At 73.1% G+C, this 56388-nt stretch carries 50 protein-coding genes (1 of these 50 only partly in view); 19 read left to right on the top strand and 31 right to left on the bottom strand.

All coding sequences use genetic code 11. The annotated features are described in order from the left end of the window. A protein-coding gene (locus ACWFR1_RS29675; RefSeq protein WP_453556578.1) for a D-alanyl-D-alanine carboxypeptidase family protein crosses the window boundary here: on the top strand, positions 1-375 show its 3' end. It extends 942 nt beyond the left edge of the window; only the last 375 of its 1317 coding nucleotides appear in the window; the start codon falls outside the window, past its left edge; it ends in the stop codon at positions 373-375. Here ACWFR1_RS29675 and ACWFR1_RS29670 read toward each other — a convergent pair. After that, positions 290-1210 (bottom strand): YihY/virulence factor BrkB family protein, encoded by a 921-nt coding sequence (locus ACWFR1_RS29670; protein WP_453556576.1) that lies wholly within the window; start codon positions 1208-1210, stop codon positions 290-292. The two genes, ACWFR1_RS29675 and ACWFR1_RS29670, sit on opposite strands and share 86 nt — an antisense overlap. A gap of 190 nt (positions 1211-1400) precedes the next feature. On the opposite strand from ACWFR1_RS29670, the gene ACWFR1_RS29665 reads away from it, so the two are divergent. After that, a complete protein-coding gene (locus ACWFR1_RS29665; RefSeq protein WP_453556574.1) occupies positions 1401-2156 on the top strand; it encodes a decaprenylphospho-beta-D-erythro-pentofuranosid-2-ulose 2-reductase in 756 nt (251 codons plus the stop codon). A 31-nt stretch (positions 2157-2187) separates the two neighbouring features. Here the strand turns inward: ACWFR1_RS29665 and ACWFR1_RS29660 are convergent, their stop codons facing one another. Then, positions 2188-2784 carry a 2'-5' RNA ligase family protein gene (locus ACWFR1_RS29660; RefSeq protein ID WP_453556572.1) on the bottom strand — a complete coding sequence of 199 codons (597 nt, stop codon included), beginning with the start codon at positions 2782-2784 and terminating at the stop codon, positions 2188-2190. Positions 2785-2891: 107 nt separating this feature from the next. Next, positions 2892-3905 carry a tryptophan--tRNA ligase gene (gene trpS / locus ACWFR1_RS29655; protein WP_453556570.1) on the bottom strand — a complete coding sequence of 338 codons (1014 nt, stop codon included), beginning with the start codon at positions 3903-3905 and terminating at the stop codon, positions 2892-2894. Between the two features lie 56 nt (positions 3906-3961). Between trpS and ACWFR1_RS29650 the strand changes: the two genes are divergently transcribed. From ACWFR1_RS29650 to ACWFR1_RS29635, 4 genes are all read left to right on the top strand, one after another. Further along, a complete protein-coding gene (locus tag ACWFR1_RS29650; RefSeq protein WP_453556567.1) occupies positions 3962-4573 on the top strand; it encodes an RNA polymerase sigma factor in 612 nt (203 codons plus the stop codon). Further along, positions 4566-5378, top strand: coding sequence for a hypothetical protein (locus tag ACWFR1_RS29645; protein WP_453556564.1), 813 nt, complete (start codon positions 4566-4568; stop codon positions 5376-5378). The genes ACWFR1_RS29650 and ACWFR1_RS29645 overlap by 8 nt, the downstream gene beginning before the upstream one ends. 137 nt (positions 5379-5515) lie before the next feature. Next, the gene (rocD, locus tag ACWFR1_RS29640; RefSeq protein ID WP_453556561.1) at positions 5516-6721 is read left to right on the top strand and encodes an ornithine--oxo-acid transaminase; all 1206 of its coding nucleotides are present in this window, start codon (positions 5516-5518) and stop codon (positions 6719-6721) included. A gap of 101 nt (positions 6722-6822) precedes the next feature. Then, complete coding sequence (locus ACWFR1_RS29635) at positions 6823-7518, top strand: polysaccharide deacetylase family protein (RefSeq protein ID WP_453556558.1); 696 nt, start codon at positions 6823-6825, stop codon at positions 7516-7518. Positions 7519-7525: 7 nt separating this feature from the next. Here the strand turns inward: ACWFR1_RS29635 and ACWFR1_RS29630 are convergent, their stop codons facing one another. Together ACWFR1_RS29630 and ACWFR1_RS29625 are read right to left on the bottom strand one after the other, a co-directional pair. Then, entirely contained in the window at positions 7526-8710 is a 1185-nt protein-coding gene (locus ACWFR1_RS29630; protein ID WP_453556555.1) for a glutathionylspermidine synthase family protein, read from the bottom strand. A 14-nt stretch (positions 8711-8724) separates the two neighbouring features. Next, a complete protein-coding gene (locus tag ACWFR1_RS29625; protein ID WP_453556552.1) occupies positions 8725-9021 on the bottom strand; it encodes a hypothetical protein in 297 nt (98 codons plus the stop codon). A gap of 125 nt (positions 9022-9146) precedes the next feature. On the opposite strand from ACWFR1_RS29625, the gene ACWFR1_RS29620 reads away from it, so the two are divergent. Together ACWFR1_RS29620 and ACWFR1_RS29615 are read left to right on the top strand one after the other, a co-directional pair. Then, complete coding sequence (locus tag ACWFR1_RS29620) at positions 9147-10031, top strand: hypothetical protein (RefSeq protein ID WP_453556582.1); 885 nt, start codon at positions 9147-9149, stop codon at positions 10029-10031. 175 nt (positions 10032-10206) lie between these two features. Then, positions 10207-11160: a terpene synthase family protein gene (locus ACWFR1_RS29615; protein ID WP_453556549.1), complete on the top strand. Its 954-nt coding sequence runs from the start codon at positions 10207-10209 to the stop codon at positions 11158-11160. A gap of 50 nt (positions 11161-11210) precedes the next feature. On the opposite strand, the gene pdxR is transcribed toward ACWFR1_RS29615, so the two are convergent. Then, complete coding sequence (gene pdxR, locus ACWFR1_RS29610) at positions 11211-12677, bottom strand: MocR-like pyridoxine biosynthesis transcription factor PdxR (RefSeq protein ID WP_453556546.1); 1467 nt, start codon at positions 12675-12677, stop codon at positions 11211-11213. A 46-nt stretch (positions 12678-12723) separates the two neighbouring features. Between pdxR and ACWFR1_RS29605 the strand changes: the two genes are divergently transcribed. Both ACWFR1_RS29605 and ACWFR1_RS29600 read left to right on the top strand, forming a co-directional pair. Then, entirely contained in the window at positions 12724-13230 is a 507-nt protein-coding gene (locus tag ACWFR1_RS29605; protein WP_453556543.1) for a carboxymuconolactone decarboxylase family protein, read from the top strand. Between the two features lie 17 nt (positions 13231-13247). Continuing rightward, entirely contained in the window at positions 13248-13994 is a 747-nt protein-coding gene (locus ACWFR1_RS29600; protein ID WP_453556540.1) for an isocitrate lyase/PEP mutase family protein, read from the top strand. Between the two features lie 20 nt (positions 13995-14014). Here ACWFR1_RS29600 and ACWFR1_RS29595 read toward each other — a convergent pair whose 3' ends face one another. From ACWFR1_RS29595 to ACWFR1_RS29565, 7 genes are all read right to left on the bottom strand, one after another. Beyond that, a complete protein-coding gene (locus ACWFR1_RS29595; protein WP_453556537.1) occupies positions 14015-14722 on the bottom strand; it encodes a hypothetical protein in 708 nt (235 codons plus the stop codon). Between the two features lie 322 nt (positions 14723-15044). Beyond that, positions 15045-15422, bottom strand: coding sequence for a hypothetical protein (locus ACWFR1_RS29590; protein WP_453556534.1), 378 nt, complete (start codon positions 15420-15422; stop codon positions 15045-15047). Continuing rightward, a complete protein-coding gene (locus ACWFR1_RS29585) occupies positions 15415-17145 on the bottom strand; it encodes a hypothetical protein (RefSeq protein WP_453556531.1) in 1731 nt (576 codons plus the stop codon). Before ACWFR1_RS29585 ends, ACWFR1_RS29590 begins: the two co-directional genes overlap by 8 nt. A gap of 197 nt (positions 17146-17342) precedes the next feature. Next, positions 17343-18332, bottom strand: a complete 990-nt coding sequence (locus ACWFR1_RS29580) for a malate dehydrogenase (protein ID WP_453556528.1) — start codon at positions 18330-18332, stop codon at positions 17343-17345. 215 nt (positions 18333-18547) lie between these two features. Further along, a complete protein-coding gene (locus tag ACWFR1_RS29575) occupies positions 18548-19501 on the bottom strand; it encodes a DUF2690 domain-containing protein (RefSeq protein WP_453556526.1) in 954 nt (317 codons plus the stop codon). A gap of 256 nt (positions 19502-19757) precedes the next feature. Beyond that, entirely contained in the window at positions 19758-20339 is a 582-nt protein-coding gene (locus tag ACWFR1_RS29570; protein ID WP_453556523.1) for a DUF3017 domain-containing protein, read from the bottom strand. Between the two features lies 1 nt (position 20340). Next, entirely contained in the window at positions 20341-21201 is an 861-nt protein-coding gene (locus tag ACWFR1_RS29565; protein ID WP_453556520.1) for a bifunctional methylenetetrahydrofolate dehydrogenase/methenyltetrahydrofolate cyclohydrolase, read from the bottom strand. A gap of 248 nt (positions 21202-21449) precedes the next feature. On the opposite strand from ACWFR1_RS29565, the gene ACWFR1_RS29560 reads away from it, so the two are divergent. Next, positions 21450-22049 (top strand): hypothetical protein, encoded by a 600-nt coding sequence (locus tag ACWFR1_RS29560; RefSeq protein ID WP_453556517.1) that lies wholly within the window; start codon positions 21450-21452, stop codon positions 22047-22049. A 72-nt stretch (positions 22050-22121) separates the two neighbouring features. Here ACWFR1_RS29560 and ACWFR1_RS29555 read toward each other — a convergent pair whose 3' ends face one another. The 3 genes from ACWFR1_RS29555 to purN form a co-directional block, all read right to left on the bottom strand. Continuing rightward, a complete protein-coding gene (locus ACWFR1_RS29555; RefSeq protein ID WP_453556514.1) occupies positions 22122-23567 on the bottom strand; it encodes a DUF2079 domain-containing protein in 1446 nt (481 codons plus the stop codon). Positions 23568-23738: 171 nt separating this feature from the next. Then, the gene (purH, locus tag ACWFR1_RS29550; RefSeq protein ID WP_453556511.1) at positions 23739-25304 is read right to left on the bottom strand and encodes a bifunctional phosphoribosylaminoimidazolecarboxamide formyltransferase/IMP cyclohydrolase; all 1566 of its coding nucleotides are present in this window, start codon (positions 25302-25304) and stop codon (positions 23739-23741) included. After that, on the bottom strand, positions 25301-25915 hold the full coding sequence (gene purN / locus ACWFR1_RS29545; RefSeq protein ID WP_453556508.1) for a phosphoribosylglycinamide formyltransferase: 615 nt from the start codon (positions 25913-25915) through the stop codon (positions 25301-25303). Before purN ends, purH begins: the two co-directional genes overlap by 4 nt. A 254-nt stretch (positions 25916-26169) precedes the next feature. Here purN and ACWFR1_RS29540 point away from each other — a divergent pair, with 254 nt between their 5' ends. Then, complete coding sequence (locus tag ACWFR1_RS29540) at positions 26170-26946, top strand: hypothetical protein (protein ID WP_453556505.1); 777 nt, start codon at positions 26170-26172, stop codon at positions 26944-26946. Between the two features lie 7 nt (positions 26947-26953). Here the strand turns inward: ACWFR1_RS29540 and ACWFR1_RS29535 are convergent, their stop codons facing one another. Continuing rightward, positions 26954-28486 carry a cell division protein PerM gene (locus tag ACWFR1_RS29535; RefSeq protein WP_453556502.1) on the bottom strand — a complete coding sequence of 511 codons (1533 nt, stop codon included), beginning with the start codon at positions 28484-28486 and terminating at the stop codon, positions 26954-26956. Positions 28487-28671: 185 nt separating this feature from the next. On the opposite strand from ACWFR1_RS29535, the gene ACWFR1_RS29530 reads away from it, so the two are divergent. Further along, a complete protein-coding gene (locus ACWFR1_RS29530) occupies positions 28672-30018 on the top strand; it encodes a sigma factor-like helix-turn-helix DNA-binding protein (RefSeq protein ID WP_453556500.1) in 1347 nt (448 codons plus the stop codon). 143 nt (positions 30019-30161) lie between these two features. Here the strand turns inward: ACWFR1_RS29530 and sucD are convergent, their stop codons facing one another. From sucD to ACWFR1_RS29500, 6 genes are all read right to left on the bottom strand, one after another. Beyond that, on the bottom strand, positions 30162-31046 hold the full coding sequence (gene sucD / locus ACWFR1_RS29525) for a succinate--CoA ligase subunit alpha (protein WP_453556497.1): 885 nt from the start codon (positions 31044-31046) through the stop codon (positions 30162-30164). Between the two features lie 19 nt (positions 31047-31065). After that, positions 31066-32244: an ADP-forming succinate--CoA ligase subunit beta gene (gene sucC, locus ACWFR1_RS29520; protein WP_453556494.1), complete on the bottom strand. Its 1179-nt coding sequence runs from the start codon at positions 32242-32244 to the stop codon at positions 31066-31068. A 497-nt stretch (positions 32245-32741) separates the two neighbouring features. Beyond that, positions 32742-33962 (bottom strand): VWA domain-containing protein, encoded by a 1221-nt coding sequence (locus ACWFR1_RS29515; protein WP_453556491.1) that lies wholly within the window; start codon positions 33960-33962, stop codon positions 32742-32744. Beyond that, entirely contained in the window at positions 33959-36571 is a 2613-nt protein-coding gene (locus ACWFR1_RS29510; RefSeq protein ID WP_453556488.1) for a DUF5682 family protein, read from the bottom strand. Before ACWFR1_RS29510 ends, ACWFR1_RS29515 begins: the two co-directional genes overlap by 4 nt. Further along, positions 36568-37725 (bottom strand): ATP-binding protein, encoded by a 1158-nt coding sequence (locus ACWFR1_RS29505; protein ID WP_453556485.1) that lies wholly within the window; start codon positions 37723-37725, stop codon positions 36568-36570. Before ACWFR1_RS29505 ends, ACWFR1_RS29510 begins: the two co-directional genes overlap by 4 nt. Before the next feature lie 114 nt (positions 37726-37839). Continuing rightward, a complete protein-coding gene (locus tag ACWFR1_RS29500) occupies positions 37840-38253 on the bottom strand; it encodes a hypothetical protein (RefSeq protein WP_453556482.1) in 414 nt (137 codons plus the stop codon). Between the two features lie 128 nt (positions 38254-38381). Between ACWFR1_RS29500 and ACWFR1_RS29495 the strand changes: the two genes are divergently transcribed. Both ACWFR1_RS29495 and ACWFR1_RS29490 read left to right on the top strand, forming a co-directional pair. Next, a complete protein-coding gene (locus ACWFR1_RS29495; RefSeq protein ID WP_453556479.1) occupies positions 38382-39800 on the top strand; it encodes an SWIM zinc finger family protein in 1419 nt (472 codons plus the stop codon). Between the two features lie 37 nt (positions 39801-39837). Further along, positions 39838-41583, top strand: coding sequence for a DUF5691 domain-containing protein (locus ACWFR1_RS29490; RefSeq protein WP_453556476.1), 1746 nt, complete (start codon positions 39838-39840; stop codon positions 41581-41583). Between the two features lie 81 nt (positions 41584-41664). Here ACWFR1_RS29490 and ACWFR1_RS29485 read toward each other — a convergent pair whose 3' ends face one another. Continuing rightward, a complete protein-coding gene (locus ACWFR1_RS29485; RefSeq protein WP_399224094.1) occupies positions 41665-42072 on the bottom strand; it encodes a cobalamin B12-binding domain-containing protein in 408 nt (135 codons plus the stop codon). A 302-nt stretch (positions 42073-42374) separates the two neighbouring features. Here ACWFR1_RS29485 and ACWFR1_RS29480 point away from each other — a divergent pair, with 302 nt between their 5' ends. Both ACWFR1_RS29480 and ACWFR1_RS29475 read left to right on the top strand, forming a co-directional pair. Then, positions 42375-43274: an esterase/lipase family protein gene (locus ACWFR1_RS29480; RefSeq protein ID WP_453556473.1), complete on the top strand. Its 900-nt coding sequence runs from the start codon at positions 42375-42377 to the stop codon at positions 43272-43274. Positions 43275-43503: 229 nt separating this feature from the next. After that, the gene (locus tag ACWFR1_RS29475) at positions 43504-45147 is read left to right on the top strand and encodes a M23 family metallopeptidase (RefSeq protein WP_453556470.1); all 1644 of its coding nucleotides are present in this window, start codon (positions 43504-43506) and stop codon (positions 45145-45147) included. Between the two features lie 71 nt (positions 45148-45218). Here ACWFR1_RS29475 and pcrA read toward each other — a convergent pair whose 3' ends face one another. Next, positions 45219-47663 carry a DNA helicase PcrA gene (gene pcrA, locus ACWFR1_RS29470; RefSeq protein ID WP_453556468.1) on the bottom strand — a complete coding sequence of 815 codons (2445 nt, stop codon included), beginning with the start codon at positions 47661-47663 and terminating at the stop codon, positions 45219-45221. Positions 47664-47763: 100 nt separating this feature from the next. Beyond that, positions 47764-48117 carry a hypothetical protein gene (locus ACWFR1_RS29465; protein WP_453556465.1) on the bottom strand — a complete coding sequence of 118 codons (354 nt, stop codon included), beginning with the start codon at positions 48115-48117 and terminating at the stop codon, positions 47764-47766. 345 nt (positions 48118-48462) lie between these two features. Here ACWFR1_RS29465 and ACWFR1_RS29460 point away from each other — a divergent pair, with 345 nt between their 5' ends. After that, the gene (locus ACWFR1_RS29460) at positions 48463-49632 is read left to right on the top strand and encodes an NlpC/P60 family protein (RefSeq protein ID WP_453556463.1); all 1170 of its coding nucleotides are present in this window, start codon (positions 48463-48465) and stop codon (positions 49630-49632) included. Between the two features lie 85 nt (positions 49633-49717). Here ACWFR1_RS29460 and ACWFR1_RS29455 read toward each other — a convergent pair whose 3' ends face one another. Together ACWFR1_RS29455 and ACWFR1_RS29450 are read right to left on the bottom strand one after the other, a co-directional pair. Then, positions 49718-50440, bottom strand: coding sequence for a LuxR C-terminal-related transcriptional regulator (locus tag ACWFR1_RS29455; protein ID WP_453556460.1), 723 nt, complete (start codon positions 50438-50440; stop codon positions 49718-49720). Continuing rightward, complete coding sequence (locus ACWFR1_RS29450) at positions 50437-51702, bottom strand: PspC domain-containing protein (protein ID WP_453556458.1); 1266 nt, start codon at positions 51700-51702, stop codon at positions 50437-50439. The genes ACWFR1_RS29455 and ACWFR1_RS29450 overlap by 4 nt, the downstream gene beginning before the upstream one ends. Positions 51703-51858: 156 nt before the next feature. Between ACWFR1_RS29450 and ACWFR1_RS29445 the strand changes: the two genes are divergently transcribed. Beyond that, the gene (locus ACWFR1_RS29445; protein WP_453556455.1) at positions 51859-53199 is read left to right on the top strand and encodes a PspC domain-containing protein; all 1341 of its coding nucleotides are present in this window, start codon (positions 51859-51861) and stop codon (positions 53197-53199) included. A gap of 156 nt (positions 53200-53355) precedes the next feature. On the opposite strand, the gene ACWFR1_RS29440 is transcribed toward ACWFR1_RS29445, so the two are convergent. From ACWFR1_RS29440 to ACWFR1_RS29430, 3 genes are all read right to left on the bottom strand, one after another. After that, entirely contained in the window at positions 53356-53988 is a 633-nt protein-coding gene (locus tag ACWFR1_RS29440) for a DoxX family protein (protein WP_453556452.1), read from the bottom strand. A gap of 90 nt (positions 53989-54078) precedes the next feature. Then, positions 54079-55311 (bottom strand): hypothetical protein, encoded by a 1233-nt coding sequence (locus ACWFR1_RS29435; RefSeq protein WP_453556449.1) that lies wholly within the window; start codon positions 55309-55311, stop codon positions 54079-54081. A 205-nt stretch (positions 55312-55516) separates the two neighbouring features. Further along, positions 55517-56305: a class II aldolase/adducin family protein gene (locus tag ACWFR1_RS29430; RefSeq protein WP_453556446.1), complete on the bottom strand. Its 789-nt coding sequence runs from the start codon at positions 56303-56305 to the stop codon at positions 55517-55519. Positions 56306-56388: the final 83 nt, after the last annotated feature.

Here is a 56388-nt window from a genome sequence, read left to right as displayed (position 1 = left end):
AAGGAGACCGCCCGGCTGCTCGACTGGGGCTTCGCCGCGGCCGGGAAGGTGACGCCGGTGGGCGAGCTCGTGCCGCCCACGTCGGCCCGTACGGGGACGGGGACGGGCGCGGGAACGGACGCGGGGACGGGGACGGGGGGCTCGGACGGTTCCGCGCCCGCGCCCGGGAAGAACGCTCCGGACCCGTCGGCGGCCTCCGCCGCCCCGGAGGAGAAGTCCGGCGGGGTCGGGATCGCGCTGAGCGTGGCGGGCGGGGCGCTCGTCCTGCTCGCGGGCGCCGTCTTCCTCGTCAACCGCCGCTGGCCGCTGTCCGGTTCGGGGGGTCGGCGTCGCCGGTCGTCGCAGGCTCCGCTGGATCCCGACGTGAACCCGTAGCCGTCCATGCCGCGCAGAACAGCAGCAGTTTCGCGGTGAAGTTGATCCACAGCATCAGGGCGATCGGGGTGCCGAACGCCCCGTACATCGACTTCCCCGCGACGTCCCTCATATAGCCGCCGAGCAGCAGTTTCAGCAGCTCGAAGCCGACCGCGCCGATGATTGCCGCCACCACGAGCCGGCGGCGGGGCGGGTGGACGCCGGGCAGCAGCGTCAGGATGTACAGCAGGATGAGGAAGTCGGCGACGGCGGCGACGAGGACGGCGGCCGCCTGGAGCAGGTAGCCGCCCGCGCCGTCGCCGGAGATGCCGACCTGGTCGGCGCTCCAGCCGACGGCGGTCGAGCCGAGCCAGGACGCGGCGAGCGAGGCGACAGCGACTCCGCCGAGCCCGAGGAGTACGAGCGCATCCTTGCCCTTGCGTACGACCGGGTTGCCCTCCTCGATGTCGTCGAGCCCCCATACGGCGCGCAGACAGTCCCGCATCGAGCCGATCCAGCCGATGCCGGTGACGAGCAGGAGGGCGCCGGCGATGAGTCCGACGGTGCCGGCGTTGGCGACGAGCCCGTCGATGTCGAGCTGGTCGGAGATGCCGGGAACCTGGTCGGCGATCTTCTTCTCGATCTTGTCGAGCTGCTCCTGGGAGAGGAGCGCGGCGCCGATCGCGGCGGCGACGGTGATCAGCGGGAAGAGGGCGAGGAAGGAGAGGAAGGTGATCGCGGCGGCGAGCCGGCTCCAGTGGACCTCGTCGAGGGTCTCGTACGAGCGCCAGGCGTGGGTCCGCATGAGGCGGGTGACCACGGGGCCGATGACGGGGAGCTTGGTCAGCCAGTCCATGTCGTACGCGTACCCCTTGATCCGTTGGTCCCGAAGATGGCCGGAGTACGAGAATCCCCCGACGGAGCGCGTGGGCCGGTGACCGACATCCCGGAGACCACACGGCGGCAATAGCGGCATAAGCCGCAGACACGGCTATACGGTCACCCTGATGGCTGTCGAGACCCCCGCCCTCTGAGGAGTACCCACCATGAAGGACGCCTTCGGCACCCCCCAGTCCCTGCTCGTCCTCGGCGGCACCTCCGCGATCGGCCTCGCCACCGCGCGCCGCATGATCGCCCGCGGCGTCCGCACGGTCTGGCTGGCCGGCCGCCCCTCCCCCGCGCTCACCGCCGCCGCGGACTCGCTGCGCGCGCTCGGCACGGAGGTGCGCACCGTCCCCTTCGACGCGCTCGACACCGAGTCGCACGAGGAGCGGCTCGGCAAGATCTTCACGGAGGGGCCCGTCGACGTCGTGCTGCTCGCCTTCGGGGTCCTCGGCGACCAGGCGCACGACGAGGCCGACCCCGTCGCCGCCGTCCGGGTCGCGCAGACCAACTACACGGGCGCCGTCTCGGCCGGTCTGGTGTGCGCGGGCGCGCTCCAGGCGCAGGGGCACGGCTCGCTGGTGGTGCTGTCCTCGGTGGCGGGCGAGCGGGCCCGGCGCGCCGACTTCATCTACGGCTCGTCGAAGGCGGGGCTCGACACCTTCGCCCAGGGCCTCGGGGACGCGCTGTACGGCACCGGCGTGCACGTCATGGTCGTCCGCCCCGGCGCCCTGCGGTCGAGGAGGCCGGCGGGGCGCGCCGAGGCGCGGCTCGCGACGACGCCGGAGGCGGTCGCGACCGCGATCGAGCTGGGGCTGCGGCGCCGCTCGGAGACGGTCTGGGTGCCGGGGGCGCTGCGGCTGGTGATGTCGGCGGTACGGCACACGCCGAGGCCGCTCTTCCGCCTCCTGCCCGTGTGAGACACGGGCGGAGGGTGAGTCCCCGGAGGGCTCAGCCCGCCGGGGTGGCCGTCGGCGCGTCGACCGGGCTGCCGCCCTGCGTCGGGACGGCCGAGATCGGCCGGCCGCTGCCGAACTCGTAGTCGTACAGCTTCCGCCACACGCCGTCCGGGCCCTGCTCGTACAGCGCGAACGAGCGGCACGTCCAGGCCGCCTCGTACCCGGCGAGCTCCTCGAACGCCCGGTCCATCCCCTTCTCGGAGATGGCGTGCGCCACGGTGACGTGCGGGTGGTACGGGAACTGGAGCTCGCGCGCGAGTGGTCCCTCCTCGTCCCGGATCCGGTGCTGGAGCCGGTTGCAGAGGGGGACGCCCTCCGCGAGCTTCACGAAGACGACCGGAGAGAGCGGGCGGAAGGTCCCCGTGCCCTGCAGACGGACGGGGAACGGCCGGCATCCGGCGGCGACCCCGGCGAGGTGCGCCTCGATCTCCGGGAGCCGCTCCTCGGCGACCTCGGTCGGCGGGACGAGGGTGACGTGGGTCGGGATGCCGTGCGCGGCGGGATCCCCGAAGCCCGCGCGCCGCTCCTGGAGCAGGCTGCCGTAGGGCTCCGGGACCGCGATCGAAACGCCGAGCGTTACGGTCCCCACGTCGTTCTCCTCCGTCGTCCGTCGAGTGGTGTGTCGGTCTCTGTGTCCGTGGTGGTGCAGCCGCCAGTGTGCGTCCTGCACCACCCTCGTGGCCAGGGTCCTAGGACTCAGTGCTTGGCGGGCAGGAAGCCCATCCGGTCGTAGGTCCGCGCCAGCGTCTCGGCGGCGACGGCCCGCGCCTTCTCCGCTCCCTTGGCCAGGACCGAGTCCAGCGTCTCCGGGTCGTCCAGGTATTCCTGGGTGCGCGCCCGGAACGGCGTGACGAAGTCCACCATGACCTCGGCCAGGTCCGTCTTCAGCGCGCCGTACATCTTGCCCTCGTAGCTCTTCTCCAGGTCGGCGACGCTCGTCCCGGAGAGGGTGGACAGGATGGTGAGGAGGTTGGAGACGCCGGGCTTGTTCTCCGGGTCGAAGCGGATCACGGTGTCCGTGTCGGTGACCGCGCTCTTGACCTTCTTCGCGGTGACCTTCGGCTCGTCCAGGAGGTTGATCAGGCCCTTCGGCGTGGACGCCGACTTGCTCATCTTGATCGCCGGGTCCTGGAGGTCGTAGATCTTCCCGGTCTCCTTGACGATGTACGGCTTGGGGACCGTGAACGTGTCGCCGAAGCGGCCGTTGAAGCGCTCCGCGAGGTCGCGGGTCAGCTCGATGTGCTGGCGCTGGTCCTCGCCGACCGGGACCTCGTTGGCCTGGTAGAGCAGGATGTCCGCGACCTGGAGGATCGGGTACGTGAAGAGGCCGACGGTGGCGCGGTCGGCGCCCTGCTTCGCCGACTTGTCCTTGAACTGCGTCATGCGCGAGGCCTCGCCGAAGCCGGTGAGGCAGTTCATGACCCAGCCGAGCTGCGCGTGCTCGGGGACGTGGCTCTGGATGAAGAGGGTGCAGCGGTCCGGGTCGAGGCCGGCGGCGAGGAGCTGCGCGGCGGCGAGGCGGGTGTTCGCCCGCAGCTCGGCGGGGTCCTGCGGGACCGTGATGGCGTGCAGGTCGACGACCATGTAGAAGGCGTCGTGGGACTCCTGCAGTGCGACGTACTGGCGGACCGCACCGAGGTAGTTGCCGAGGTGGAACGAGCCTGCCGTGGGCTGGATTCCGGACAGTGCGCGAGGTCGATCAGAGGCCATGCACATCATTCTCTCAGGTGTGGGAACCGATCCCCGACTGCCGGTGTATCAAGAGTGTGAGGACGCGGGAGGGGACCCGGGAGGGGGGCCTGGTCGACGACGAGGCCGTGGTGATCGCACGGGTGCGCGCCGGAGAGCCGGAGGCGTACGCGGAGCTGGTTCGCGCGCACACGGCGGTGGCGCTGAGAGCGGCCGTGGCGTGCGGTGCTGGTCCGGAGGCCGAGGACGTGGTGCAGCAGGCGTTCTTCAAGGCGTACCGCTCGTTGGGACGTTTCAAGGAGGGCGCGGCGTTCCGGCCGTGGCTGCTGCGGATCGTGGTCAATGAGACCAGGAACACAGTGCGCTCGGCGGGTCGGCAGCGGGCCGTCGCGGATCGGGAGGCGGACCTGCTCGGCGGGGAGCCGCGGATACCGGAGTCGGCGGATCCGGCGGTCGCGGCCGAGGAGCGGGAGCGGCGCCGGCGGCTGCTCGACGCCCTGGACGGTCTCGCCGAGGAGCACCGGCAGGTGGTGATCCACCGGTATCTCCTGGAGCTGGACGAGGCGGAGACGGCGGAGGCGCTGGGCTGGCCGAGAGGGACGGTGAAGTCCCGGCTGAGCCGGGCGCTGAAGAAACTGGGACCGGTGCTGGAGGGACTCGTGCGGGAGGGAGGTGAGGAGCGTGTCTGACGAGCGGCTGCCCAGTGAGCTGCGGGAGCTGGGGCGGCGGCTGCGGGTGCCCGACGTGGACGGCGAGTCCATGGCGGAGCGGGTGCTCGCGCAGCTCCTCGCCGAGCGCGTGCCGACGCCCGTGCCGGAGCCCCTGCCGGCGGAGCGCCGGTGGTGGACGTCTGTGCGGGAGTCGGCGCGGAGAGGGGCGCGGGAGCGGTGGCGGGCGCTGGTGGCGGTCCTGACCGGTGTCCTGATCGTGCTGGTGCTCACCCCTCCCGTGCGGGCGGCGGTGGCGGACTGGTTCGGCTTCGGCGGGGTCGTCGTGCGGCACGACCCCGGCGGCCGCCGCGTCTCGGTCGGTGGCGCGGTGCCGGGGTGCCCCGATCCGGTGCCCCTGGCGGAGGCCGGGCGCAGGGCGGGCTTCGAGCCGCTGATACCGGGCGCCCTCGGTCCGCCGGACGCGGTCGTGGTGACGGGGTCGGCCGAGCGGGGCAGGGCGGTGATCGGCCTGTGCTGGCGTGACGGGGAGCGGACGGTCCGGCTGGACGAGTTCCCGGCCCGGCTGGACATCGGCTTCGCCAAGGAGGTCAGGACACAGCCGGAGTGGGTGGAGCTGCCGGACGGCGGGCAGGGGTACTGGTTCGCGGCGCCGCACCTGCTGACGGTCCCGTTGGCGGACGGGACGGGCGGGGTGTGGAGACACGAGGTCCGCACGGCGGGCCCGACCCTGCTCTGGACGTGGAGCGGCGGCGCGCTCACCTTCCGCCTGGAGGGCATACCGGACCGGGAGGAGGCACGGAGGACGGCGGAGTCGGTCGGCTGACGGTGCCTGTCCGGCGTGCGCCGGACAGAGCCGTGGGCGCGCCGTCGCCGAGGTTTCCGCGTCCGGCGCGCGAGCGACGATAAGAAGGGGAGTTCACAACCCCTGAGCTCCCGGGCCGCAGGACGAACGGAGACCCCGTGTCGAGGACGCAAGAGGCCATCGCTTCCGCGGAGGCGTACAGCGCTCACAACTACCACCCCCTTCCGGTCGTCGTCGCCTCGGCGGACGGTGCCTGGATGACCGATGTCGAGGGGCGCCGCTATCTCGACATGCTCGCCGGGTACTCGGCGCTCAACTTCGGGCACGGCAACCGGCGGCTGATCGAGGCCGCGAAGGCGCAGCTGGAGCGGGTGACGCTGACGTCGCGCGCCTTCCACCACGACCGGTTCGCCGAGTTCTGTACGCAGCTCGCGGCCTTGTGCGGCAAGGAGATGGTGCTGCCGATGAACACGGGGGCGGAGGCGGTCGAGACGGCCGTGAAGACCGCCCGGAAGTGGGGGTACGAGGTGAAGGGCGTGCCGGACGGGCACGCGAAGATCGTGGTCGCGGCGAACAACTTCCACGGCCGGACGACGACGATCATCAGCTTCTCCACGGACCACGAGGCCCGGGACCACTACGGCCCGTACACGCCGGGGTTCGAGATCGTCCCGTACGGGGACCTGACGGCGCTCGACGCGGCGGTGACCGAGAACACGGTGGCGGTGCTGCTCGAACCGATCCAGGGGGAGGCCGGGGTCCTGGTGCCGCCGGCCGGCTATCTCCCGGGCGTGCGGGAGCTGACGCGCCGGCGGAACGTGCTGTTCATGGCGGACGAGATCCAGTCGGGTCTCGGCCGGACGGGGAAGACCTTCGCGTGCGAGCACGAGGGGGTGGTGCCGGACGTGTACATCCTGGGGAAGGCGCTGGGCGGCGGTGTCGTGCCGGTGTCGGCGGTGGTGGCCGACCGTTCGGTGCTCGGGGTGTTCAGGCCGGGTGAGCACGGGTCGACGTTCGGCGGTAATCCGCTGGCCTGCGCGGTGGCCCTGGAGGTGATCGCGATGCTGCGGACGGGCGAGTTCCAGGAGCGGGCGACGGAGCTGGGCGATCATCTCCACGCCGAGCTGGGGCTGCTCGTGGGCGGTGGGGCGGTGGAGGCGGTGCGCGGGCGCGGCCTGTGGGCAGGGGTGGACATCGCGCCGTCGCGGGGCACGGGCCGGGAGATCTCGGAGAAGCTGATGGAGCGGGGGGTCCTGGTGAAGGACACGCACGGGTCGACGATCCGGATCGCGCCGCCGCTGGTGATCTCGAAGGAGGATCTGGACTGGGGGCTGGAGCAGTTGAGGGGCGTGCTGTCGGACTGACGGGGTCCGTTTCGGGTGGGGGCGGGGCTCGCCCGTACCGGTCTCGGGCGGGGCAACTCGGGCCATTGACATGACAGTTGGTCTAGGCCAATGATGCCGCCATGCCGAGACTCCGTCTGCGTCACGCCGTGCGTGCCGGGCTCGCCGCCCTCGTCCCCCTCGCGCTCCTCGGCGCGTCCACGGGACCCGCGCACTCCGCCCCGAAGGCGGCCTGGCCCGAGCCCGTCCCGGTGGTCTCGCACGTCGAGACCACCGACCCGGTCGTCTTCATCACCATCGACGACGGCTGGTTCCACGACGCGGCGGCGGCGAAGCTGCTGATCGACCGCCGGGTGCCCGCCTCGCTCTTCCTGCTGCCCGGCGCGTACTCGTACGACTCCGGCTACTTCCACACCCTGCTGAACCAGGGCCGCTCCCGGGTCGAGAACCACACCGTCAACCACCCCGACCTGACCATGCTCGACGCCGCCGGCCAGCAGGCGGAGCTCTGCGGGGCCCGCGACCAGCACCTCGCCCAGTTCGGCGACGGTCCGCGGCTGCTGCGCCCGCCCTACGGCACGTACGACGCGACCACCCGGACCACCGCGCGCGCCTGCGGGGCGAAGGCCGTGGTGACGTGGACGTACGACCTCACCACCTGGGGAGAGTGGACGCCGCCGACGCCGACGCTCAAGGCCGGCGACATCATCCTGCTCCACTTCAACGAGACCCTGAAGGAGGACCTGACGCGGGCCCTGGCCCTGGCCGAGGCGGCCGGCCTCGAGCCCGCGCCGCTCAGGGAGTACGTACCGGAGTAACCGGCCCCTACAGGATCACGTGCGGGAGGAAGCGGGCGTACTCGTCGGTGACGAGGCCCGCGGACTCGCGGATCCCGAGCCCCGCCGCCTCGTTCTCGACGACCCACGCGCCGAGCACCACCTTGTTGCCGTCGAAGTCGGCCAGCGGGGCGAGCTCCTGGTAGCAGCAGGCCTCCCCGTCCCGCACGAAGGGCTCCGTGCCGGCCTCGTGGAGGGTGACGCCCGCGCCCTCGCGGCCGAGCAGCGGCTTGGCGACCCATCCCGTGGTCGAGGCGAGCTCGCGCGGGCCGTCGAGGTAGGCGGGGAGCAGGTTCGGGTGGCCGGGGTTCAGTTCCCACAGGATCGCGAGCAGCGCCTTGTTGGAGAGGAGCATCTTCCAGGCGGGCTCGATCCAGCAGGTGGTGCCGGTCCCGCCGCCGTTGTCGAGGGTGTCGAGGACGTGCTTCCCGAAGCGGTCGGTGGTCAGCCACTCCCACGGGTAGAGCTTGAAGCAGCTGCGGATGAAGCGGAGCCGGTCGTCGACGAACCGGCGCGAGAGCCGGTCCCAGCCGATCCGCTCGACGGAGAGCGCCTCCGTGTCGAGCCCGGCCTGCTGGGCGGTCTCGCGCAGGTACGCGACCGTCATCAGGTCCTCGCCGAGCTCGTCGCCGTCGGAGTGGACGAAGTGGACGGGGCCGGGCGGCAGGAGGTGCGCCTGCCGCTTCCAGGCGTCGACGAGCCGCTCGTGGAGGGAGTTCCACTGGTCGGCGCCGGGAAAGCGCTCCTCCATCCAGAACCACTGCGGGCTGGCGGCCTCCACCAGCGAGGTGGGGGTGTCGGCGTTGTACTCCAGCATCTTGGCCGGCCCGGTGCCGTCGTACCGCAGGTCGAACCGCCCGTACAGGGAGGGGAGTTCGTCGCGGCGCCGCCAGGCCTCGGCGACCAGGGACGCGAGCTTCGGATCGGTGATGCCGAGCTCGGCGAAGCGGTCCCGCTCGACGATGTGCGCGGCGGCCGCCAGGCACATCGCGTGCAGCTCCTCGACGACCTCCTCCAGGGCCTCGACCTCGGGCAGGGTGAAGGAGTAGTAGGCGCTCTCGTCCCAGTACGGGCGCAGCGAACCGTCGGGGTAGCGGGTCAGGGGGTAGACGACCCCCTGCTCCTCCACGATCGTCTGCCAGTCGGGCCGGGGGTCGATGGTGTGCCGCTTCATGTGCCGGGCCTTCCTCAGCCGCCGCCGGAGCCCGAGCAGCCGAAGCCGCCGGTGTCGACGGCCGCCTTGCTGAAACTGCCGCCGTCCACCTTGCCGCTCCGGACGGAGCCGCCGTAGTAGTACGAGCCCCGGGTCGTGCTGCCGCCGTCGTCGTCATCGCCGCCGCCGCTCTCGCACCGGTAACTGGGCAGCTCCTCCCGGGTCAGCGGGTCCACACACCGCCGGTCCGGCTCGGAGCCGCACGCGGTGATCGTCGCCGCGAGTACACCCATCCCGCCGAGCACCACCGTGCTCGACCTCAGCCTCCGCATGTCGGTCGCCTCCCCTTCGCGGTCGCGTCCGTCGTGGCCACGACAGTCGCGACCGCACAGTGTAGGCCGGTGATTTTCGGCCTCGCGTCCAGGACGGGACCTAGAGTCGTTTCGTGCTGCTAGGGATGATTTGCGCGCTTGCTTCGGCCTTCTGCTTCGGCGCGGCCTCTGTCCTTCAGGCGATGGCGGCCCGGGCCGCGGAGCCGGGAACGGGCGGGGGCGTCGACGTCGCCCTGATGTGGAGGGCGCTGCGGCAGTGGCGCTACCTCGCCGGCCTGGGGATGGACGCCCTGGGCTTCGCCCTGCAGATCGTGGCGCTGCGGACGCTGCCCATCTACGCGGTGGGCGCGGCGCTCGCCGCGAGTCTGGCCGTCACGGCGGTCATCGCCTCGCGGCTGCTGCGGGTGCGGCTGAGCCGGGTGGAGTGGGCGGCCGTGGCCGTGGTGTGCGCGGGGCTCGCGATGCTGGCGCTCGCCTCGGGGAAGGAGGGGCACCGCGAGACCTCGGAGGCGCTGCGGTGGGCGCTGCTCGGCGTCTCCTTCGGGGTGCTGCTGCTCGGCGTGGTCGCGGGACGGCTGCCGGCGAGATCGCGGGCCCTCGTCCTGGGCCTCGGGGCCGGCTTCGGCTTCGGCGTGGTGGAGGTGGCCGTCCGGCTGATCGAGGGCGTCGACTTCGCCGATCCGGTCTTGTACGCGCTGCTCGTGGGCGGCGGGGCGGCGTTCCTGCTGCTGACGTCGGCGCTCCAGCGGGGCTCGGTGACCACGGCGACGGCTGGCGCGGTGCTCGGCGAGACGATCGGGCCCGCGATCGTCGGGGTGGTGTGGCTCGGGGACCGTACGCGGGAGGGCCTGGGGTGGCTGGCGGTCCTCGGCTTCGCCGTGGCGGTGGCGGGCTCCCTGACCCTGGCCCGCTTCGGCGAGCCGCCGGTCGTGGACAGGATCGGAGAGGCCGTCGGGACGGAGGCCCTGGACGTGGGGCCGACTGCCGAGCGGGGGCCTCGCACGCCCTGACGGGGCGTCGGTCGCGGGGCAGGGACCGCCGCAGGCCTGCGGCGCAGCCTGCACTGACTGTCCATCAGGCGAGGGACTGGCTTGTTATTTCTGGCAGTTGTTGACCGATTCAAGTAGTCTTCGATCGCGTCGGGGGGCGCATGAGGATCACCCGGGATCGAAGCCTGGGGGGCAAGTGTTCAACACAGCATTGCTCGATCTGCCGTTTCCACCGCGCAGCAATCCGAGCCGGGGACGTGCCGCGCACCGCCACCAGGAGTGGCTGCTCCAGCACGAAGGGCTCGCCCGGACCATCGACCCGACGGCGTACGCCAAGTGGGACGTGCCCCGGCTCGCCGCGTTCACCAGTCCTGACTGCGCCACCGACGACCTGGCCCTCGCCGTCGATCTGCTCGCCTTCTACTTCCTCTTCGACGACCAGTTCGACTCGGATCTCGGCCGGTCACCGGCGCAGGTGGCGGAGATCTGCACCCGTCTGACGGGGCTCCTGCACGGAAACGGTCCCGAGCCCGGCGCCCGCACCCCCGTCGAGCTGGCCTTCGCCGACCTCTGGGAGCGCAGCCTGCGCGGCATGTCCGGCCGGTGGAAGGCCCGTTCGGCCTACAACTGGGAGTGGTACTTCGCCTGCCACCCGGCCGAGGCCGCCGGCCGGCTCTCCAGCCGGATACCGGACCGGGAGAGCTATCTGGCGCTCCGCCGGGGCACGGCCGCGATGGAGACCCTCTTCGACATGGTCGAGCGGCTCAACCGGTTCGAGCTGCCGCAGGAGGTGCTGCACCATCCGACCTTCCGCCGGATGCGCCAACTGGCCGCCGACATACCGTCGTTCACGAACGACGTGCACTCCTACGCCCAGGAGCTCGCCCGGGGCGACGTCGCCAACATGGTGATGATCGTCCGCGAAGAGCGCGGCGGCACCCCCGAGGAGGCGGCGGTCGAGGTGATGCGCGAGGCCCAGACGATGGTCGACCGCTTCGTGGAGCTGTCCGCCCAGGTCCCCGAGATCGGTGATCTCCTCGGTCTCCCCCCGGCCGGACGTGAGGCCGCCCGCCGGTACGTCGACGGCCTCGCCGCCTGGATCGCCGGCTACCACCGCTGGGAAGTCGACACCGGCCGCTACGGCCACTGAGCCGACACCCCGAACCCCTGGAGCCCCGTTCGGTCACTCGCCGAGCGGGCTCATTCCTGCCCCGGCCCTTCCGGAAGCGCACGCAGGAGAGCGGCGAGGGCACCCGGCCACGCACTGTCCGACGGTGTGGCGTAGCCGACGACCAGGCCGTCCAGGGCCGGCTCCACGGCCGGGCGGCGGAACTGGTTCACGCCCTGCACGGCGAGACCGTGCCAGGCGGCGGCCCGCAGGACGTCCTGCTCGGTGCCGGGCGGCAGCGCGAGGACCGCGTGCAGGCCGGCCGCGATCCCGCTGACCCGGGTCAGCGGCGCGTGCGCGGCCACCGCCTCCACCAGCTGGTCCCGGCGCCGCCGGTAGCGCAGCCGCACGGCCCGTACGTGCCGGTCGTACGCCCCCGAACCCAGGAACTCGGCGAAGGCCAGCTGGTCAGGCGCGCTCGACGCCCAGTCGACGGCCCCCTTCGCGGCGACCACCTCGTCCAGCAGCCCCTCCGGCACCACCATCCACGCCAGCCGCAGCCCGGGCGCCAGGGACTTGCTCGCGGTCCCCAGGTAGACGACCCGCTCGGGATCCAGGCCCTGGAGCGCGCCCACCGGCTGCCGGTCGAAACGGAACTCGCCGTCGTAGTCGTCCTCCAGGACGAAGCCCCCCGAGGCGCGCGCCCAGTCGACGACGGCCGCCCGCCGGTCCGGCGGCAGGGCACCGCCCAGCGGGAACTGATGCGCCGCGGTCAGGAGGACGGCGCCGACGCCTCCGTACTCCCGTGACTGGCCCGCCTTCCCCGGCTCGCCGGGCCCCGCCAGTTCCTCGACCCGGGTGCCGCGGTCGTCGAAGGGCAGGGGCGGGGTGCCGAGGCCGGCCCGGACGAGGAGGTCGGCGTGGACGCCGAGCCCGTACGACTCGACCGCCACGTCCCGCACCCCCCGGCCGCGCAGCACCTCGCCGATGAGCATCAGGCCGTGCACGAACCCCGCGCAGATCACGATCCGTTCGGGCCTGGCGTACACGCCCCGGGCCCGCGCGAGGTACTCGGCCAGGGCGGTGCGCAGTTCGATCCGGCCGCGCGGATCGCCATAGCCGAAGGCCTCGTTCGGGGCGGCCGTGAGCGCCCGCCGGTACGCCTTGAGCCAGTCGGCGCGCGGGAAGGAGGCGAGGTCGGGGGTGCCGGCCTTGAGATTGTGCGTCGCGGCGGCGGTCGGCCGGGGGCGGGCCGTCGTGGCGGGCCGGACCGTGGGCGCAGCCCTGCGCGGCGCCGCTCTCCGGGCGACGCGCGTGCCCGAGCCCTGCCGTGCCGTCAGCCACCCCTCGGCGACCAGCTCGGCGTAGGCGTCGGCGACGGTGTTGCGGGCCATGCCCAGGTCGACGGCGAGCGAACGGGAGGACGGCAGCCGTGTGCCCGCCTCCAGGCGCCCGCTGCGCACCGCCTCCCGGAGCGCGTCCATGAGCCCGGCGCGCAGTCGCGAGCCACGCAGTTCCAGATGGAGATCGGCACCCAAAGTGGCCCAGTCGTTCACCATGGGAGTGGACCATACTCCTGTGCCATCCCGCTCGTACGGTGAGAGCATGACGACCACCGCGACAGACAAGAACGCGCACGAGCACGCGCACGAGCACCCGCCCCGCCTCGCCATGGCCGAGCGGGTCCCCGAGTTCTACCGGGCGATGATGCGGCTGGAGGCGGCGGCCGCGAAGGACGTCGACCCGACCCTCTACCACCTGATCAAGATCCGCGCCTCGCAGGTCAACCGCTGCGCGTTCTGCATCGACATGCACGCCAAGGACGCGCTGGCGGAGGGCGAGACCGTCGAGCGGATCGTGCAGCTCGCCGCCTGGGAGGAGTCCCGGCACTTCTACACGGAGCGGGAGCTCGCGGCCCTCGCCCTGACCGAGTCCGTCACGGTCCTCACGGACGGCTTCGTCCCCGACGAGGTGTACGCGCGGGCCGCCGCGCACTTCGACGAGACCGAGCTCGCCCGGGTCATCGCCGCGATCGTCACGATCAACGCCTGGAACCGGATCGGCGTGACGACCCGGATGACGCCCGGCCACTACACCCCGCGCCCCTCGTGAGCCGGGACGAGAACGGCGTGAACGCCGGGATCCTGCGCGCCCTGCACCTCGGCCGGGCCGCCGGCGATCCGCTGGTGCTGCCAGGACCGTGGGACGCGGTGAGCGCCCGCACCTTCGAGGAGGCCGGTTTCCCGGCGCTCGCGACGCCGAGCGCCGGGATCGCCGCCGCCCTCGGGTACGCGGACGGGGAGACGCCGGCGGCGGAGATGTTCGCCGCGGTGGCGCGGATCGTCCGCTCGGTCTCCGTACCCGTCACGGCCGACCTGGAGGGCGGTTACGGGCTGCCGGCCGCCGAACTGGTGGAGCGCGTACGGGAGTCCGGCGCGGTCGGGGTGAATCTGGAGGACAGCGATCCCGCCGGGCTCAAGGACCCGGAGGCCCATGCCGAGTGGCTCGCGGAGGTGCGGGCGGCCGCGGGTCCCGGGCTCTTCGTCAACGCGCGCGTGGACGTGTACATCCGGCGGTCGCCCGACGGAACCGTCGTGAGGGACGCCGCGGTGGCCCGCGCCCGGCTCTACGCCGAGGCGGGCGCGGACTGCGTCTACCCGATCGCGGCCCCGCCCGCCGACCTCCCGGCCCTGCGTGCCGCGCTCGGCGACCTCCCCGTCAACGCCCTGTCCGTCCCCGGCGGCCCGTCCTTCGCCGAGCTCGGCCGTCTCGGTGCGACCCGCGTCACCTTCGGCGACGGCCTGCTCCTGCGCGCCACGGCCGACCTCACGGCCCTGGCGGCGAGGGTCAGGGGTGGTGCCGCGCCCACGGGCTGAGCACGGCACCGCCGTCGCCGTCAGTACGCGCCCGGGCGGAAGAACTCCAGCGCCACGCGCAGGACTTCGCGCTGCTTCGGCCAGTCGGCCTCCGGGCCGGCGGAGAGGATCGCGTAGTGGTTGCCGTCGGCCGCCGTGAAGGCACGGTCGACGACCTTGCGGCGGCCGCCCTCACGGTCGTACGCGTACACCAGCTCGACGGCGTCGGCCGGGGCGTCCGGTTCGCCGGTGACCCGGTCGAGGCTGACCTCCTCGTAGCCCGGCTTGTTGGCCCTGCCGTCGTCGGACGCGCCGCGCAGGGCCTCGTAGGGCGTCATGCCGGGCTCGGTGACGACGTAGACCTGGAGGAGGCTCTTGCCGTCGGGCGCGTTGTAGAAGACGCCCTGGTCGGACTCGGTGCGGTGCCAGCCGTCCGGAACGGCGACCGTGAAGCCCTTGAGGTCCTTCTGTACGCCGTAGCCGGGCGGGGGGACGCCGTCGGTGGGCTGGGTGGACGCGGAGCCGGAGGGCGAGGACGCGTCCGACGAGGACGCGGAGCCGGACGGCGAGTCCGTCCCGTACGGGGGCTCCGTGTCCGCCGGCCCGTCCGACGGCGTCGTTTCCAGCGGGGCCGAGACCGAGGCCGCAGGACCGCCGGCCGCCGGATCCCGCCCGTCGTCGCTCCGGCCCCAGAGCAGCCACGTGCCCACCGATCCCGCCGCCAGGACGGCGACGGCGACTCCCGCCACGACCGCACCGCGCGCACGCGGCCCACCGACCCGGGCCCCGGCGGGAGCCAGGCCGGTGGGGTACTGCCACTCCCCCGTCTCCGGTACGTATTCGGGGGCGTACGAGGGCGGGGGAGGCGGCAGAGGCGCGACGGGACCGGGAACTGGGCCGGTACTGGTACCGGGGCCGGAAGTCGATACCGGCGCAGGGCCGGGACCGGAAGCCGGTGCGGGACCGACGACCGGCGCGGGGCCGGCCGTCGGCAGCGGCGCCGGGGGCGGAGCCCGGAAGCTGTCGGACGTCTCCCAGCTCTGCGTCTCGTCGTTCCAGCGGGCGCTCATCTCACCCTCCGAGCAGGGCGCCGACGGCCTGCCCGACGGCCACGCCCGAGGCGAGGATGCCGGTCACCGTGCCCGCGTCCAGGAGCGCCTGGCGCAGCCGGGTCAGGCGGCCCGTGCCGGCTCGGCCGGTTCCCTCGATCTCGTCCTGGGCGTCGGCGAGTTCCTCGTCCAGGGTGGTCGTCTGCTCGGAGGCGACGACGCCTCCGAGGTCGGCCCTGAGCTTGCGGATCGCCTGGAGCAGTTCCTCCTGCTGCGGGTCACGGGCCGGCTGGGCGCCGCTCACCGTGCTGGTGACGGTGTTGTTGTCGCCGATGGTGACGTTGCCGCCGGTGTTGGTGACGTGAATGCCGCCGTTGCCGGTACCGGTGTTCTCAGCCACGGTCGCCTCCGCTGGTCGAGGTGGTGAAGGTCTTGTGGGTGACGGTGTTGTGGTTGCCGAGGGTGACGTTGCCCTTGGTGTTCTCGATGAACGTGCCGCCCTCGGCGACGTGCACGATCTTCTGCTCGAACTCGGCGGTCTCGTAACCGGCTTCGCGGAGCGCGACGGTCACACCGTTCGCGACCCGGTCCTGGATGCTCTTCAGGTAGCGGCTGACGTCCATCTCCTGGAAGAGGGAGGCCTCGTCGTCGGAGCCGAGCTCGCGGACCGAGGCCGCCGGTCCCTCGGGCAGCGCGTTCGCGTGGCCCGCAGTGAGCAGGCGCCAGCCCTGGCCGAGCGCCCGCCAGAGCGTGGCGACGGCCTGCCCGGCGGAGCGCGGGGTCTGGCCGAGCGCCCAGACGGCCTTGCCGAAGTGGTGGTTGTGCCGGTAGCGGTGGGCGATCCGGTCGGCGTACCGGTAGAGCGGCTTCACCGGCCGCAGGACGTGCGGGGCGACCTCCAGCATGAGCATGCCGCCCTGCGTGTGGACGCGGACGAAGACCGTGGCGACGATCTCCTCACCCCAGCCGCCGACCCGGATGCGGAGGAAGTGGCGGCGGGTCTCGCCGCCCTCCTCGATGGCGCCCGAGCGGTGCAGCTCGAAGCCCTCCGGGCTGTACGGGGCGGCGGTGCGGGCCGGCAGTCCGTCGACGGGCAGGAAGACGACCTCGTCGATCTCCAGTTCGCGCAGCCGGTCCCGTACGGCGGCCTGGATCTGCGGTGAACCGTGCGGGGAGGGCAGGCGCAGCGCCTCCACGAGCGGGACGACGTGCCGCATGATCGCGCTGTTGTCGAGCGGCTCGGGCGCCCCGCCGTCGAGGTTCTTGCGGGGGCGCAACTCGATGGAGAGCGACCAGGGTTCGTACGGGGCTCCCGCGCCGCAGAACGGGTCGTCGGAGCCGTACATGACGAGGCGCGCGTGCTGCTCGACGCGGATCCGCTCGCGCAGACGGCGGTTGCGGACGCCCTCGGCCTGCTCGGCAGGGTCGGAACGGACGTCGGGGAAGCGCTCCTTGGAGAGCTCCTGGGTGAGCGCGCGGGCGAACTGGCCGCGCTGGGTCGCCACCGCCCAGGCCACGAGCAGCGGCACGGCGACGGTGATCCACACCTCCAGCGGGCCGATGCCGAACATCCCCTCGGCGGCGAGGCCGAGGGCGAAGCCGAGGAACTCGCCGGTCTCGGAGACGTCGCCGAGGAACTCCCAGCCGGTCTCGTCGTCGCCGAAGGCGAGGAAGAGGAGGAGCAGCGCCGACTGGACGAACGTGATCCGCCCGTACCAGCGCAGGACGAAGGCGGGGACGGTGCGGTAGAAGGGCGCGGTGGCGGACCGGCCGCGGACCCAGCGGGCGAGGCCGAGCACGAGGAACGGCACGATCAGGAGGGTGATCAGGCCCTTGGTGAGCGGGATCGCGATGATCCAGAGGGCGAGGATGCCGGCGGCCCAGGCGAGTTCGACGCGGCGGGCGCGGAGCGCGTGCGCGAGGACGCGGCCGGCGTCGAAGCCGAGGGAGGGTGCGGCGAAGCGCTCCTCGTGGACGTACAGCTGGTCGATGACGGCGTCACGGAAGCCGTCGTCGAGGTAGGTGCCGGCGCAGAGCAGGCGGGTCGACTCGCTCGCGGAAGGCGAGCGGCGCGGGTCGACAGTGGGCGGCGCACCGGGTGGCTGTCCTGGCTGCTGAGGCACGAACGACTGCGTCAAAACTCCCCCGATGCATGGAACTGTCCCTGATTTTGGCCCACTTGGCCGGGAACCGGTGGAACAGCATAGGGGAGGCGACGGCTCGCCGTCGGACGTGAAACGGCGCCCCCGGGCCGTACGGTCGGTCGTACGGTCCGGGGGCGCCGGGAATGTGGGGCCGGGTCAGGCCCTCGGGCCGCGGCTCAGATGAGGCCGAGCTCGCGGACCGCGTCGCGCTCCTCCGACAGCTCCTGGACGGAGGCGTCGATGCGGGTGCGGGAGAACTCGTTGATCTCCAGGCCCTGGACGATCTCGTACTTCCCGTCGGTGCAGGTGACGGGGAAGGAGGAGATGAGGCCCTCGGGAACGCCGTAGGAGCCGTCCGACGGGATGCCCATGGAGGTCCAGTCGCCCGCGGCGGTGCCGTTGACCCAGGTGTGGACGTGGTCGATGGCGGCGTTCGCGGCGGAGGCGGCGGAGGACGCGCCACGGGCCTCGATGATCGCGGCGCCGCGCTTGGCGACGGTCGGGATGAAGGTGTCGGCCAGCCACGCCTCGTCGGCGACGGCCTCGGCGGCGTTCTTGCCGGCGATCTCCGCGTGGAAGATGTCCGGGTACTGGGTCGCCGAGTGGTTGCCCCAGATGGTGAGGCGCTTGATGTCCTCGACGGAGGCGCCGGTCTTCGCCGCGAGCTGCGAGAGCGCGCGGTTGTGGTCCAGGCGGGTCATCGCGGTGAAGCGCTCGGCCGGTACGTCCGGGGCGGCGGCCTGGGCGATCAGGGCGTTGGTGTTGGCCGGGTTGCCGACGACGAGGACCTTGATGTCGTCCGCGGCGTGGTCGTTGATGGCCTTGCCCTGCGGCTTGAAGATGCCACCGTTGGCGGCGAGCAGGTCACCGCGCTCCATGCCCTTGGTACGGGGGCGGGCGCCGACGAGCAGCGCGACGTTGGCGCCCGCGAAGCCCTGGCTCGGGTCGTCGAAGATGTCGATGCCCTTGAGCAGCGGGAACGCGCAGTCGTCGAGCTCCATGGCGGTGCCCTCGGCGGCCTTCACGCCCTGCGGGATCTCGAGGAGGCGCAGCTTGACCGGCACGTCCGCGCCGAGCAGGTGGCCGGAGGCGATGCGGAAGAGCAGCGCGTAGCCGATCTGGCCGGCCGCGCCGGTGACGGTGACATTCACGGGAGTGCGGGTCATGGCGATCTCCGTAAGACAGCTGGCGGTGGGGGTCCCTGCCCCGGGTTCCGGACGTCCCTTCGTGATCGACGATCGACGATCGATCAGGGTGTGATCGATCGGTGTCTCGACGTGAAGAGATTTCCAGCGGTCAGGCTATCGGACCCGGGGGGCCCCGCACCCCCACCCCCTTGTGGTCCGGCTCACTGCCACCCGTCCGAGACCGCGGAGGTCCGTCAGTTCGTGGTGCAGGCCTCGCTGCCGTCGGTGAGCGTGGCGCAGGCGGTCGCGTCCGCGGCGGCGGTGACCGCGAGCATCGGGGTGTACGCGTCGGTGTCGGCGCCGCCCCCCTGAGCCAGCACCGCGGCGCGCCGGGTGGCCCCAGCGACCTCCACCGTGACGGTGTCCCCCGCTACGGCTCCGGTGATCCGGGCCCAGGCCGCCGCGCAGGTCGCGCTGTGCCGGACCTCGACCAGGGCGGTGCCGACGCGGGTGCGGGCGACGGTGGTGGCGCGGGGCCCGCCGCAGCCCATGGCCTCGGGGTCGCGGCCGGTGCAGCCGGGGCCCGTGCACCGCACGCCGGCGGGGAGGTCGGTGCTCGGCGTGGCGGTCGGGGCGGTGGGGGCGGTCGGGGAGGGCGGGGTGGTGGCCCGGCCATCGGTGCGGTCCGTACCGCCCAGGTCGACGAGGAGGACGGCGGCGGCGACGACGAGCAGGGCGCCGAGGGTCCCGGCGACGTACAGGAGGAGGGTCCGGCGGGGCGTGGGTGGCGGGGAAGCGGGTGCCGGCTGTTCCCGGGAGGCCGGGGCGGGGACCCGGTCGAGGCGCCGGATCTGCAGGGTCAGGTCGTCGGGGGGACCGTCGGAACGGGGGCCGGCGTCATGAGAGCCCTCACCGAGATGGCCATCGGGGTGACCGCCGCCCCTCACCCACCCCTGCTCGGCGCGCTCCCACTCCGCCGCGAGGTCCCCCGGGTCCGTCCCCGTCACTTCGGCGAGCGCCGCGACGGCGTTCCTGGGGACGGGCCGGCGCGCGCTCAGATAGGCGTCCCACGCGCTCCGTTCGTGCCCGGTGCGCTCGGCCACGGCGGTGACGCCGAGGCCGCTGCGGTCGACCAGCCGACGGAGCCGCTCCGTGAACGTGCGGACGTCCGGGTCGAGTTCGTCCGGCAACGCCTTCCAGCCAGGCATGTACGCCCCCCTAGGGCCTGTCTGACAATTCCCGCCGGACAGGCCCTGTTCCACGACCTCCCCATGCGTTCTCGAAGGATGGCAGCTCCGAGGGCGATCCGCGCCCCGGATGCGGAGGCGAGGTGGCGGAATGGTCACTTCCGTGCCACAGCGGACGGCCGGAACTTGAACCACGTTGGCGCGTACATGACCCTTGATCACAGCGGTGCCCGCCCTCCCACGGGGGAGAGGGCGGGCACCGTGCCGATCACCGTCGCTAGGTCACGGTGAGATGGAGGACGTCCTCCAGGAACGGGATGCGCAGCCAGGGCTCCGGCTGCACCATGAGCGCGAGCAGCACGATCAGGCCGCCCATGACCCCGTACGTGATCATGTCCGTGAAGCGGGACCGCACGGCCAGCATGCCCACGGACGGCACCACCCTGCGCATCGCGGCCCCGACGAGCAGAGCCGCGCCGACCAGCATCGCGCCCACCCGGAAGGCCTGCGGGAACGCGTCCGTGCCCACCACGACGAGGCCGCTGCCGGCGAGGACGAGAACGGTCAGCAGGGGCCATTGACGCGCTGGCGCGGAGGCATCACCGGGCGCCGCCCGGCCGCCGCCCTCGGGCCGCGCGGTGTCGGTGGTGAGACCGAACCGGCGCCCCCGGGACTCCCTGGCGACTGCGCCGGTCAGGGCCGCCTCACCCGTCCCCGCCTCGCCGGTCATGGCCTCACCTGCCACGGCCTCACCCGTCACGACCTCGCCGGTCAGGGCCTCACGTGTCACGGCCTCGCCCGTCACCGCCTCGCCGCCGGCCGCGGGGTCCTCCGCCGCCGCCCCGTCCTTCGAGCCCACGTCAGCGGGCCGCGGCCGCGCGCTCGGCGGCCTCGACGACGTTCACGAGGAGCTGGGCGCGGGTCATCGGGCCGACGCCTCCCGGGTTCGGGGAGATCCAGCCGGCGACCTCGGCGACGGCGGGGTCGACGTCGCCGAGGATCTTGCCCTCGCCGTTGCGCGAGACGCCGACGTCCAGGACGGCGGCGCCCGGCTTCACGTCCTCCGGCTTGATCAGGTGCGGCACGCCGGCCGCCGCGACGATGATGTCGGCGTTGCGGAGGTGCGCCGAGAGGTCCCTGGTGCCGGTGTGGCACTGGGTCACGGTCGCGTTCTCGGAGCGGCGGGTGAGGATGAGCGGCATCGGGCGGCCGATGGTGACGCCGCGGCCGACGACCACGACCTCGGCGCCGTTGATCTCCACGCCGTGCGCGCGGAGCAGGGTGATGACGCCGTTCGGCGTGCAGGGCAGCGGGGCGGGCTCGTTGAGCACGAGACGCCCGAGGTTGGTCGGGTGGAGACCGTCCGCGTCCTTGGCCGGGTCCATCAGCTCCAGGATGCGGTTCTCGTCGATGCCCTTCGGCAGCGGCAGCTGGACGATGTAGCCGGTGCAGGTCGGGTCCTCGTTGAGCTCGCGGACGACCGCCTCGATCTCCTCCTGCGTGGCGGTGGCCGGAAGCTGACGCTGGATGGAGGCGATGCCGACCTGCGCGCAGTCGCGGTGCTTGCCCGCGACGTACTTCTGGCTGGCGGGGTCGTCGCCGACGAGGACGGTTCCCAGACCGGGCGTGACGCCCTGGTCCTTGAGGGCCGCCACGCGGACGGTCAGTTCGGACTTGATCGCGGCTGCGGTGGCCTTGCCATCGAGAATCTGGGCGCTCATGCGGACATCCTCCCGGATGACCCCCGCCTTGTTCCAATTCGCTCCCGCCGGACGGCTCGTCCTACCGGACGCAGATTGCACTTGCACAACTCCACCGCGTATCGACTGGACAAAAAGTCGACCGTACGACGACGATGACCCGCGAAGTACCGCGGAAAGTGCCGGGGGGAATCCGCTCAAATGCCGTGAAAGTCCTCCGCGCGGGCCGCGTCGTCCCCGCACAGAAAACTTCACGGAGGAATCCCGCGATGAGCTTCGGCGACTCGAACAACCCCTACGGCCAGCCCCAGGGCCAGCCCCAGCAGCCCGGCTACGGCTACCCGCAGCAGGCCCCGCAGGGCGTGCCGCCGCAGCAGGGTTACGGCTACCCGGCCGCCCCGGCCGCGCCGTACGGCGGCGGCTACCCGGCCGCGGTCACCGAGATGCCGGGCAGCGTCAAGGCCGCCCGCGTGATGCTGTTCGTCATCGGCGGTCTGCAGATGGTCGGCGTGGTCCTCTTCGCGCTGACCGCCATGACCATCTCCGCCGCGCAGAACGACCCGACGCTCAAGGGCGACGTCCAGTTCCAGCAGCTCGCCGACCTGTCGACCGGAGCCATCTGGGGCTTCACCGCGGTCGTCCTGGCCTGGGGCGTCCTCTCGATCGTCCTCGGTGCCAAGTTCGGCAGCGGCGGCAACGGCATCCGCGTCACGGCGCTCGTCTTCGGCATCATCACCGCCATCCTCGGCCTCTACCCGTTCGTGATCGTCGGTCTCGCGCACACCGTGATGGCCATCCTGATCGCGGTCTTCGTGGGCAAGTCGGACGGCGCTGCCTGGTTCAACCGCAACAAGCAGGCGCAGTACTGATCCGCCTGGCAGCGCGAGGGGCCGGGTTCCGTACGGAAGTACGGAGCCCGGCCCCTCGGCCGTTCCCTGCGGTCACACGCGCTTGAGCACCGCGAACCCGTCCGAGCGGTACGTGATCTCGTAACGCGCCTCCGGGTGCAGTTGCGAAGCCAGCTGCGCCGGGTCCGAGATCTGCTGCGACCAGCCGCGCAGGTCGAAGGCGAGATAGTCCGGGGTCGCGCCCTTCGAGGTGCCCACCCAGTAGACCCGGTGGTCCGCCGTGAGGTGGGCGAGGAGCGAGACGTCCGCCTCGACGCTCACGCCCTCCGGCACCGCGTCCACCGCCGCCCGCGCCTGCTCGGCCCGGGTGTCCGTGCGGTACGTCTCCGACTTCAGCAGCTCCCGCAGCGGCAGGTTCATGGCGAGCACGAGCGCGACCGCCGTCGCGACGGGGACGACGACCTTCCCGTACGCGGCGAGCCAGGCGCGCGGCGAGGTGCGCACGGACCGGACGCCGTCCACGAGGGCCAGGAAGAGCACCGGCATGAGGATGGCGCTGTAGTGCCAGTGCAGGCCCCAGTGGTTGGGGTCCTGGGAGAGGAAACGCCAGCCCAGGGTCGGCAGGACGAGCAGGACGAGCGGCGAGCGCAGGGCGAGGAAGCCCGTGACGGCGAGCAGGAAGAAGACCATCTCCCAGCGCTCGCCGGAGACGAGGGCGTCGCCGATGACCTGCCCGACGGAGGTCTCGGCCCCCTGTCCCGTCTTCTCGATCTTCGACCAGTAGTCGTACTCGCCGACCCGGCTCGCCGCCGGGATCAGGACGAGGACCGTGAGGGCGAAGGCCGCCACGCCGAAGCCGGCCAGGGCGGCGCCCAGCCGCTTCTGACCCTTCAGGAAGAGGACCGCGCCGACCATGGCGACGGTGAGCCCCATGTCCTCCTTGACGAGGACGAGCGGGGCGGACCAGGCGACGGCCGCGGTCCAGCGCCCGAGGAGCAGCGCCCGGCAGGTCAGGGCGAGCATCGGGACGGCGAAGGCGATCTCGTGGAAGTCGGACTTGACGGCTTCCTGGAGCCCCCAGGACAGCCCGTACGCGACGGTGAGTCCGATGCCGGCGGCCCGGCTGCCGAGGATCTGCTGGGTGGTGCGGCCGACGACGACCGCGGAGGCGGCGAAGAGCGCGGCCTGCCCGAAGAGCAGGGAGACGGGCGAGGGCCAGATCCAGTACAGGGGCGCGAGGAGCGCGGTGATCGGGCTGAAGTGGTCGCCGAGTATGTGGAAACCGGGGCCCTTGATGTCGACGATCGGGGCGCGGAACTCGGCGTACGCCCTGACCGACTCCCCGAAGATGCCGAGGTCCCAGGAGGGGGTGCGGAAATGCGTGTACTGCACCCAGGAGTAGAGGAAGTACAGGCCGCAGAGGACGACCGCGAGAATCACATAGGGCCTCAGCGGTGCCGGGGAAAGGCCGCCGTCGGTCGCGTCCGGGTCGTGGGTGTCCGCCGTATCCGCAGCGGCCCTGTTCAGTACGTCCAACACCACGTCCCCCACAACCGGCGGCCGACAAAAGAGCAACCCATTAGACCAGAGTCCACCCGTTCGGCGGATCTGTCGCCGCCGGGCGGGTGCACCGAGTGGTTCCGGTAGAACCGGGGGCGGCCCGCCGGTACCTGTCGGACAGGTACCGGCGGGCCGCCCGCCCGTCGTCGATCAGTGGAAGAAGTGGCGCGTGCCGGTGAAGTACATCGTCACGCCCGCCTTCTTCGCCGCCTCGACGACCTGCTCGTCGCGGACCGAGCCGCCCGGCTGCACGACCGCCTTCACGCCCGCGGCCGTGAGGATCTCCAGGCCGTCGGGGAAGGGGAAGAACGCGTCCGAGGCGGCGTACGCGCCGGCCGCCCGCTCCTCGCCCGCCCGCTCGACGGCCAGCTTCGCCGAGTCGACGCGGTTGACCTGGCCCATGCCGACGCCGACCGAGGCGCCGCCCTTGGAGAGCAGGATGGCGTTGGACTTGACCGCGCGGCAGGCCTTCCAGGCGAAGGCGAGCTCGGCGAGCTCCTCGGCGGACAGGGCGTCGCCGGTCGCCAGGGTCCAGTTCGCCGGGTCGTCGCCCTCGGCCTGGAGGCGGTCGGTGACCTGGAGCAGCGCGCCGCCGTCGATCGGCTTGACCTCGACCGGGTTGGCCGGGGCGCCGTCGGCGCGGAGCACGCGGATGTTCTTCCTCTTGGCCAGGACCTCGACGGCGCCGTCCTCGTAGCCGGGGGCCACGATGACCTCGGTGAAGATCTCGGCGACCTGCTCGGCCATCGCGACCGACACCGGGCGGTTGACGGCGATGACGCCGCCGAACGCGGACAGCGGGTCACAGGCGTGCGCCTTGCGGTGCGCCTCGGCGACGTCGGCGCCGATCGCGATGCCGCACGGGTTGGCGTGCTTGATGATCGCGACGCAGGGCTCGGAGTGGTCGTACGCGGCCCGGCGCGCGGCGTCGGTGTCCGTGAAGTTGTTGTACGACATCTCCTTGCCGTGCAGCTGCTCGGCCTCGGCGAGGCCGCCCGTGCCGTCGACGTAGAGCGCGGCGCCCTGGTGCGGGTTCTCGCCGTAGCGCAGCACGTTGGAGCGCTCGTACGTGTGGCCGAGGAAGTCGGAGAAGCCCGACTCGTCGGCGGCGGTGTAGTCCGCGGCGAACCAGGAGGCGACGGCCACGTCGTACGCGGCGGTGTGCTGGAAGGCCTGGGCGGCGAACCGCTTGCGCAGGCCCAGCGTGGCGCCCCCGGTCTCCTTGACCGCGAGGAGGACCGCGTCGTACGCGCCCGGGTCGGTGACGACCAGCACCGACGGGTGGTTCTTGGCGGCGGCGCGGACCATCGACGGGCCGCCGATGTCGATCTGCTCGACGCACTCGTCGGGGGTGGCCCCGGAGGCGACGGTCTCCTTGAACGGGTACAGGTTCACGACGACGAGGTCGAAGGGCTCGACGCCCAGCTCGGCGAGCTGGTTGCGGTGGTCCTCCAGGCGCAGGTCGGCGAGGATGCCGGCGTGCACGCGCGGGTGCAGCGTCTTGACGCGGCCGTCCAGGCACTCGGGGAAGCCGGTGAGCTCCTCGACCTTGGTGACCGGGATGCCGGCGGCGGCGATCTTGGCGGCGGTGGAGCCGGTGGAGACGAGGGAGACACCCGCCTCGTGCAGGCCGCGGGCCAGCTTCTCCAGGCCGGTCTTGTCGTAGACGCTGACGAGTGCGCGGCGGATGGGGCGCGTCGTACCTTCGGCGGTCACGGGATTGTTACCTTTCGTCCCTCAATGCGGTAGCCGTGCCGGGCCAGACGCCCCACGACCTCGACGAGCAGCGAGCGCTCGACTTCCTTGATGCGCTCATGGAGCGCGGTTTCATCGTCCTCGTCCCGGACCTCGACGACGCCCTGGGCGATGATCGGGCCGGTGTCGACACCGTCGTCGACGAAGTGGACGGTGCACCCGGTGACCTTCGCGCCGTAGGCGAGGGCGTCACGCACCCCGTGGGCACCGGGAAAACTGGGGAGCAGCGCCGGGTGGGTGTTGACGACCCGGCCGCCGAAGCGGGCGAGGAACTCCTTGCCGACGATCTTCATGAACCCGGCCGAGACGACGAGGTCCGGCTCGTGGGCGGCGGTCGCCTCGGTGAGGGCGCGGTCCCACTCCTCGCGGGTCGCGTGGTCCTTGACGCGGCAGACGTAGGTCGGCAGCCCGGCGCGCTCGGCGCGCTCCAGACCCACGATGCCGTCGCGGTCCGCGCCGACGGCGACGATCTCGGCCCCGTACCCCTCGGGGTCGGCGGCGATGGCGTCGAGGAGGGCCTGCAGATTGGTACCGGAACCGGAGACCAGGACGACGAGGCGGGCGGCAGCCACTGGGTCACTCTTTCCGTGGTGTTTGTACGGTCGTACGAACGAATCGTGTCGCTCGATACGGGGAACCCTACGAATGGCTCGACCGTCAGCAACGATACCGGCACACCGGACGGCCCCCACGGGACGGGGGCGGAGCAGGGCGGTAGCGTCAGGGCCCAGGGCCTGTCTTTGGGATCAGGCCGGACCAGAAGAGACAGCAGCGGAGGCCGCGGGTGCGGTCGCGGTCGCGACGACAGAGGGAAGACGTCCAGCACATGCCGGAGCGCCAGTCCACGAACGACAACAACCCGTTCGCGCCGCCGCCCGAGGGCCGGCCGGATCAGCCGTGGCAGCCGCGGCGACCGGAGGGCTCGGGCGACGACACGTCCGGTTCCTCGGGTTCGCCGGACGCTTCCGGAGCCGAGCCGGGCGAGACCGGGTCGTCCGGGGCTCCCGACGGCCGTTGGAGCCCGCAGCAGCCGGGCCGCTCGACGGACGGCTTCGGCCGGGGTCCCGACGGCCGGGGCGGCCAGGAGGGCGGCTCGGGGCAGAGCGGGTCCGGGCGGGACAAGGGGCTGCGCTGGGATCCGACGGACCCCGCGCAGCGGCGGGCGCGCTACGCGATCCTCGCGGGCATGTGGGCCTTCTTCTTCGCCATCTTCGAGATCCCGGAGCTGGCGCTGCTGCTCGGCGCCCTCGGGCTCTACTGGGCCATCAGCTCGCTGCGGACGAAGCCGGGGGAGGCGACGGCGTCGGCCGCCGTGTCGCCGACGTCACAGCCGGACGCGCCCGCCACCCCGCCCGTCGCGCCCGCTCCCGCTTCCGCGCCGGCCCCCGGCACGGCGCCCGTCCGCTCGATGCGGACGGCCGCGATCAGCGGTCTGGTCGCGTCGGTCGTGGCCCTGATGATCGTCGCGGTCGGCTTCACCATGCAGCTCGTCTACCGGGACTTCTACGAGTGCCGTGACGACGCCCTGACCCACGCGGGCGAGCTCGCCTGCAACGACCTGCTGCCGAAGCCGCTGCGCGCGGGCTTCGGCGTGCGGGAGTAGTCCCCTCTCACGCCTTGGGCGGCGGCGGGGAGGACTCCCACGCCGCCGGGAGGTAGTCGTACGGCTCGAAGCCGGCGTCGTCATCCAGGTCCAGGTCCAGTGCCGGGGTTGAGGGCGTCGTGACGGCGGGGGGCGTCGTGGCGGTGACGGCCGGAGCGACGTCTGCCGCCGAGGTCGCGATCGATGTCGGGTCCGGCGCCGCGTCCGGCTCCGTCTCCAGGTCGAAAGGCTGCCCGGACCTCGCGCCCGTCCCCGCCCCGGCCCCCGCCCCCACGGACGCGGACGCCGGTACGGATACGGACGCGGGTGCGGACCCAGGCGCCGGTACGGGCAGCGGCAGGGGCTTCGGCCGGAGCGCCCGCCGGCCCCAGGCCCGTACCGTCAAGGCCACCGGCACCCCGACACAGGCACCCCAGAGCACCGTCGCCGCGCCCGCCTGCCACCACACCGGGCCGAAGGCGGACAGCCGGCCGGAGCCGAGCGGGCCGCCCGCCGCGGCCGCCAGGACGGCGATGACCACCCCGCAGCCCCAGGCGGCCGCCAGGGCCGCCAGCGCCGCGTCCCGGACCGGCCAGCCCCGCGCCGTACGGCCCACGCGCCACCCCTGCACCAGGGTCGCGGCCAGCGGGACCGCCGCGGCCGCCCAGTGCGCCCACGTGCCGCGCCCCTCGGCGGGCAGCGCGGCCAGGAGCGGGAACGACGGCAGGGCCGGGTCGCCGGCGAGACCCAGCGGGGTCGCGAGCGCACCCGTACCGAGGGTGAAGCCGGGGCCGAGCCCGTACGCCGCTCCCCACACGGCCGCGTTCGGCAGGAGCGCCAGGACGAGGAGCAGGACCGCCGCGCGGCCCGACCACTCCCCCGCGAGGCCCTCGAAGGCGGTCTGCGCCTCGCCCGCGTGCCAGGCCAGCGAGACCGCGGCGAGCACCGCGCCGCCGCCGCACAGCGTCACGAGCCCGAGCCCCGCCGCGCGCAGGGCCGCGGCCGCCTGCCGCTGTCCGGGCAGCGGACGGCCGAGCGCCGTCCAGACGCCGGCCCCCGCCGCGCCGAAGACGACGGCGGGCAGCCAGAACCCGGCGCTGATCAGCTCGGCGGGCAGCGGACCGCTCTCGCTGTAGACCACCGCGACCGCCGCGACCAGCAGGTATCCCCCGGCCACCGCCGCCACCGCGCCGCTCGGGGAGGGGCGCGGCCGGTCGCTTTCGGCCCCCGGGTCGAGGGTGTCGCGGGCCGCACGGTGGACGAGCCAGACGGGCAGCACGGCGAGGAGCATCGGCACGATGCCGAGGGGCGCGGGCAGGCCGGACAGCGTGTCCGTACGGGCCAGGTCCACGCCGTGGGCGAGGAGCCAGAGCCCGGCGGCGACGTGCAGGGCGCCACCGGGGCCGCTGTCGGGGTACGGGGAGCTGATCCAGGCCGCGGTCACCAGGACGGCGAGGGCGCCGAGACCGAGCCCGGCGGCGACTGCGCCCCGGACGCAGGCGGTGGCCAGGGCGGCGGAACGCCCGCCCTGGACCAGGGAGTGCTCGGTCAGATGGGTCACGGGGCCATGCTGCCAACGACACGCGCTTTAGCCGCGTAACAGGCAAACCTCCGCTGTGTCGCTCAAGATACGTTTATGTACTTTTCCGCCCATAGCAGCTCTGCGGGAGGTCGACGCCGATGAGCCGGAGCACCACGGATTCCGCATCCTCCGTCACCCTGCCGACACCGAAGGAGCGGCGTAGGTTGCGTGAGGCCCTCGCCCTGAGCGAGGAGCAGGTCGCCGAGGCCATGGGCGTCACGAAGGCCACCGTCAAGGCCTGGGAGACCGGGCGCTCGGCGCCCCGGGGCCGCAAGCGCGAGGCGTACGCGAAGCTGCTCGGCCCGCACGAGGGTGCCGCGGCGCCCGGCGCCGCGCAGGAGCCCACGCAGCCCGAGAAGCCCGCGCCCACGTCGACGACGTCCGCGACGTCCGCGACGTCCGCACCCGAGCCCGCTTCGGCTTCGCCATCGGCCTGGGGCTCGCCATCGGTCTCACCATCGGCCTCGGTCTCGCCCTTCGCCTCCGCCAACGTCCGGCCCAAGGCCGCCGCCAAGCGGGCGGCCAAGCCGCCGAAGGCTCCCTCGCCCGCTCCGGTCATCGCCTCCGGGCCCGCCCGCAAGGGCGCCCCGAAGCCTCCGGAGCGCCTGAAACCCGCTGCCGCCGAGAAGCCCGCGGCAGCGGGCGTGGCGGCAGGCGGGACGGCGACCGTCGCCCCGGGCCCGGAGTCCGCTCGGCCACCCGCCGAGCCGGGACTCACCCCCGCGGAGGCCTTCGACGCGCTGTACACGCACTCCGCACCCGGCCTCGTCCACCAGACCTATCTGCTCACCGGTCGCCGCCGGCTCTCCCGCGAGTCCGTCGAGTACGCCTTCCACCACGCCTGGGAGCACTGGCCCGAGGTCGCCGTCGACCCGGACCCGGTGGGCTGGGTGCGGGCGGCGGCGTACGAGTACGCCCTCTCCCCCTGGCACCGGCTGCGGCGCGCCCACAAGCACCCCGACTCCCCGCCGACCGAGGCGAACCGGCGGGCGCTGCTGGCCGCGCTGCTCGAACTGCCCCCGCCGTACCGCCGTACCGTCCTGCTCTACGACGGGCTCGGCCTCGACCTGCCGGACACGGCCGCCGAGACCGAGGCGAGCACGCCCGCCGCCGCGAACCGGCTGCTGCACGCCCGTACGGTCCTCGGGCAGCGGATCCCCGAGCTCGCCGAGCCGGAGGCCCTGCACCACCGGCTGCACGCGCTGGTCTCCGAGGCGCCGACGGCGACCCTCCCGGCGGCGCGCACGGTCCGGACCGGCAGCGAGCGGCGGACCCGCAGGTGGACGCGGGCGGTGGTCGGGGTGACGGCGGTCCTGATCTGCGTGACGGCCTTCACGGCGGCGACCGCTCCGACGCACTACCTGCCCGTGGAGGTCCCCGGCGAGACCGTCAACGGCGTGCCGGTGCGCGGCGGCTCGCAGAAGCTCGGCCCGGAGGACGTCGAGCTCCGCGACAGACTCCGCTCCGAGCCGAACCCGGGCCCCGAGCGGCTGGTCCCGTCGGCGGAGTAGCGCGGACGGGCCGTACGTACGCGAGCACGAGCGGGCCCGTACGGACGCGAGTGGGCCCCGCCCCCGCCCGGTTTCCCGGGAGGGGCGGGGCCCACTCGCGTACTGCTGGTGCTGCCTACCGCTGGTACTGCTTACCGCTGGTGTCAGCCCGCGAGGATGGCGCGCGCCAGCTTGGCCGTCTCGGTCGGCGTCTTGCCGACCTTGACGCCCGCGGCCTCAAGGGCCTCCTTCTTCGCCTGGGCCGTGCCGGAGGAGCCGGAGACGATGGCGCCGGCGTGGCCCATGGTCTTGCCCTCGGGCGCGGTGAAGCCCGCGACGTAGCCGACGACCGGCTTGGTGACGTTGGCCTTGATGAAGTCGGCCGCACGCTCCTCGGCGTCACCGCCGATCTCACCGATCATGACGATCAGGTCGGTGTCGGGGTCCGCCTCGAACGCCGCGAGGGCGTCGATGTGCGTGGTGCCGATGACCGGGTCGCCACCGATGCCGACGGCCGACGAGAAGCCGATGTCACGGAGCTCGTACATCATCTGGTACGTCAGCGTGCCGGACTTCGAGACCAGGCCGATGCGGCCCGGCTTCGTGATGTCGCCCGGGATGATGCCGGCGTTGGACTGGCCCGGGGTGATGAGACCGGGGCAGTTCGGGCCGATGATGCGGGTCTTGTTGCCCTTCGACTGCGCGTACGCCCAGAAGGCGGCGGAGTCGTGGACGGCGATGCCCTCGGTGATGACGACGGCCAGCGGGATCTCGGCGTCGATCGCCTCGACCACGGCGGCCTTCGCGAAGGCCGGCGGGACGAAGAGGACCGAGACGTCGGCGCCGGTCTCCTTCATCGCCTCGGCGACGGAGCCGAAGACCGGGACCTCGGTGCCGTCGAAGTCGACGGTCGTGCCGGCCTTGCGCGGGTTCACGCCACCGACGATGTTGGTGCCGTCGGCCAGCATGAGCTTGGTGTGCTTCATGCCCGTGGCACCGGTCATGCCCTGGACGATGACCTTGCTGTCCTTGGTCAGGAAGATAGCCATGGTGTTCTGACCTCGTCCCTTACTTCGCAGCCGCGAGCTCGGCGGCCTTGTCGGCCGCGCCGTCCATGGTGTCCACACGCTGCACGAGCGGGTGGTTCGCGTCCGACAGGATCTTGCGACCCAGCTCCGCGTTGTTGCCGTCGAGGCGCACGACCAGCGGCTTGGTGACCTCTTCGCCCTTCGAGGCGAGGAGCTCCAGGGCCTGGACGATGCCGTTGGCGACCTCGTCACAGGCGGTGATGCCACCGAAGACGTTGACGAACACGGACTTGACGTCCGGGTCGCCCAGGATGATCTCCAGGCCGTTCGCCATGACCTCGGCGGAGGCGCCGCCACCGATGTCGAGGAAGTTGGCCGGCTTCACGCCACCGTGGTTCTCACCGGCGTACGCGACGACGTCCAGGGTCGACATGACCAGACCGGCACCGTTACCGATGATGCCGACCTCGCCCTCGAGCTTGACGTAGTTGAGGTTCTTGGCCTTGGCGGCAGCCTCGAGCGGGTTGGCTGCGGCCTTGTCCTCGAGCGCCTCGTGCTCCGGCTGACGGAAGTCGGCGTTCTCGTCGAGAGACACCTTTCCGTCCAGCGCCAGAATGCGGCCGTCCTTGGTCTTCACCAGCGGGTTGACCTCGACGAGGAGCGCGTCCTCGGCGACGAAGGTGTCCCACAGGGTCACCATGGCCTCGGCGACACCCTCGGCCACGTCGGCCGGGAACTTCGCCTGGGCCACGATCTCGCGGGCCTTGACGATGTCCACGCCCTCGACGGCGTTGACCGGGACCTTCGCGAGGGCCTCGGGGGTCTTCTCCGCGACCTCCTCGATGTCCATGCCGCCCTGCACCGAGGCCATGGCCAGGAAGGTGCGGTTGGTGCGGTCGAGGAGGTACGAGACGTAGTACTCCGCCTCGATCTCCGGGGACAGCTCGGCGATCATCACCTTGTGGACCGTGTGGCCCTTGATGTCCATCCCGAGGATGTCCGTCGCGCGGGCGACGGCCTCGTCCGCGTCGCCGGCCAGCTTGACGCCGCCGGCCTTGCCGCGGCCACCGACCTTCACCTGGGCCTTGACGACGGACTTGCCGCCGAGGCGCTCGGTCGCGGCGCGCGCGGCCTCAGGCGTGTCGATGACTTCACCGGCCAGCACCGGTACTCCGTGCTTGGCGAAGAGGTCCCTCGCCTGGTACTCGAACAGGTCCACGCGCGTCCGTCCCTTTTCTGATGATCGCGGTTCGTTTTCTGCGTGGGCGTGCCGCGAAGGGCAACGTGACTGCGCTGTCACAAGGGAGGCGAACACGGTGACCGTGAAACGCGGCATGTCCGTCTCGCAGGTTATCCCCGGGGGACGTGGGTCCCTAAATCGCAGCTCACAACGGAGCGGTGATACGGGTCACAGAACGTAGGGGGCGCTGGGCGGTCCGTAGGGGTCGCGGCGTGCGGGCCCATGCCCTTCACGGCAGGCGGGGACTGGACTCCCGACCCCTCACGACGCGCCAGGGATCAAGGTGAGGGCCTCTCGGAGGCGGGTGTGATATGGACCTCAGTCACCCCCTGAGCACCCGTGCGAGTGGCCCCGGGGCTACGGATTCCGCACCTGCCGGACGGGCCTGGCGGGGTCGGGCGGGGTCGGGCGGACGGTGGAGGCCAGACGGACGGTGGAGGCCAGGCAGGCGGTGGAGGCCAGGCAGGCGGTAGAGGTCAGGCGGGCGGTATCGGCAGGGGGCGCTTCTCCAGCGCGGCGGCCATGATCTCCGGGAACAGGTCGGGGGTGCAGGCGAAGGCCGGGACGCCGAGCGCGGCAAGCGCCGCCGCGTGGTCGCGGTCGTAGGCGGGGGCGCCCTCGTCGGAGAGGGCCAGCAGCGCCACGAACTGGACGCCCGACGCCTTCATCGCCGCCACCCGCTTCAGCATCTCGTCGCGGATGCCTCCCTCGTACAGGTCGCTGATGAGGACGACCACGGTGTCGGCGGGGCGGCCGATCCTCGCCTGGCAGTGGGCGAGGGCGCGGTTGATGTCGGTGCCGCCCCCGAGCCGGGTGCCGAAGAGGACGTCGACCGGGTCGTCGAGGTGGTCGGTCAGGTCGACGACGGCCGTGTCGAAGACGACGAGCCGGGTGGCGATCGACCGCATGGAGGCGAGCACCGCGCCGAAGACGGCGGCGTAGACGACGGATGCGGCCATCGAGCCGGACTGGTCGACGCAGAGGACGACCTCCTTCCGCACCGCCCGGGAGGCGCGCCCGTGGCCGACGAGCCGCTCCGGGACGACGGTGCGGTGTTCGGGCAGGTAGTTCTTGAGGTTGGCGCGGATCGTGCGGTCCCAGTCGATGTCCCGGTGCCGGGGGCGGCTGATCCGGGCGGAGCGGTCGAGGGCGCCGGTGAGCGTGGCGCGGGTGCGGGCGGCGAGGCGCTTCTCCAGGTCGTCGACGACCTTTCGTACGACCGCCCTGGCGGTCTCCCTGGTGGTCTCCGGCATGGCCTTGTCGAGGGAGAGCAGGGTGCCGACAAGGTGCACGTCGGCCTCGACGGCCTCCAGCATCTCCGGCTCCAGGAGGAGCGTGGCGAGGCCGAGCCGGTCGATCGCGTCGCGCTGCATGACCTGGACGACGGAGCTGGGGAAGTACGTCCGGATGTCGCCGAGCCAGCGCGCGACGGAGGGCGCGGACCTGCCGAGCCCGCCCCAGCGGTCCCTGCCCTTGCCGTCGGGCCCGGCCTCGCGGCCGTAGAGCGCGGTGAGGGCGCCGTCCATGGCGGCGTCGGTGCCGGTGAGCGCGCGTCCGGTGCCGTCGGCGTCCCCGCCGCCCAGGACCAGCCGCCAGCGGCGCAGCCGCTCGTCGCCGCCGGTGCTGCCGGTGCTGCCGGTGCTGCCGGTGCTGCCAGTGCTGCCGGTGCTGGTGGGGCTGGCGGGGCTGGCGGTCATGGCGTGGCCTCCTTGCCGTGGGTGCCGGCGCTCATGGCAGTGACCTCCGTACCGAGGATGCTGCCGCTCACGGCGCTCATGGCGGTGGCCTCCGTGCCGAGGATGAGGTGGAGGAGGGGCAGGACTCCGTCCGCCCGTTCCCGGTCGAGTCCGGCGGCGAAGCCGGGTGCGCCGGCGGGCGTCGCGCGGCCCGGCCCGTCGGGTTTCGGGCCACGGGCGACGAGCTCGCCGAGGGTGCGGCGGACACCCGGCTCGTATCCGGAGAAGGTGCGGCGCAGCAGCGGCAGGACGTCGGTGAAGGCCGTGGCCGGTACGGAGGTGAGCCAGGTGTCGACCAGGCCGAGCAGTCGCTCGTCGTGGACGAGGAGCAGTCCGCCGCCGGAGGCCCCGCCGACGAAGCCCTCGATCCAGGCGGCGGCGTCCTGCGGCGGGGCGCCGGGCGAGAGAGCGCGGCTCATGAGCGGCGCCGCCTCGTCCTCGGTGATCCGGCCCTCGTCGAGGAGGAGCCGGGCGGCCCGGCCGCGCAGGACGCCGGGCACGCGGTCGCAGTCGGCGAGCCGGTGCAGGACGCCCGTCCAGCGGTCGGCCGGCCGCGCCGCGTCCGGCAGCAGGCCGAGGGCCTGGTGGACCTCGTCGATCCGGTCGCGCATGGCGGTCGCGGCGTCGGCGTCGAGTCCGGTGCAGGCCGGCGGGAGGCCGACGCAGATCCGCTCGGCGAGCCCGGCGGCGACCTCGGCGAGCGCGGCCGTGTCGGTGCCGCGGACGTCGCCGTAACGCAGGGAGCGGGCCAGGGCCGGGAGGGCCTGGGCGAGGTGGGTCACGTCGGTGTCGAGCGCGGCCCGGTCGGCGAGGGCCCGCATCACGACGGGCAGGGCCTCGCCGAGTCCGGCGAGGAGGCACTGCTCGGCGAGGGCGGTGATGTCGGCGAGAGCGGTCGCGGCCAAGGCGCGGGACTCGGCCTTGGCGGTGGCGGCGGCCTCGACGGTGGTGCCCCACACTCCGGCCTCGGCCACCTGGACGTGCAGCTCGGGCTGCCAGCGCAGTCGCCAGGTCTCCCGGAAGGTGCCGGTGCCGGCCCGGCCGGTGGCCGGGATCCCCCAGTCGACGCCGAGCAGTCGCAGCCGGTGCAGCAGCCGGCTGCGGGCGCCGTCCGTCTCCTTGCGGAGGTCGAGGTCGAGCTCGCGCTCCCGCGCCTCGGGCTTGAGCCGCAGGGAGCGCTGGAGGCGGCTCAGGTCGCGCTGGAGGGGTACGGCGGGGGCGCCGGCCGGGACCTCGCCGAGGACGTCGCCGACGACGAGGCGGTCGCGGACGAGGTCGAGCGGCACGTCGGAGCCCTCGCACAGGACGGCGCGGACGGCGTCCGTCGTCTCGTCGAATCCGGGGAGCGGGCGGCCGCGCAGGGCGGCGAGGGTCTCGGCGAGCCGGACGGCCTCGATGACGTGGGCGGTGGAGACGAGGTGGTCCTCCGCCCTGAGGAGTCCGGCGACCTTGGTCATCCAGCGCTCGACGGGCCGGTCGGGGGAGGTGAAGAGGTGGGCGTACCAGCCGGGCGCGTCGATGCCCGCGCCGTAGCCGGAGCGCCGGGCGAGCCTGCGGTGGGTCCAGGGGACCCAGGTGAGCTCGGTCTTCACCTTGGGCAGGCCCTTGAGGAGGGCGCGGTCGGCGGCGACGGTGGTCTTCCGGGTGAGGGCGGGGACGTGCCAGGCGCCGCAGACGACGGCGATCTCGTCGCCGAACTCCTTGTGGGCGGCGCGCAGCTGGAGCCGCATGTACGCCTCGCGGACGAGGTCGCGGGGGTGTCCGCCGTGTCCGTACGCCTCGCGCAGGGCGCCCATGGCCTCGGCGAGGGCCTCGAACGGAGCGGTGGGGTCGCCGTCGCCGCGCAGTTCGACGACGTCCTCCCACCAGTGCTCGGTGTCCTCGTGGCCGGCGGTCCTGGCGAGTTCGGCGAGGGGGTCGATCCGGAGCCGGCCGCCGGCCGCCCTCCGGCCGTCCACCTCCTCGCTGTCGTCCCAGGTGGGGTCGGCGGCGAGGGTGTGGGCGGCGGGCAGGTCGACGAACCGGACGGCGGCGCCCCGGTCGAGGGCCCAGCGGATCGCGACCCACTCGGGCGAGAACTCGGCCATCGGCCAGAACGCGGCCCGCCCGGGGTCGTCCACGGCGTGGGCGAGCAGGGCGACGGGGGGCCGCATGGACGCGTCCCCTGCGAGGGCGACGAGGGCGTCGGCCTCGGCGGGTCCCTCGACGAGGACGACGGCGGGCTTCTCCGCCTCCAGCGCGGCCCGCACGGCGCGGGCCGAGCCGGGCCCGTGGTGCCGCACCCCGAGCAGCAGGGGCCACCCGCGCCGCCCACCATCCCCGGTCCGGACCGCGTCCCCGTCCCGGAGCGTGTTCCCGTCTCGGGCCGCGTCCCCGTCCCGGAGCGTGCCCCCTCCCCGGGCCGCGTTCCCGTCTCGGACCGTGTCCCCGTCTCGGGCCGCGTCCCCGTCCCGGGCCGCGTCCCCGTCCCGGGCCGCGTCCCCGTCCCGGAGCGTGCCCCCTCCCCGGGCCGTGTTCCCGTCCCGGACCGTGTTCCGGCCGGGGGCCCGGGCCGTGGTGGCGGGTGTCATGCGCTCACCTCGCGGCAGGCGCGGTAGAAGTCCTTCCAGCCGTCTCTCTCCCTGACCACGGTCTCCAGGTACTCCTGCCAGACGACCCGGTCGGCCGCCGGGTCGCGGACGACGGCGCCGAGGATGCCGGCGGCGATGTCGCCGGGGCGCAGGACGCCGTCGCCGAAGTGGGCGGCGAGCGCGAGGCCGCCGGTGACGACGGAGATGGCCTCGGCCGTGGAGAGCGTCCCCGAGGGGGACTTCACCTTCGTCCGCCCGTCGGTGGTGACTCCGTCCCGCAGCTCGCGGAAGACGGTGACGACGCGACGGATCTCGTCCGCCCCGGCGGGCACGGCGGGCAGGTCGAGGGAGCGTCCGATCTGCTCGACGCGCCGGGTGACGATGTCGACCTCGGCCTCGGGGGTGGCGGGCAGCGGCAGCACGACGGTGTTGAAGCGGCGGCGCAGCGCGCTGGAGAGTTCGTTGACGCCCCGGTCGCGGTCGTTGGCCGTGGCGATGAGGTTGAAGCCGGGGACGGCCTGCACCTCCTGGCCCAGCTCCGGGATCGGCAGGGTCTTCTCGGACAGGATCGTGATGAGCGTGTCCTGCACGTCGGCGGGCATGCGGGTGAGCTCCTCGACGCGGGCGGTCATGCCCCGCGCCATCGCCCGCATCACCGGGCTCGGCACGAGGGCGTCGCGGCTGGGACCGTGGGCGAGGAGTCGCGCGTAGTTCCAGCCGTACCGGACGGCTTCCTCGGGCGTGCCCGCGGTGCCCTGGACGAGGAGCGTGGAGTCACCGCTGACGGCGGCGGCGAGGTGCTCGGAGACCCAGGTCTTCGCGGTGCCGGGCACGCCGAGCAGCAGGAGCGCCCGGTCGGTGGCGAGTGTGGTGACGGCGACCTCGACGATGCGGCGCGGTCCCACGTACTTGGGCGTGATCACCGTCCCGTCGGGGAGCGTGCCGCCGAGGAGATAGGTGGCGACGGCCCAGGGCGAGAGGCGCCAACGGGCGGGGCGCGGCCGGTCGTCGGCGGCGGCGAGTGCGGTGAGTTCGTCGGCGAAGGCGTGCTCGGCGTGCGGCCTCAGGGCCTCGGCGACGGTCTCGGGCAGGCCCGGTCCGGTGTCCGTCTCGACACCGGAGCCGGGCCGCGCGACAGATTCGGGCACGGTCATGGATCCCCCTCCAGATCGCTCGACCTGTTGTGCGATCCACCGTGCACCATCCCACTGACAATCGGCTCTCACCGCTGGTCAGGGGCCTTGTGAGAGGCTCGGGGTGAGGGTGGGTCAGCCGACGACCGGGGAGACGGCGACGCAGCCGCCCGCCATCGCCTTCTCGCCCTCGGCCTCCTTGATGACCTTGCCCTGGTAGATGACCTTGCAGGTGAGGCCGGCGGGGTCGAGCGAGATCGGCATGACGGCCGGCGGCATGATGCCGTGCAGCTTCACCGTCTTCTTCCACGGCGTGGCCGGCTTCTTCTCCGACTCGACCTTCGGCGCCATGGCGGTGCCGTCACCGGCGTGGTAGTCGATGGATTCGATGCCCTTGCCGCTGACCTCGTACGTGACCTCGTAGGACTCGGTGACGGTCTTGTCGACCTGGTCGACGGCCTTCTCGGCCGCCTCCGAGCAGGCGCCGAGGCCGAGGGCGAGCCCTGCGACGGCGAGGGCCGAGACGGCGGTGCGGACGGTGCGCTTCATGACGGGGTTCCCCTGGACAGGTCGTGCTGGTCTTCGGTCCCGCGCAGAGAATCGTAAAGGGAGAGTAAAGTCAAATCCCTTTACGGAGGTCGGAGGCGTTGTCAGTGGCGGCGTCTACGGTCGATGACATGAATGCCATGGGGGTGCGCTGGACGGCAGAACAGGTGCTGGCACTGGCTCCTGACGACGCCTCGCGCAGGGCGGGGAGCGAGCTGGGCACGGCCGGGACGTGGTCGGGCACGGGCCGCGGCGAGGGCGCGGTCTGGGGTCTGTGCGGGGGCGGGGGCGGCCGGTCGTACGAGACGGTCGTCGACCTCACGGGGCCCGCGTACGCCTGCGGTTGCCCCAGTCGCAAGTCCCCGTGCAAGCACGTGCTCGGACTGCTGCTGCTCCAGGCGTCCGACGGGCCGGCGTTCGCGGCCGGCGCCCCGCCGGAATGGGCGGAATCCTGGCTCACGAAGCACCGGGCCGACGCCGGGAGCGCGCCTGACCCGGCCGGGTTGGCCGGGTCAGCCGGACCGGCCGGGTCAGCCGGGTCAGCCGGGTCAGCCGGGTCAGCCGGGTTGGCCGGGAGTGGCGCTTCCAGGGCCACGGCCGACCCCGAGGCCGCGCGCCGCAGGGCCGAGCGCAGGGCGGCCAGGATCACCGCGGGCGCGCAGGAGCTGGAGCAGCGGCTCGCCGACCTGCTGCGCGGCGGCCTGGCCACGGCCGAGCAGACCGGGTACGGCCTGTGGGAGGAGACGGCGGCCCGCATGGTCGACGCCCAGGCGCCGGGCCTCGCGGGCCGGGTCCGGGAGCTGGGCGCGATACCGGGCTCGGGCCCCGGCTGGCCCGTGCGCCTTCTGGAGGAGTGCGCCCTGACCCACCTCCTCGACCGGGCCTGGCTCGCCGCCGACCGGCTGCCCGCCGACTTCGCCACGACCGTGCGGACCCGGGTCGGCCTGACCGCCCCGGCCGACGGCGTCCCGGTGCGCGACCACTGGCTCGTCCTCGCGCAGTACGACACGGCCGACGCCCGGCTGACCACCCGGCGCGCCTGGCTGTACGGCGCCACGACCGGACGCACGGCGCTCCTCCTCTCCTTCGGCGCGGCCGGCCGGGCCCCCGGCCCCGCGCTCCCCGTGGGCGCGGTCCTCGACGGCGAGCTGACCCCGCACACGGGCGCCGGGCGGCTGCGCGCGGAGCCGGGCGAGCACTTCGTCCCGGTCGACGCGCCCGCCTGCCCGCCACCGGGCGGACCGGTGGGCGAGGCCCTCGACGCCTACGGGCGGGCCCTGAGCGAGGACCCATGGCTGGAGTCCTGGCCCGTGACCCTGCGCCAGGTCGTCCCGGCGCGGGCGGAGTACGGCTGGCAGCTCGCCGACGCGGACGGCCGCGAGGCCCTGCCGCTCACGCCCGCCGCGCAGAACCGGCCCGGACTCTGGCGCCTCGTCGCCCTCTCCGGCGGCGCGCCCCTGACCGTCTTCGGCGAGTGCGGCCACCGGGGATTCACCCCGCTCACCGCCTGGTCGCCGGAGGAACCGGCCGAGACGGTCCCCCTCATATGACGGCCCACCACCTCCCCCGACCGTACGGAGGACCCCGATGACCACGCGCGCGACCACCCCGGCCCCGTACGACACAGGGACTGACGGACACGGTGAAGGCCACGGTGCCGGTGCCGGTACCGGTACCGATGCCCGTTCCGCCGACGACAGCGCTCGCGTCTGGGAGGAGCTCGTCACCTCCGCGCTGCTCGGCACGGACCGCCGCCCGCCGGCGGTCCTCGCCGGGGCGGCGCGGTTCTCGGAGGCCAAGGGGCACGGCCGGACCGGTGCGGACATGGCGGGCGCGCTGCTCGACGCCGCCGCGCTGCACACCGTACGACGCAGGGCGGGGCTGCGGCCCGGGCCCGCCGCGCCACCGCTCGAACCCGCGCCGGAGGACCCGCGCCGGCCGCTGCCCGCAGCGGCCCGGAGGCGGCTGGACCAGCTCCTCGCCGGGCGGGCCGCGCCGTCGCCCGCCGGAGGGAGGCGCGGGGCCGCTCCCGATCTCGCCGAACTGCTGCCCCAGTGGCTGACCCTCGCCGACGAGCGCGGGTACAAGGCACCGCCCGCCGCCCTGCCCGCCCTGCTCGACGCGGCCAGGGCCCGGACCGACCTGCGGCCCCAGGCCCTCCGCCTCGCCGGGCCGCGCGGCCTGTGGCTCGCCGGCCTCAACACCGAGTGGCGGTTCGCGCTGCGGGGCAGGGGCGCGGCCGGCCGGCTCCCGTCCCCCGGGGACACCGAGGGCGTCAGGGCGCTGTGGGAAGAGGGCCTGTTCGCCGAGCGGGTCGCCCTGCTCGCCGCCGTACGGACCGAGGACCCGGCGGCCGGTCTCGCCCTTCTGGCGTCCACCTGGTCGACCGAGCGGGCGGAGGACCGGCTGATGTTCCTGGACTCGCTGCGTACCGGACTGTCCGACGCGGACGAGGAGTTCCTGGAGGCGGCCCTCGCCGACCGCAGCCGCAACATCCGCGCCACCGCCGCCGAGCTGCTCTCCGCCCTGCCCGCCTCGGCGTTCGCGGGCCGGATGGCCGGCCGGGCCGCCACCTGCGTCGGCCTCGACCGGACGGCGGATTCGCCCACGATCTCCGTCGAGGCCCCGCACGAGTGCGACGCGGCGATGCAGCGGGACGGTGTCGTGCCGACGCCGCCGGCGGGCCGGGGCGAGCGTTCCTGGTGGCTGGGCCAGCTCGTCGAGGCCGCGCCCCTGTCCTGCTGGCCCGCCCGGTTCGGCGGGCGGACCCCGGAGAAGATCGTGGCCCTGCCGGTCGCCGACGACTGGCAGGGCGAACTGCACGCCGCCTGGTGCCGGGCGGCCGTACGGCAGCGGGACGCGTCCTGGTCGCGGGCGCTGCTCGGCGCCCCCGCCGTCCCGCCCGCGACGGGCCCGGGGACCTCGTCACTGGCCGAGCGCGCCCAGCTCCTGGCGACGCTCCCGGCGGACGAACGGGCCCGCTGGGTCGCCGCCTCCGTCGACGCCCACGGCCTGTCGGAGGCGTTCCAACTGCTCGGCGTCTGCGCCGTGCCGTGGGCCGAGCCGCTGGGCGCCGCGGTGATCGACGCCCTCGACATCGCGCGGGACGCGGGCAGTTACCCGTGGAGCTTCAGCGGGGTGATGGGCCTCGCGGAGCGTTGTCTCGCCCCGGAGGCGGCGCGGCAGCTGGACGCGCTGACGGCCCTGCCCGACGAGGGGGAGGACACCGCCCCCGGCGCGGGCGGCTACTGGTCCGAGGCCTTCCAGCGGCTGGTCTCCACGCTCCGGCTGCGCGCGGCCATGCGCGCCGAGCTCACGGAAAGCCCCACCTGACGGGTCGCCACACCACTGGTCGGCACACGGCGAAGGCCCTCCCCGGAGGGAGGGCCTTGGCAGACGACGTGTGGAACGCGGTCAGACCGCCACGCGGACGTTCGCGTTCACCCAGTCGACGATGGACGCGGTCGTCGCGCCCGGCGTGAAGATCTCCGCCACGCCCTTCTCCTTCAGCGGCGCGATGTCCGCGTCCGGGATGATGCCGCCGCCGAAGACCTTGATGTCCTCCGCGTCACGGTCCTTCAGCAGCTCCAGGACCTTCACGAAGAGCGTGTTGTGCGCGCCCGAGAGGATGGAGAGGCCGATCGCGTCGGCGTCCTCCTGGATCGCGGTGTCGACGATCTGCTCGGGCGTCTGGTGGAGACCGGTGTAGATGACCTCCATACCGGCATCGCGCAGTGCCCGCGCGATCACCTTGGCCCCGCGATCGTGGCCGTCGAGACCCGGCTTGGCGACCACCACGCGGATCGGACCGGTCACACCCATCACTGCCTCCACATGCGACCCCCGCGCCTGATTGCCGGGGAGGTGAACGAACGTTATCGCCAGCATCCCGCAAGCGGCCGTTTCACGGTGGCGAGCGAGGGGGAAATCACACGTGGGACATGTTCGCTCTGCGCCGTTCCCCGCTTCGGGCCCTCCTCCTGGGCCCACCAGCCGCAAGCGGGGCCCGGTCGCAGGGGAGCCGCGACGAGGTCGCCGTACCTCCGTACCGCCGTCCGTGCGGCGCGGGGGTGCGGCGCACCTCGGTACCGTCCGGCCCCCGCGTGCCGCTCGGGAGGTCGGCGATGGAGCTCTCCAAGGTCACCGCCCTGATGAAGGCCACCGCCTTGGAACTCGCGATCCTCACCGGGCATCTCGTCCTCTACCCCTCCGGGATCGTGGCCGAGCGCCTCTCCCGCACCACTCCCACCGCCGACCCGGCCACCGCCCCCACCGCCGACCCGGCCTCGGGCCCCGCGACCGCCCCCGCCACCTCCCCCGCCACGGGCACCGCCACCGATCCCGCCACCGGCTCCCGCGCGTCGATCACCCCGGGCATGCGCCCGGTCGTCCTCCTGCACGGTTTCGTCGACAACCGCTCCGTCTTCGTCCTGCTGCGCCGCGTCCTCGCCCGGCACGGCCGCGACCGCGTCGCGTCGCTCAACTACTCACCGCTCACCTGCGACCTGCGGAGCGCCGCAGAGCTGCTCGGGCAGCGGGTGGAGGAGATCCGCGTCCGCACGGGACACGCCGAGGTCGACATCGTCGGACACAGCCTCGGCGGGCTCATCGCCCGTTATTACGTACAGCGCCTTGGCGGTGACACCCGGGTGCGCACCCTGGTCATGCTCGGCACCCCGCACTCGGGCACGACCGTGGCCCCGCTCGCCGACGCGCATCCGCTGGTGCGGCAGATGCGCCCCGGTTCGGCGGTCCTGCGGGAGCTGGCCGGCCCGGCGCCCGGCTGCCGGACCCGGTTCGTCAGCTTCTGGAGCGATCTCGACCAGGTGATGGTGCCGGTCGAGACCGCGCGCCTCGACCACCCCGATCTCCTCGTGCACAACGTCCGCGTCAGCGGCATCGGCCATCTCGCGCTGCCCGTCCACCCGACGGTGGCCGCCGGAGTCCTGGACGCCCTGGACGCCGGCGGGCCGGTGACTCCGGCCGCTCAGGAAGGGGAGTCGGGCGCCGCCTCCGTCGCCTGACGTCTTCTCGCCACAGCCCGTTCTTCGAACGTTCCTCGAACACAAGGCCAAAGCTCTCTCCATGAGCTGGCAAAACACGGCCGATTGCCCGTTTCCTACGGGCTCAAACGCCTCCGAAGATTGTCGGTTGCGCATACCGCCGGGTACAGTCGCGCCACTGCTTCCCCCGGGACACCCCTCATCGGGCCCGCCCCGGACTGGTCCTGCTGCCGAGGCGAGAGAGACGTTGGTGAACGACCAGCACCCCCACGCCGGGTACGTCGGAGACGACGCCCTCACCACAGGCAGCTTCGCCGTCGACCCGCTGTTCGGCGCCTACCCCGCGGGGCAGGCCGACCACAGCGGCCAGTGGGATCTCGGCCAGTACGGGATGACCGGCCAGTACGACACCACAGGGCAGTACGGAACCACCGGTCAGTACGCCACCACCGGGCAGCAGCAGTACGACACGACGGGCCAGTGGGACACCACGGGCCAGTGGCAGGCCACCGACCAGTACGGCAGCGCCGCCACGCACACCCCGTACGACCCCGCCGGCCAGCAGTACGACGCCACCGGGCAGCAGCAGTACGACACCACCGGCCAGTGGGACGCCTCCGCCTGGACCGAAGCCCAGCAGACCGGCCAGTACGAGACGGCCCACGCCGGCGCGTACGCCGCGCAGGGGACGTTCAGCTACGAGACGTACGACGCCACCGGCCAGTGGGCGGCCCCCGCGTTCGCGACCGAGACCGGCGCCTACGACGCGACGGCCTGGAACCAGGCGGCCCCTGAGACCGAGCCGGTCGTCCCCCAGCAGTACAGCCCGCAGGCGGAGTACACCGCCGAGTTCGCGTTCGACTTCGCCCATGAGCCGGAAGCCGCAGCGGAAGCGCGGCCCGAGTACGCCTACGCCGACGACCTCGCGGACGCCCTCGACGACACCGTCCACGGCGACACCGTCCACCATGACGCGTTCCAGGAAGACACCTTCCAGGACGACACGTTCCACGACGACGCCTTCCACGGCGCCACCGAGAACTTCGCTGACGACGAGGAGCCGGCCGACGAGCCCGCCGCCGAGATCCGTACGGAGTCCCCGCTCGCGGGCCGCCCCGTGCGCCGCGGCTCGGGCAGCAGCCGAGGCCGCCGCCGTACGCCCGCCAAACGGTCCGCCCTGCTGACCGTCGCCGTCCCCTCGGCCTGCGTCATGGGCGTCGCCGGTATCGCCGCCGCCTCCGTCGGCGGGCTCACCGGCCCCACCACCGACGGCGGCAAGAAGGACACCACCGCCCTCGCCGCGGCCGACCCCGGCTCCGTCAAGCAGGTCGCCGCCAACAACGCGCTGGACACCCAGCTCGCCGCGCTCAGCGAGGACGCCCGCGACTTCGGCGACCGCGCGAGCCGCACCCAGGAGCGCATCGACCTCAAGGCCCGCCAGGCGGCCGACAAGAAGAAGCGCGAGGAGGAAGCGGCCCGCAAGGAGGCCCTCCGCCCCAAGTTCATGCTGCCGGTGGAGCTCCACCGGCTCAGCGCGCGCTTCGGCCAGTCCGGCGTCAACTGGATGTCCGTGCACACCGGCATCGACTTCCCCGTGCAGACCGGCACACCCGTGATGGCCGCCACGGACGGCACCGTCCGCACCCAGCTGAACAGCGCCTACGGCAACATGGTGATCGTGACCGCCCCCGACGGCACCGAGACCTGGTACTGCCACCTCAGCAGCGCCAAGATCCGCTACGGCCACGTCAAGGCCGGCGACGTCATCGCGTACTCCGGCGACACCGGCAACTCCACCGGCCCACACCTCCACTTCGAGGTCCGGCCGAACGGCGGCTACGCCATCGACCCGCTGGCCTGGCTGCGCAAGCACGGCCTCGACCCGACGAGCTGACCTCCACCCGCCTTCACCCACGTACGCGAAGGGCCCCGGCCGAAGCCGGGGCCCTCTCGTGTACGTACGCGCTACAGCTTCTCGACCGGCGCGTACCGCAGGAGCAGCCGCTTCGGCTTCTCGTCGCCGAAGTCGATCGTCGCCTGGGCGTCCGCGCCCATCCCCGTCACCGCCGTCACCGTGCCCAGACCGAACTGGTCGTGCGTGACGCGGTCCCCGATCTGGAGGGAGACCACCGGCTTCTCGCCGGTGCGCCGGGTGGCGAAGCCCGAGGGGCCGGAGCGCGCGCGGGAGGAGGAGAGCGCGGAGGTGATGCCCGAGGTCGGCCCGGCGGGCTTCGCCATCGGACCGGTCCGCTTCCACTCCAGATACGCGGGCGGGATCTCCTCGAGGAAGCGCGAGGCCGGGTTGTACGAGGGCTGGCCCCAGGCGCTGCGCATCGACGAGCGGGTGAGGTAGAGCCGCTCTCGGGCGCGCGTGATGCCGACGTACGCGAGGCGCCGCTCCTCCTCCAGCTCCTTCGCCTGGCCGAGGGCGCGCATGTGCGGGAACACGCCGTCCTCCATGCCGGTGAGGAACACGACCGGGAACTCGAGGCCCTTGGCGGTGTGCAGCGTCATCAGCGTGATGACGCCCCGGCCCTCCTCGTCCTCGTCCGGGATCTGGTCGGAGTCGGCGACGAGGGCGACCTTCTCCAGGAACTCGGCGAGGGTGGCGGGCTCCTCGCCGCGCTCCTGCTCGAACTCGAGGGCGACGGCGGCGAGTTCCTGGAGGTTCTCGATCCGGGTCTCGTCCTGCGGGTCGGTCGAGGCCTGGAGCTCGGCCAGGTAGCCCGTGCGCTCCAGGACGGCTTCCAGGACGACGGCGGGGCCGGCGCCGGACTCGACGATGGTGCGCAGCTCGTCCATCAGCGCGTTGAAGCGCTTCACGGCGTTCGCGGAGCGCGCGGCCATGCCGTACGCCTCGTCGACCCGCTTGAGGGCCTGCGGGAAGGTGATCTTCTCGCGCAGGGAGAGGGCGTCGATCATCGCCTCGGCGCGCTCGCCGATGCCCCGCTTGGGGACGTTGAGGATGCGGCGCATCGGGACGTTGTCCTCGGGGTTGGCGAGGACGCGGAGGTACGCGAGGACGTCCCGGACCTCCTTGCGCTCGTAGAAGCGCACACCGCCGACGACCTTGTAGGGCAGTCCGACGCGGATGAAGATCTCTTCGAAGACACGGGACTGGGCGTTGGTCCGGTAGAAGACGGCGACGTCGCCGGCCTTGGCCGCGCCGGTGTCCGTGAGCCGGTCGATCTCGTCGGCGACGAACTGGGCCTCGTCGTGCTCGGTGTCGGCGACGTAGCCGGTGATCTGGGCGCCCGCGCCCGCGTTCGTCCAGAGGTTCTTGGGACGGCGGGACTCGTTGCGCTCGATGACGGCGTTGGCGGCGGAGAGGATCGTCTGCGTGGAGCGGTAGTTCTGCTCCAGGAGGATCGTCGTCGCGTCCGGGTAGTCCTCCTCGAACTGGAGGATGTTGCGGATGGTCGCGCCGCGGAAGGCGTAGATCGACTGGTCGGCGTCGCCGACGACGCACAGCTCGGCCGGGCCGAGGTCCTCGTAGCCGGTGCCGACGAGTTCCCGTACGAGCGTGTACTGGGCGTGGTTGGTGTCCTGGTACTCGTCGACGAGGACGTGGCGGAAGCGGCGGCGGTAGTGCTCGGCGACGTCGGGGAACGCCTGGAGCAGGTGGACCGTCGTCATGATGATGTCGTCGAAGTCCAGGGCGTTGGCCTCGCGCAGCCGTGCCTGGTACATCCGGTAGGCCTCGGCGAGCGTCTTCTCGAAGCCGTCGACGGCCTGGTCGGCGAAGGACTCCTCGTCGATCAGCTCGTTCTTGAGGTTCGAGATCTTGGCGCTGAACGACTTCGGCGGGAACTTCTTCGGATCGAGGTCCAGGTCGCGGCAGACCAGCGACATCAGTCGCTTGGAGTCGGCGGCGTCGTAGATCGAGAAGGAGGAGGTGAAGCCGAGCCTCTTCGACTCGCGGCGCAGGATGCGCACGCACGCGCTGTGGAAGGTCATGACCCACATCGCGTTGGCCCGCGGGCCGACGAGCTGCTCGACGCGCTCCTTCATCTCGCCGGCGGCCTTGTTGGTGAAGGTGATCGCCAGTATCTGGCCGGGGTGGACGTGCCGCGTGCCCAGGAGGTGGGCGATGCGGTGGGTCAGCACCCGGGTCTTGCCGGAGCCGGCTCCGGCGACGATGAGCAGCGGGGTGTCGGTGTGGACGACGGCGGCGCGCTGCTCGGTGTTCAGCCCGTCCAGGAGCGCGGCGGGGTCCACGACGGGGCGCGCCGCGCCGTCGCGGTAGTACGGGTCCCGGGGCGGGGGCGCGTCGAAGTGCTCCCCGAAGAGGTCGTGCGGGACCTCCTCCGGGGCCGGGGCGCCGTGCTCGTGGTCCTCGGGCGGGGGCGGGGCCTCCCCCGAGGAGTTCTGGAGGCCGGCCAGGAAGCTGTCGTCAAAGAGGCTGCTCATCGCCTCCCGAGTCTAGGACGCCCCACCGACATCCGGGCCCGCCTTGGGGAAGGGCTTCGTCACGCTCCCCCGGGAACGCGTCACGCTCCCCGGGAACGGGTCACGTCCAGAGCGTCGCGATGAAGATGTTGGCCGTGGTCAGGGCGCCGACGGCGGCGAAGAGGCCCTTGTCGACCTTCTCCTCGTCCCGCTTGACGTAGACCAGGCCGAGGACGACGACGAGCACGGCCAGCTTGATGCCGACCTTGATGTTGTTCACGGTCTGGTCGTCGGCCTGGTTGAGGCCGACGAGCGCGACGCCCGTGATCAGCATGGTCAGCGCGCCGTGCAGCATCGCCGGAGTGAAGCGGGCCGTACCGGCGCCCATCGCCTTCATCTGGGTGAGGAAGCCGCCCAGGAGGGAGGCGATACCGATGATGTGCAGGGCGACGAAGACATTGATGAGTACGTCCATGGGCGGAGCCTAACCGGGGCGCTAACACCGCTCTCCGGCCGGGTCCACTCCCTCCGGCGCTTCGGTCGGACCTCTGCCGCAATGTCCCCCGGCCCGTCCCTCGGACGAAAGAGTTCGGTCCATGTCCATCACCTGAAGCCAATAGCGGTCAACTCACTGCCGGGGCGTGACCCCGAGGTTTAGCGTCCTCCAGCAGGTGGCCGGCTCCCACCACCGCCGGTCGCCCGGCGGCTGCCGGTCATCCCCGCCAGGAAAACCCGGCGGCGGTCCGTCTCCCCTGTGCGGCCCGCCGTCGGCCCGGCGGGCACCGTTCCCCCCGCAGGGAAGAGGATGTGACCCGCCCTCGTGGCAGCGCACCGAAAACCCAGGCAGTCCCCGCTCGGTGGTCAGGCGGTCCGCACCGCCGCCACCCTCGCCCTCGCCTCCGCGGCGACCGCGACGCTCTTCGAGGGGTCCGGGCACGCGGACCCGCGACTCACCACCGCCCAGGTGAAGGCGAAGGTCGACCGGCTCTACCAGGAGGCCGAGGTCGCGACGGAGAAGTACAACGGCGCGAAGGAGCGGGCCGACGCGGAGCGCGGGGCCTTCGACCGGCTGCGCGACGAGGCGGCCCGCAGGACCGAGCGGCTCAACACCGCGCGGGACGGGCTCGGGGCCATGGCCGCCGCGCAGTACCGCTCGGGCGGGCTCGCCCCCGCCGTACAGCTCGCCCTCACCTCCGATCCCGACGAGTACCTGGAGCGGGCCGCGCTCGCGGAGAAGGCCGGGGCCCGGCAGGCCGCGGCCGTCACCGCCGTACGGCGCGAGCTCGGCGCCCTCCGGCAACTGCGCGGCGAGGCCGCGGGACGCCTGACCACGCTGCGCGGGCACGAGGAGGAGCTGCGGCGGCAGAAGGCGGTCGTCATGGGCAAGCTGGAGGCGGCCCGGACCCTGCTCGCCCGGCTGACCGCGGAGGAACGCGCCCGGTACGACGCCGCCGTCGCGGCCCGCGAGAGCTCCCGCACCCCGGAAGGCGGCGGTACGAGCGGCGGTACGAGCGCGGGTGCAACGGGCACGACGAGTGGTACGGGCGGTACGGCCACCACGACCGGTGGAGCCGGCGGCTCGACCGCGGCACGCGCCGACCGCTCCTCGGGTGGTGAGCGCGGCACCGTGACCGCCCCGAACACCCGCGCCGCCGAGGCCATCTCCTTCGCCCGCGCCCAGCTCGGCAAGCCGTACGTGTGGGGCGCGACGGGCCCGTCCGCGTACGACTGCTCCGGGCTGACCCAGGCGGCCTGGCGCGCGGCCGGTGTCTCCCTGCCGCGCACGACGTACACCCAGATCAACGCCGGCCCGCGTGTCTCACGCTCCCAGCTCGCCCCCGGCGACCTGATCTTCTTCTACTCGGGCATCAGCCACGTCGGGCTCTACATCGGCGGCGGCCAGATGATCCACGCCCCCCGCCCCGGCGCCCCCGTGCGGATCGCCCCGATCGACGAGATGCCCTTCGCCGGAGCGACCCGGGTGGGGTGAGCCGGTCGAGGTGCCCCGAGCGTCCTGCCCCGAGCGTCGTGAGACGGGTGGGGTGAGACAGGTGGGGTGATCCGGGTGGGGTCGCTCAGACCAGGCGGCGGGCGGTGGCCCAGCGGGTCAGCTCGTGGCGGTTGGAGAGCTGGAGCTTCCGCAGCACCGCCGAGACGTGCGACTCGACCGTCTTCACCGAGATGTAGAGCTGCTTGGCGATCTCCTTGTACGCGTAGCCGCGGGCGATCAGCCGCAGCACCTCCCGCTCCCGCTGCGTGAGCCGGTCCAGGTCCTCGTCCACCGGCGGCGCGTCCGTCGAGGCGAAGGCGTCGAGGACGAACCCGGCGAGCCGGGGGGAGAAGACGGCGTCGCCCTCCTGGACCCGGAAGATCGAGTCGACCAGGTCGGTGCCGGTGATCGTCTTCGTGACGTAGCCGCGTGCGCCGCCCCGGATCACCCCGATCACGTCCTCCGCCGCGTCCGAGACGGACAACGCCAGGAAGCGGACCGGGTCCTCGGAGGCCACCATCAGGCTCGCGCAGCGGCGCAGCACCTCGACGCCGCCACCGCCCGGAAGGTGCACGTCGAGGAGGACGACCTCGGGTCGGGTCGCGGTGATGACCGTGACCGCCTGGTCGACGTCGGCGGCCTCGCCGACCACCTCGACCCCGGTGACCTCGGTCCGGCCGATCTCCGCCTGCACGCCCGTGCGGAACATGCGGTGGTCGTCGACGAGCACGACCCGCACCCGGCGTTCCGTGACCGGCTCCGTCTCCCCCGCCTCGGTCCCGGTCGCTGCCCCGGTCTCGTCGCTCATCCGTCCGCCCTCTCCATCTCAAGCTCCACTTCGGTGCCCCCGTCCGGCACGGACCGCAGCCGGGCCGACCCGCCGTTGCGCTGCATGCGGCCGATGATCGATTCTCGTACGCCCATCCGGTCCTCGGGCACCGCGTCCAGGTCGAAGCCCGGCCCCCGGTCCCGCACCGAGACGAAGACCGTGCGGCCCTCGACCTCGGCGTACACCTGCACCGCCCCGCCCTCGCCACCGTACTTGGCGGCGTTCACCATCGCCTCGCGCGCGGCCTGCATCTGTGCGGTCAGTTTCTCGTCGAGCGGGCAGTCGCCGACGACGACGACCTCCAGCGGGACGCCGTGCTTGTCCTCGACCTCGGCGGCGGCCTTCTTCACCGCCTCGGCGAGGGTCGCGGGCTCCTCCTCGTCCCGGCCGGTGCCCTCGGGCTTGTAGAGCCAGTTCCGCAGCTCCCGCTCCTGGGCACGGGCGAGACGGCGCACCTCCCCGGCGTCGTCGGCGTTGCGCTGGATCAGCGTGAGGGTGTGGAGCACGGAGTCGTGGACGTGGGCCGCGACCTCGGCGCGCTCCTGGGCGCGGATACGCATGGTCCGCTCCTCCGTGAGGTCCTGCGACATACGGACCAGCCAGGGGCCCGCGAGCAGCGCTATCCCCGTGAGGACCGCGACGGAGGCCGTAAGGGCCGTCCCGAGCTGGGCGACGGAGCCGCGGACCACCAGGAAGACCGCGAGGCCCGCGCCGACGAGGGCGACGCCGACGAGTCCGCGGACCAGCTGGAGGGTGCGTCTGCGCCGTCCCACGTCGGTCCAGCTGGCCCGGCGGGCGTTGTCCGCCTGACGCCAGACGAGGACGACGCCCACACCTATCAGGAGGACGGGCCAGACGTACCGCCCTGACTGGTTGGCGACGTCGACGTTCCCGACGAGGGCCGCGCCGCCGATCACCAGCGCGATCAGGGCGAAGACCTGTCCCCGGTCGGGCTTGCGCAGCCGGCGGCGGCCGTCCGCGGTGACCTCGAAGACGGGACGGGGAGCGGCCCGGCCGCCGACGCCGAGCGGGACGACGATCCAGAAGACCGCGTAGAGCAGGACGCCGAGACCGTCCGTGAAGAAGAGCACCGCGAACAGCGCGCGCACCCAGACGACCGGCAGTCCGAGGTGGCCCGCCAGGCCGCGTGCGACACCGCCGAGCCACCGCCCGTCGGCGCTCCGGTAGAGCCTGCGCACGGGTGGTTCGTCGGTCTCGGCGACACGAGCGGCTGCGGACATGCACCGATCGTCACACGTTCGGCCCGCCCCGGACATCAGGGTCGGCCCTGAGATCGTCCCTGGTAACGCCTCAGGGGTGGGGCCCCTCCGAATATCAGGGTCGGGCCAGGGTCGATCCCGGTGCCGCGCCGGGTCACGGGCCGTCACCATGGACGCATGACGAGTTCGAAGCCTTCGACCCACGAGGCCCCGCCGCCGGCGGAGGCCGATGCCTCGCTGCCTCTGCAGCGCTCGCGGAGCGGCAAGGTCGTGGGCGGAGTCTGCGGCGGTCTCGGCCGGCACTTCGACCTCGACCCGGTGATCTTCCGGATCACGGTCGGCGTGCTGTCCGTGACGGGCGGCGTCGGCCTGATCTTCTACGCCTTCGCGTGGCTGCTCGTGCCGCTCGCGGGCGAGGACGAGAACGAGGGACGCAGACTGCTGACCGGCCGGGTCACCGGAGCCTCTCTGTCGGCCGTGTTCATGGCGCTGATCGGCTGCGGGATCTTCCTCTCGATGCTGCGCAGCGGGTCGATGCTGGGCTTCACGATGCTGGTGTCGCTCGCGGTGTGCGGTGCGGCGGTCTGGTCGCGGCGCCGGGCGGTCGGCGGGGAGTCGGAGGGCCGGCCGGACACGGGGGCCGCCCAGGCGGTCTCCGAGGCACCGCCCGAGACCAAGGCCCCGCCGATCTACGAGTACCAGTCGTGGTGGAAGGACCCGATCGTCAAGGACGGGTCGACGGGCCGGGTGGCGCTCGGTTACCTCTGGGGACCGCACGGCATCGTCGACGAGGACGGCAAGGTCGGCGGCGAGGTGCCGAAGCCCGGAAGCCAGTGGGGGCCGGATCCCTCCCGTGTCGAGCGGCCGACGCCCTCCGTCCGGCGGAGTCCGCTCTCCATAGCCGGTCTCGTCCAGCTGCTCGCGATGCTCGCGGCCGGCCTGGGCACCGCCCTCACCTGGGAGTCCGAGCCGCTGAGCAGGAGCCTGGAGACGGGTCTCGTGGCCGCCCTCGCGGTGTTCGGGCTCGGCCTGGTCGTCAGCAGCTTCCTCGGCCGCACCGGGTTCGGGACCGTCATCCTCACCGTCGTCACGGCCTGTCTGCTCGCCGGGGCGGCGGCCCTGCCCGACCGGATCACCACGGACTGGGTCCGCGAGACGTGGAAGCCGGCCTCCGTCGCCGCGGTGCAGCCGCGCTACGAGCTGGGCACCGGCGCGGGTCTGCTCGACCTGTCGGCGCTGCCGGTCCCGGCGGGCACGACCGTCGCCACGCGGGCCGAGGTGGGCGCGGGGCAGCTCAAGGTGGTCGTCCCGAAGGACGTGGTGGTGAAGCTCCACGCGGAGGTGGGACTGGGCGACGTGCAGCTGCCGGGACAGCCCGCGGACGACATCGACATCGCCCCGGACCGTGTCGAGACCCGCACGATCGCCCCGCCGGCCGGGACCGTCCCGGCAGGCACGCTGGACCTCTCGCTGGAGGTCGGAATCGGACAGGTGGAGGTCACCCGTGCTGCTTCATGAGTTCCGCCCCGGCCGGCTGCTCGTCGGCCTCACCGCGCTCGCCCTGGCCGCCGTCTACGCGGGCGACGCCGCGGGCGCCTGGACGACCCCGTGGTACGGGGTGGTCCCGGTGCTCTGCGGTGGCCTCGCCACGGCGTCCCTCGTGACCTGGGTCGCCTATCGAATACGGCGCCGTCGATCGGCCAGGAACCTGTCCGCGGACAGCTCGGACGCCCCTGCCAGCAGTAGCGGGAGCCAGGCCATCAGATAGGCGAGATCGTTGCCGAGGTAGTACGGGCTCACCTGCCAGCTCACGGTCAGCCACAGGCTCAGGGAGATCAGCGCGCCGCCGAGCGCCGCCACGCGGGCGTAGAGACCGAGCAGGGTCCCGATCCCGACGGCGAGCTCTCCGAAGGCGATGGCGTACCCGAAGCCGGCGGGGTTCCTGAGAGCGAGGTCGACGAGGCCGGGGATCGCCGAGCTGTCCCGTACGGCGCGCATCATCTCGCCGACGGAGCCGCTGCCCTCGGCCGCGAAGAAGGCCGAGTCGGTGAGCTTGTCGAGCGCGGCGTAGACGAACGTGATCCCGAGGAAGAGCCGCAGCGGAAGGAGGGCGTAGCGGGAGGCGACGGCCTTCCACCGGACGAAGGCGGCCTCCCACCGGGCACGGCGGCCGGTTCCGCCGGTCCCGTCCGCGCCCGCGGCCCCGTCCGCGCCGCCGGCCCCGTCCGCGCCGCCGGTCCCGCGCGGGCCGCCGGGGGTGCTGGGGTCGCCGGTCGGCTCGTTCGTCCGGTCCGTTTGTCCCGTCATCGTCGGTCACCTCTCCACGCCCCGCACGACTGTTCGCGGAACGATTCTCCTCGGACCCGTGCACCAGGGACACGCGGAGGGGCCCGACGCTCAGTCGACGACGTCGATCGTGACCCTATTGGTCTCGACGCCCGCCGCCGTCACGACCGAGACCTCCACGCGGCCAGGCTCGACGTCCGCCGGGAGGGGGACGGTGAGGACGGCGTCCGTCGGGTTGGCGAAGCCTCCCGGGACGGGGACCAGGGGGACGTGGGCGTGGACGGGGCCGATGCGCACGACCAGCCGGGTCAGCGGGTCGGGGGCGGCGGCGCCCGGCGGGACGAAGCCGCAGCCGCGGATCTCGATGTCGTCGCCCGTGCGGATCGGGGCGTCGAGGTCGCCCGCCTCCCGGGAGCGGACGACGGAGTGGATGGTGGGGCGGACGCCCTCGGTGCACTTCGCGGCGAGGTGGAAGGCCGCCGAGACGGCGAGGAGCAGTACGAGCGACCACGGCACCTCGGGGAGCCGGCCGGGGTCGCGGGCGAGGCCGACGGCCGTCAGAGCCAGGACGGCACAGGAGACGAGGAGGTACTGGACGTCGGCGAGGCCGGCCCGGCCGCTGTCGTCGCAGAGCAGGTCGGCGGCGCGCGGGCGGTCGGCGCGGATCTTCTGGAGGCGGCGGGCCGCGATCCGGACGGAGACGACGAGGCGGGCGGTGACGGCGACCCCCGAGACGAGGGCGAAGACGGTGAGCAGGCCGGCGCCCCGGGACAGGCCGAAGGCGGCCGGGCCCGGTGACCGGAAGGCCAGGAAGAGGAGGGTGAAGGCGAGGAGGAGAAGCCAGGCGGCGGCGACGGCGCGGGTGGTGGAGAGCCGGTTGTCCTCGCCGATCAGCGGGGCGAGGAGACCACCGCGTGACCGGTGCGTGTGCGCGGCGGCGCTCAGCAGGACGGCGAGGACCAGCGCGGTGCACAGACCGGCCGTGCGGGCACCGGTCCAGCCGCTGCCGATCGCGGTGAGGGCCTGGCCGAGGAGGAGGGCGAGGACGGCACCCCACACGGCGCCGATGCCCCCGCTCCTCACCCGGTCGAGCCAGGCCACGCCGGCCTCGCGGCCGTGGGCGGCCACGGCGCGGGCGGACTGGGCCAGCTCGTCGGAGACCCACTGGCGGGCGGCGACCGGCGAGTGGGCGACGGCGGCGGGGACGCCGTGTCCGGCGGCCAGCTCGTCCCGCCGGGCGAGGAAGGCGGCGACCGCGCGTCGGTGTCCGGCCTTCCCGCAGTGGGCGCAGCCGGCGCAGGCCGTCGCGTGTTCGCCGTACTGTCTCGCCTCTTGAACCGCCACGGTGCTCACTTCCCGAGCTCACTTCACGACCCGTTCCGACGCGTTCCGGTGTTTCCGGTGCGATCCGATGCGTCCGAACGGTCAACCAGCCTTTGATTCCTCGGAATTGTGTCGTACCGGCGGCTCCCGGAGCTGCCGTGTGCGCCCCGCCGAAGAGTGATTGCCGCGCCATCTCATTGACGTACAGAAGGGTGAAGCGATGGTGTTACGACAGGAGTTCGGGCTCCGCGCGGCTGATCCTGCGCCAGAGCGGCTGGTAGTTGATCCAGCCGACGAGGTCGCTGCCCAGCTGTTCGCGGGTGGCGACGGCGTCCCGGTGGTCGATCGGCACCGGCTTCCCGGCCGCCCGCGCGGTCAGCTGGACCTGGGCGCAGCGCTCCATGGCGATGAACCACCAGGCGGCCGCGTCGACGGAGGTGCCGACGGTGAGCAGCCCGTGGTTGCGCAGCACGATCGCCTTGAACGAGCCGAGGGCGAGGGCGATCCGGCGGCCTTCCTCGGCGTCGACGGTGACTCCGGTGTACGCGTCGTAGAGGGCGTGGTCCTGGTAGAAGGCGCACGCCTCCTGGGTGAGGGGGTCGAGGAGTTCGCCGAGCGCGGCGAGCGCCCGCCCGTGGAGGGAGTGGGTGTGGGCGACGGCGACGACGTCGGGCCGGGCCCGGTGGACCTGGGAGTGGACGGCGAAGGCCGCCTGGTTGACGTGCTGGCCGCCCCGGACGACCTGCCCGTCGCCGTTGACGAGGACGAGGTCGCTCGCGGTGAGGTCCTCGAAGGGCGCCCCGAAGGGGTTCACCCAGTAGCAGTCGGGGAGCTCGGGGTCGCGGGCGCTGATGTGACCCGAGACGCCCTCCTCGTATCCGAGCCGTCCGAAGAGCCGGAGGGCACCCGCGAGCCGCTGTCTGCGATGGGTGCGCTCCTCCTCGGCCGTCGCGTGGACGGGGGGCATGGCGAAGTGGAGCCGTTCGACGGGGACGGGGTCCGGTATCACGCTCATGCGCCGGAAGGTAACGCCCGCCAGGGCAACTCACCAGAGCCCGGACACGACGAAGCCGCCGCCCCGCGCGGCGGGCGCGGGGC

The sequence above is a fragment of the Streptomyces sp. NPDC055103 genome (genome assembly GCF_053607625.1).
This window is presented reverse-complemented; position numbering and strand designations above follow the sequence as displayed.

Excerpts from the sequence above, each read along its gene's own strand:
- ACWFR1_RS29670 (WP_453556576.1), bottom strand. The coding sequence starts at position 1,210 with ATGGACTGGCTGACCAAGCTCCCCGTCATCGGCCCCGTGGTCACCCGC.
- ACWFR1_RS29665 (WP_453556574.1), top strand. The coding sequence starts at position 1,401 with ATGAAGGACGCCTTCGGCACCCCCCAGTCCCTGCTCGTCCTCGGCGGC.
- trpS (WP_453556570.1), bottom strand. The coding sequence starts at position 3,905 with ATGGCCTCTGATCGACCTCGCGCACTGTCCGGAATCCAGCCCACGGCA.
- ACWFR1_RS29635 (WP_453556558.1), top strand. The coding sequence starts at position 6,823 with ATGCCGAGACTCCGTCTGCGTCACGCCGTGCGTGCCGGGCTCGCCGCC.
- ACWFR1_RS29630 (WP_453556555.1), bottom strand. The coding sequence starts at position 8,710 with ATGAAGCGGCACACCATCGACCCCCGGCCCGACTGGCAGACGATCGTG.
- ACWFR1_RS29625 (WP_453556552.1), bottom strand. The coding sequence starts at position 9,021 with ATGCGGAGGCTGAGGTCGAGCACGGTGGTGCTCGGCGGGATGGGTGTA.
- ACWFR1_RS29620 (WP_453556582.1), top strand. The coding sequence starts at position 9,147 with ATGATTTGCGCGCTTGCTTCGGCCTTCTGCTTCGGCGCGGCCTCTGTC.
- pdxR (WP_453556546.1), bottom strand. The coding sequence starts at position 12,677 with ATGGTGAACGACTGGGCCACTTTGGGTGCCGATCTCCATCTGGAACTG.
- ACWFR1_RS29605 (WP_453556543.1), top strand. The coding sequence starts at position 12,724 with ATGACGACCACCGCGACAGACAAGAACGCGCACGAGCACGCGCACGAG.
- ACWFR1_RS29580 (WP_453556528.1), bottom strand. The coding sequence starts at position 18,332 with ATGACCCGCACTCCCGTGAATGTCACCGTCACCGGCGCGGCCGGCCAG.
- ACWFR1_RS29575 (WP_453556526.1), bottom strand. The coding sequence starts at position 19,501 with ATGCCTGGCTGGAAGGCGTTGCCGGACGAACTCGACCCGGACGTCCGC.
- ACWFR1_RS29565 (WP_453556520.1), bottom strand. The coding sequence starts at position 21,201 with ATGAGCGCCCAGATTCTCGATGGCAAGGCCACCGCAGCCGCGATCAAG.
- ACWFR1_RS29560 (WP_453556517.1), top strand. The coding sequence starts at position 21,450 with ATGAGCTTCGGCGACTCGAACAACCCCTACGGCCAGCCCCAGGGCCAG.
- ACWFR1_RS29540 (WP_453556505.1), top strand. The coding sequence starts at position 26,170 with ATGCCGGAGCGCCAGTCCACGAACGACAACAACCCGTTCGCGCCGCCG.
- sucD (WP_453556497.1), bottom strand. The coding sequence starts at position 31,046 with ATGGCTATCTTCCTGACCAAGGACAGCAAGGTCATCGTCCAGGGCATG.
- ACWFR1_RS29515 (WP_453556491.1), bottom strand. The coding sequence starts at position 33,962 with ATGACCGCCAGCCCCGCCAGCCCCACCAGCACCGGCAGCACTGGCAGC.
- ACWFR1_RS29510 (WP_453556488.1), bottom strand. The coding sequence starts at position 36,571 with ATGACACCCGCCACCACGGCCCGGGCCCCCGGCCGGAACACGGTCCGG.
- ACWFR1_RS29505 (WP_453556485.1), bottom strand. The coding sequence starts at position 37,725 with ATGACCGTGCCCGAATCTGTCGCGCGGCCCGGCTCCGGTGTCGAGACG.
- ACWFR1_RS29500 (WP_453556482.1), bottom strand. The coding sequence starts at position 38,253 with ATGAAGCGCACCGTCCGCACCGCCGTCTCGGCCCTCGCCGTCGCAGGG.
- ACWFR1_RS29495 (WP_453556479.1), top strand. The coding sequence starts at position 38,382 with ATGAATGCCATGGGGGTGCGCTGGACGGCAGAACAGGTGCTGGCACTG.
- ACWFR1_RS29490 (WP_453556476.1), top strand. The coding sequence starts at position 39,838 with ATGACCACGCGCGCGACCACCCCGGCCCCGTACGACACAGGGACTGAC.
- ACWFR1_RS29485 (WP_399224094.1), bottom strand. The coding sequence starts at position 42,072 with ATGGGTGTGACCGGTCCGATCCGCGTGGTGGTCGCCAAGCCGGGTCTC.
- ACWFR1_RS29480 (WP_453556473.1), top strand. The coding sequence starts at position 42,375 with ATGGAGCTCTCCAAGGTCACCGCCCTGATGAAGGCCACCGCCTTGGAA.
- pcrA (WP_453556468.1), bottom strand. The coding sequence starts at position 47,663 with ATGAGCAGCCTCTTTGACGACAGCTTCCTGGCCGGCCTCCAGAACTCC.
- ACWFR1_RS29465 (WP_453556465.1), bottom strand. The coding sequence starts at position 48,117 with ATGGACGTACTCATCAATGTCTTCGTCGCCCTGCACATCATCGGTATC.
- ACWFR1_RS29455 (WP_453556460.1), bottom strand. The coding sequence starts at position 50,440 with ATGAGCGACGAGACCGGGGCAGCGACCGGGACCGAGGCGGGGGAGACG.
- ACWFR1_RS29450 (WP_453556458.1), bottom strand. The coding sequence starts at position 51,702 with ATGTCCGCAGCCGCTCGTGTCGCCGAGACCGACGAACCACCCGTGCGC.
- ACWFR1_RS29445 (WP_453556455.1), top strand. The coding sequence starts at position 51,859 with ATGACGAGTTCGAAGCCTTCGACCCACGAGGCCCCGCCGCCGGCGGAG.
- ACWFR1_RS29440 (WP_453556452.1), bottom strand. The coding sequence starts at position 53,988 with ATGACGGGACAAACGGACCGGACGAACGAGCCGACCGGCGACCCCAGC.
- ACWFR1_RS29430 (WP_453556446.1), bottom strand. The coding sequence starts at position 56,305 with ATGAGCGTGATACCGGACCCCGTCCCCGTCGAACGGCTCCACTTCGCC.